General features: G+C 68.6%; 48 protein-coding genes and 1 tRNA gene (1 of these 49 running past the window's edge). 24 read left to right on the forward strand and 25 right to left on the reverse strand.

The window, feature by feature from the left end; translation table 11 throughout:
* Nucleotides 1–97: 97 nt before the first annotated feature.
* On the reverse strand, nucleotides 98–1,300 hold the full coding sequence (locus tag BST17_RS21335) for an acyl-CoA dehydrogenase family protein (RefSeq protein ID WP_083060903.1): 1,203 nt from the start codon (nucleotides 1,298–1,300) through the stop codon (nucleotides 98–100).
* Nucleotides 1,301–1,413: 113 nt separating this feature from the next.
* On the opposite strand from BST17_RS21335, the gene BST17_RS21340 reads away from it, so the two are divergent.
* Entirely contained in the window at nucleotides 1,414–2,652 is a 1,239-nt protein-coding gene (locus tag BST17_RS21340) for an alpha/beta fold hydrolase (RefSeq protein ID WP_083060904.1), read from the forward strand.
* Here the strand turns inward: BST17_RS21340 and BST17_RS21345 are convergent.
* Genes BST17_RS21345 through BST17_RS21360 form a run of 4 tightly spaced genes read right to left on the reverse strand, consistent with a single transcriptional unit; the run spans nucleotide 2,642 to nucleotide 8,014 of the window.
* The gene (locus BST17_RS21345) at nucleotides 2,642–4,306 is read right to left on the reverse strand and encodes an oligopeptide ABC transporter substrate-binding protein OppA (protein WP_083060905.1); all 1,665 of its coding nucleotides are present in this window, start codon (nucleotides 4,304–4,306) and stop codon (nucleotides 2,642–2,644) included. The genes BST17_RS21340 and BST17_RS21345 overlap by 11 nt on opposite strands.
* 11 nt (nucleotides 4,307–4,317) lie before the next feature.
* A complete protein-coding gene (locus BST17_RS21350) occupies nucleotides 4,318–6,150 on the reverse strand; it encodes an oligopeptide ABC transporter ATP-binding protein OppD (protein WP_083060906.1) in 1,833 nt (610 codons plus the stop codon).
* The gene (locus tag BST17_RS21355) at nucleotides 6,147–7,040 is read right to left on the reverse strand and encodes an oligopeptide ABC transporter permease OppC (RefSeq protein WP_083060907.1); all 894 of its coding nucleotides are present in this window, start codon (nucleotides 7,038–7,040) and stop codon (nucleotides 6,147–6,149) included. Before BST17_RS21355 ends, BST17_RS21350 begins: the two co-directional genes overlap by 4 nt.
* A complete protein-coding gene (locus tag BST17_RS21360) occupies nucleotides 7,037–8,014 on the reverse strand; it encodes an oligopeptide ABC transporter permease OppB (protein WP_083060908.1) in 978 nt (325 codons plus the stop codon). Before BST17_RS21360 ends, BST17_RS21355 begins: the two co-directional genes overlap by 4 nt.
* 267 nt (nucleotides 8,015–8,281) lie before the next feature.
* On the opposite strand from BST17_RS21360, the gene BST17_RS21365 reads away from it, so the two are divergent.
* From BST17_RS21365 to BST17_RS21395, 7 genes are all read left to right on the forward strand, one after another.
* Entirely contained in the window at nucleotides 8,282–8,491 is a 210-nt protein-coding gene (locus tag BST17_RS21365) for a hypothetical protein (protein WP_083060909.1), read from the forward strand.
* A gap of 59 nt (nucleotides 8,492–8,550) precedes the next feature.
* A complete protein-coding gene (locus BST17_RS21370; protein ID WP_083060910.1) occupies nucleotides 8,551–9,315 on the forward strand; it encodes a response regulator transcription factor in 765 nt (254 codons plus the stop codon).
* Nucleotides 9,312–10,892: a sensor histidine kinase gene (locus BST17_RS21375; protein ID WP_083060911.1), complete on the forward strand. Its 1,581-nt coding sequence runs from the start codon at nucleotides 9,312–9,314 to the stop codon at nucleotides 10,890–10,892. The genes BST17_RS21370 and BST17_RS21375 overlap by 4 nt, the downstream gene beginning before the upstream one ends.
* A gap of 43 nt (nucleotides 10,893–10,935) precedes the next feature.
* Entirely contained in the window at nucleotides 10,936–12,792 is a 1,857-nt protein-coding gene (locus BST17_RS21380; RefSeq protein WP_083060912.1) for a glycosyltransferase family 39 protein, read from the forward strand.
* Between the two features lie 55 nt (nucleotides 12,793–12,847).
* Nucleotides 12,848–14,068, forward strand: coding sequence for a bifunctional glycosyltransferase family 2/GtrA family protein (locus tag BST17_RS21385; RefSeq protein ID WP_083060913.1), 1,221 nt, complete (start codon nucleotides 12,848–12,850; stop codon nucleotides 14,066–14,068).
* Between the two features lie 23 nt (nucleotides 14,069–14,091).
* Nucleotides 14,092–15,996, forward strand: coding sequence for a glycosyltransferase family 39 protein (locus BST17_RS21390; RefSeq protein WP_083060914.1), 1,905 nt, complete (start codon nucleotides 14,092–14,094; stop codon nucleotides 15,994–15,996).
* Nucleotides 15,997–16,148: 152 nt separating this feature from the next.
* Nucleotides 16,149–16,640, forward strand: a complete 492-nt coding sequence (locus BST17_RS21395; protein WP_083060915.1) for a beta-class carbonic anhydrase — start codon at nucleotides 16,149–16,151, stop codon at nucleotides 16,638–16,640.
* Here BST17_RS21395 and BST17_RS21400 read toward each other — a convergent pair.
* The 8 genes from BST17_RS21400 to BST17_RS21435 form a co-directional block, all read right to left on the reverse strand.
* Entirely contained in the window at nucleotides 16,630–17,865 is a 1,236-nt protein-coding gene (locus BST17_RS21400; RefSeq protein ID WP_083060916.1) for an MFS transporter, read from the reverse strand. The two genes, BST17_RS21395 and BST17_RS21400, sit on opposite strands and share 11 nt — an antisense overlap.
* Nucleotides 17,862–19,208 carry an LLM class flavin-dependent oxidoreductase gene (locus BST17_RS21405; RefSeq protein ID WP_083060917.1) on the reverse strand — a complete coding sequence of 449 codons (1,347 nt, stop codon included), beginning with the start codon at nucleotides 19,206–19,208 and terminating at the stop codon, nucleotides 17,862–17,864. The genes BST17_RS21400 and BST17_RS21405 overlap by 4 nt, the downstream gene beginning before the upstream one ends.
* Before the next feature lie 9 nt (nucleotides 19,209–19,217).
* A complete protein-coding gene (locus BST17_RS21410; RefSeq protein ID WP_083060918.1) occupies nucleotides 19,218–20,072 on the reverse strand; it encodes an ABC transporter permease in 855 nt (284 codons plus the stop codon).
* Nucleotides 20,065–20,877, reverse strand: coding sequence for an ABC transporter ATP-binding protein (locus BST17_RS21415; protein WP_083060919.1), 813 nt, complete (start codon nucleotides 20,875–20,877; stop codon nucleotides 20,065–20,067). Before BST17_RS21415 ends, BST17_RS21410 begins: the two co-directional genes overlap by 8 nt.
* Complete coding sequence (locus BST17_RS21420) at nucleotides 20,874–21,929, reverse strand: ABC transporter substrate-binding protein (protein WP_083060920.1); 1,056 nt, start codon at nucleotides 21,927–21,929, stop codon at nucleotides 20,874–20,876. Before BST17_RS21420 ends, BST17_RS21415 begins: the two co-directional genes overlap by 4 nt.
* Nucleotides 21,930–22,038: 109 nt before the next feature.
* Entirely contained in the window at nucleotides 22,039–22,992 is a 954-nt protein-coding gene (locus tag BST17_RS21425; protein ID WP_083060921.1) for a TauD/TfdA dioxygenase family protein, read from the reverse strand.
* Between the two features lie 90 nt (nucleotides 22,993–23,082).
* A complete protein-coding gene (locus BST17_RS21430; protein ID WP_083060922.1) occupies nucleotides 23,083–23,796 on the reverse strand; it encodes an IclR family transcriptional regulator in 714 nt (237 codons plus the stop codon).
* The gene (locus BST17_RS21435) at nucleotides 23,774–24,820 is read right to left on the reverse strand and encodes an ABC transporter substrate-binding protein (protein ID WP_083060923.1); all 1,047 of its coding nucleotides are present in this window, start codon (nucleotides 24,818–24,820) and stop codon (nucleotides 23,774–23,776) included. Before BST17_RS21435 ends, BST17_RS21430 begins: the two co-directional genes overlap by 23 nt.
* A 154-nt stretch (nucleotides 24,821–24,974) precedes the next feature.
* Here BST17_RS21435 and BST17_RS21440 point away from each other — a divergent pair, with 154 nt between their 5' ends.
* The 6 genes from BST17_RS21440 (at nucleotide 24,975) to BST17_RS21465 (ending at nucleotide 32,047) form a co-directional block, all read left to right on the forward strand.
* Nucleotides 24,975–26,666, forward strand: a complete 1,692-nt coding sequence (locus BST17_RS21440) for an FAD-binding protein (RefSeq protein ID WP_083060924.1) — start codon at nucleotides 24,975–24,977, stop codon at nucleotides 26,664–26,666.
* Nucleotides 26,663–27,004, forward strand: coding sequence for a 4Fe-4S dicluster domain-containing protein (locus BST17_RS21445; RefSeq protein WP_083060925.1), 342 nt, complete (start codon nucleotides 26,663–26,665; stop codon nucleotides 27,002–27,004). The genes BST17_RS21440 and BST17_RS21445 overlap by 4 nt, the downstream gene beginning before the upstream one ends.
* A 113-nt stretch (nucleotides 27,005–27,117) precedes the next feature.
* Nucleotides 27,118–28,446 (forward strand): MFS transporter, encoded by a 1,329-nt coding sequence (locus BST17_RS21450; RefSeq protein WP_083060926.1) that lies wholly within the window; start codon nucleotides 27,118–27,120, stop codon nucleotides 28,444–28,446.
* A 90-nt stretch (nucleotides 28,447–28,536) separates the two neighbouring features.
* Nucleotides 28,537–29,466 carry a sulfate adenylyltransferase subunit CysD gene (cysD, locus tag BST17_RS21455; RefSeq protein WP_083060927.1) on the forward strand — a complete coding sequence of 310 codons (930 nt, stop codon included), beginning with the start codon at nucleotides 28,537–28,539 and terminating at the stop codon, nucleotides 29,464–29,466.
* The gene (gene cysN, locus BST17_RS21460) at nucleotides 29,466–31,316 is read left to right on the forward strand and encodes a sulfate adenylyltransferase subunit CysN (RefSeq protein ID WP_083060928.1); all 1,851 of its coding nucleotides are present in this window, start codon (nucleotides 29,466–29,468) and stop codon (nucleotides 31,314–31,316) included. The genes cysD and cysN overlap by 1 nt, the downstream gene beginning before the upstream one ends.
* A complete protein-coding gene (locus BST17_RS21465; protein WP_083060929.1) occupies nucleotides 31,313–32,047 on the forward strand; it encodes a 3'(2'),5'-bisphosphate nucleotidase CysQ in 735 nt (244 codons plus the stop codon). Before cysN ends, BST17_RS21465 begins: the two co-directional genes overlap by 4 nt.
* A gap of 1 nt (nucleotide 32,048) precedes the next feature.
* Here BST17_RS21465 and BST17_RS21470 read toward each other — a convergent pair whose 3' ends face one another.
* On the reverse strand, nucleotides 32,049–32,510 hold the full coding sequence (locus BST17_RS21470) for a DinB family protein (protein ID WP_083060930.1): 462 nt from the start codon (nucleotides 32,508–32,510) through the stop codon (nucleotides 32,049–32,051).
* Nucleotides 32,511–32,585: 75 nt separating this feature from the next.
* Here BST17_RS21470 and BST17_RS21475 point away from each other — a divergent pair, with 75 nt between their 5' ends.
* Nucleotides 32,586–33,182 (forward strand): isochorismatase family protein, encoded by a 597-nt coding sequence (locus BST17_RS21475; protein WP_083060931.1) that lies wholly within the window; start codon nucleotides 32,586–32,588, stop codon nucleotides 33,180–33,182.
* A gap of 58 nt (nucleotides 33,183–33,240) precedes the next feature.
* Nucleotides 33,241–33,906, forward strand: a complete 666-nt coding sequence (locus BST17_RS21480; RefSeq protein ID WP_083060969.1) for a pyridoxamine 5'-phosphate oxidase family protein — start codon at nucleotides 33,241–33,243, stop codon at nucleotides 33,904–33,906.
* Nucleotides 33,907–33,910: 4 nt separating this feature from the next.
* Here the strand turns inward: BST17_RS21480 and BST17_RS21485 are convergent, their stop codons facing one another.
* Complete coding sequence (locus BST17_RS21485) at nucleotides 33,911–36,697, reverse strand: FAD-binding and (Fe-S)-binding domain-containing protein (RefSeq protein WP_083060932.1); 2,787 nt, start codon at nucleotides 36,695–36,697, stop codon at nucleotides 33,911–33,913.
* A gap of 51 nt (nucleotides 36,698–36,748) precedes the next feature.
* Here BST17_RS21485 and BST17_RS21490 point away from each other — a divergent pair, with 51 nt between their 5' ends.
* Together BST17_RS21490 and BST17_RS21495 are read left to right on the forward strand one after the other, a co-directional pair.
* Nucleotides 36,749–37,480, forward strand: coding sequence for a GntR family transcriptional regulator (locus BST17_RS21490; RefSeq protein WP_083060933.1), 732 nt, complete (start codon nucleotides 36,749–36,751; stop codon nucleotides 37,478–37,480).
* Nucleotides 37,481–37,509: 29 nt separating this feature from the next.
* Nucleotides 37,510–37,980, forward strand: a complete 471-nt coding sequence (locus BST17_RS21495) for an Rrf2 family transcriptional regulator (protein ID WP_083060934.1) — start codon at nucleotides 37,510–37,512, stop codon at nucleotides 37,978–37,980.
* A gap of 2 nt (nucleotides 37,981–37,982) precedes the next feature.
* Here the strand turns inward: BST17_RS21495 and BST17_RS21500 are convergent, their stop codons facing one another.
* From BST17_RS21500 to BST17_RS21510, 3 genes are read right to left on the reverse strand one after another with little or no spacing between them, the layout of a single operon-like run.
* Nucleotides 37,983–38,867: a DUF4097 family beta strand repeat-containing protein gene (locus BST17_RS21500; RefSeq protein ID WP_083060935.1), complete on the reverse strand. Its 885-nt coding sequence runs from the start codon at nucleotides 38,865–38,867 to the stop codon at nucleotides 37,983–37,985.
* Nucleotides 38,868–38,895: 28 nt separating this feature from the next.
* The gene (locus tag BST17_RS21505) at nucleotides 38,896–39,540 is read right to left on the reverse strand and encodes a response regulator transcription factor (protein ID WP_083060936.1); all 645 of its coding nucleotides are present in this window, start codon (nucleotides 39,538–39,540) and stop codon (nucleotides 38,896–38,898) included.
* On the reverse strand, nucleotides 39,528–40,835 hold the full coding sequence (locus BST17_RS21510) for a sensor histidine kinase (protein WP_083060937.1): 1,308 nt from the start codon (nucleotides 40,833–40,835) through the stop codon (nucleotides 39,528–39,530). The genes BST17_RS21505 and BST17_RS21510 overlap by 13 nt, the downstream gene beginning before the upstream one ends.
* 128 nt (nucleotides 40,836–40,963) lie before the next feature.
* Between BST17_RS21510 and BST17_RS21515 the strand changes: the two genes are divergently transcribed.
* The gene (locus BST17_RS21515; protein WP_083060938.1) at nucleotides 40,964–41,842 is read left to right on the forward strand and encodes an LLM class flavin-dependent oxidoreductase; all 879 of its coding nucleotides are present in this window, start codon (nucleotides 40,964–40,966) and stop codon (nucleotides 41,840–41,842) included.
* 97 nt (nucleotides 41,843–41,939) lie between these two features.
* On the opposite strand, the gene BST17_RS21520 is transcribed toward BST17_RS21515, so the two are convergent.
* The 4 genes from BST17_RS21520 to BST17_RS21535 all read right to left on the reverse strand — a co-directional run bounded on the left by BST17_RS21520 (nucleotide 41,940) and on the right by BST17_RS21535 (nucleotide 47,304).
* The gene (locus BST17_RS21520; protein WP_083060939.1) at nucleotides 41,940–42,293 is read right to left on the reverse strand and encodes a hypothetical protein; all 354 of its coding nucleotides are present in this window, start codon (nucleotides 42,291–42,293) and stop codon (nucleotides 41,940–41,942) included.
* A gap of 218 nt (nucleotides 42,294–42,511) precedes the next feature.
* Nucleotides 42,512–45,523 (reverse strand): PQQ-dependent sugar dehydrogenase, encoded by a 3,012-nt coding sequence (locus tag BST17_RS21525; protein ID WP_083060940.1) that lies wholly within the window; start codon nucleotides 45,521–45,523, stop codon nucleotides 42,512–42,514.
* A gap of 159 nt (nucleotides 45,524–45,682) precedes the next feature.
* Entirely contained in the window at nucleotides 45,683–46,030 is a 348-nt protein-coding gene (locus tag BST17_RS21530) for a hypothetical protein (RefSeq protein ID WP_083060941.1), read from the reverse strand.
* A 146-nt stretch (nucleotides 46,031–46,176) separates the two neighbouring features.
* Entirely contained in the window at nucleotides 46,177–47,304 is a 1,128-nt protein-coding gene (locus tag BST17_RS21535) for a serine hydrolase domain-containing protein (protein WP_083060942.1), read from the reverse strand.
* A gap of 225 nt (nucleotides 47,305–47,529) precedes the next feature.
* Between BST17_RS21535 and BST17_RS21540 the strand changes: the two genes are divergently transcribed.
* Both BST17_RS21540 and BST17_RS21545 read left to right on the forward strand, forming a co-directional pair.
* Complete coding sequence (locus BST17_RS21540) at nucleotides 47,530–51,765, forward strand: cadherin-like domain-containing protein (RefSeq protein ID WP_133053567.1); 4,236 nt, start codon at nucleotides 47,530–47,532, stop codon at nucleotides 51,763–51,765.
* Nucleotides 51,766–51,829: 64 nt separating this feature from the next.
* Entirely contained in the window at nucleotides 51,830–52,588 is a 759-nt protein-coding gene (locus BST17_RS21545; RefSeq protein ID WP_083060944.1) for a glutaminyl-peptide cyclotransferase, read from the forward strand.
* Nucleotides 52,589–52,597: 9 nt separating this feature from the next.
* Here the strand turns inward: BST17_RS21545 and BST17_RS21550 are convergent, their stop codons facing one another.
* From BST17_RS21550 to BST17_RS21560, 3 genes are all read right to left on the reverse strand, one after another.
* Nucleotides 52,598–53,509, reverse strand: a complete 912-nt coding sequence (locus BST17_RS21550) for an SDR family NAD(P)-dependent oxidoreductase (RefSeq protein WP_083060945.1) — start codon at nucleotides 53,507–53,509, stop codon at nucleotides 52,598–52,600.
* Nucleotides 53,506–54,111, reverse strand: a complete 606-nt coding sequence (locus BST17_RS21555) for a TetR/AcrR family transcriptional regulator (protein ID WP_083060946.1) — start codon at nucleotides 54,109–54,111, stop codon at nucleotides 53,506–53,508. The genes BST17_RS21550 and BST17_RS21555 overlap by 4 nt, the downstream gene beginning before the upstream one ends.
* Nucleotides 54,112–54,317: 206 nt before the next feature.
* Nucleotides 54,318–54,393 (reverse strand) — tRNA-Arg (locus BST17_RS21560).
* Between the two features lie 102 nt (nucleotides 54,394–54,495).
* Here BST17_RS21560 and argS point away from each other — a divergent pair.
* The 3 genes in view from argS to BST17_RS21575 are tightly spaced (at most 53 nt apart) and all read left to right on the forward strand, a layout consistent with a single transcriptional unit that may run on beyond the window.
* Nucleotides 54,496–56,148 carry an arginine--tRNA ligase gene (argS, locus tag BST17_RS21565; protein WP_083060947.1) on the forward strand — a complete coding sequence of 551 codons (1,653 nt, stop codon included), beginning with the start codon at nucleotides 54,496–54,498 and terminating at the stop codon, nucleotides 56,146–56,148.
* 53 nt (nucleotides 56,149–56,201) lie between these two features.
* A complete protein-coding gene (gene lysA, locus BST17_RS21570) occupies nucleotides 56,202–57,536 on the forward strand; it encodes a diaminopimelate decarboxylase (protein WP_234807767.1) in 1,335 nt (444 codons plus the stop codon).
* Nucleotides 57,533–57,671, forward strand: partial view of a homoserine dehydrogenase gene (locus BST17_RS21575; protein ID WP_083060949.1) — the 5' portion only. It continues 1,181 nt past the right edge of the window; only the first 139 of its 1,320 coding nucleotides appear in the window; its start codon is at nucleotides 57,533–57,535; the stop codon falls past the right edge of the window. The genes lysA and BST17_RS21575 overlap by 4 nt, the downstream gene beginning before the upstream one ends.

The following is a 57,671-nucleotide window of genomic DNA, read 5'->3' on the forward strand; positions in this document are numbered from 1 at the left end:
GGGGGGGGCTGTGGGCGCCATCTTTTTGTGGTGTGTGGGGCCCCCCCCCCCCCCCCCCCCCGGGGGCCCCCGCCACAGATCGCAGGGGGTTGAGGGGTCAGAAGTACGCGTTGGCCGGCAGCGCGGTGCCGTGCAGCAGGTTCTGGCCGACCGCGCGGGCCTTCAACCCGACCGGGTTGTGCAGGGTGATGGTGCGGATGTTGCGCCAGTGCCGGTCCAGGTTGCGTTGCCGGCTCGACGCGCTGGCTCCACCCAATTCGAGTAGCCGGGTGGCCGCCACCGGGGCGATGTCGTCGAGGTGCACCTTGACCTTGGCGACCCGCAGCTGCGCCTCGGTCGCCAGCGCGGCGTCCGGCACCCCGTCGACCTCGGACTCGGTGGCCGCCCCGATGGCCTCGGCGGCGTCCAGGACGGCGGTCCGCGCCACGTAGGCGGTGCTGGCCAGTTCACCGAGCTGGCGCTGCAGCAGCGGATCGTCGGTGGGGCGCTCGGCCAGCGCGTGGCTGAAGCTGCGCTCCCGGGACCGCAGCAACGCCACCCCGTCGTCGACCACGTTGGCCAGCACCCCGGCCACCACGGCGTGGATATAGAGCTGCAGCGACGCATACTGCACCGTCGGTGTCGGTTCCGCGTCGTACGGGCTGTCGCTGAGCAGCTCGTCGGCGGCCACCGCGACGCCGGAGAACGTGGTGGTGCCGGTGCCGGTGCGGCGCTGCCCGAAGCCGTCCCAGTCGTCGATGATCTTCACCCCGGGCCGGTCGGCGGGCACCACCACGGTCGCCACCGAGTCGTGATCGGTGGTGGCGGTGGTGGTCAGGTAGTCGGCGAACAGGGTGCCGGTGCTGTAGTACTTCTCCCCGTCGAGCCGGAAGCCACCATCCGGGCCGGGCAGCAGTCGGGTGTTGAACACCAGGCTGCCGACGGCGTTGCTGCCCTTCTCGCTGAAGGCATTGCCGAAGATCTTGCCCGCCGATGCCAGGTCCAGCCACTTGCGTGACTGCGAACGCAGCCGCTCCTCGACGAACCAGAAGTGCGCCCGGAAGATATGCGCCACAATCGGATCCGCCTGGGCGACATCGATCACCGCCGAAAATAGCTGGGGCACAGTCAGACCTGCACCGCCGAGCTCCCTGGGCAGCCGCAGGGTGCCGAACCCGGCCCGCTTCAGCGCAGCCACCTGGTCAAAGGGGTTCTCGTCGTTGCGGTCCCGGTCGGCTGCTCCGGATGCGATGCCACTGAGCAGGTCCGTCCACTCCGGGGTCCCGGGCAGGATGCGGTGGGTGTTCTCCACGGTCGTCATGGCTTCAGTACTACCGACGGACCGGGCCCACCCGCACTGCTTGCGATCACCGCGATCCTGAGAACCGACGCGGGGAACTCTCATCGTGGCTGGGCGGGGCAGAATGAACACCGATGACGACAACCAGGCGACGCCGGGCCCATGACCGGCTGGCCGCACTCCCCGGTGTGCGCCCGGTGCGGCGGCCGGTGCGCGCCGGTTCCGACGAGTGCTTCGACGTGCACTACGTGCGGGCCGGGCGCAAATCCGCCCGGCCCATCGTCGTCATCCCCGGCGGCCCGGGTGCGGCCTCGATCGCCCTGTACCGCGCGTTTCGCCGACACGCCGCCGCCGCGGGCCTGGATGTCATCATGGTCGAGCATCGCGGTATCGGGCTGTCCCGCCAGGACGACACCGGCCAGGATTTGCCGCCGGCGGCCCTGACGGTGGACGCGGTGGTCGACGACATCGCCGCCGTCCTCGACGACGCCGGCGTGGACGCCGCGCACATCTACGGCGCGTCCTACGGCACCTACCTCGCGGCCGGGGTCGGAGTCCGCCACCCGCGCCGGGTGGCCGGCATGGTCCTGGACTCTCCGCTGCTGTCGGCCGACGACATCACCGCGGCCCGGGCCCACGTCCGGCAGGTGCTCTGGGACGGTGAGCCGGGTACCGCGGATCTGGCGGCCAAGATGCGGCAGCTGGTCGACTCCGGCGCCTTCGGACCGACCGCGGTGCTGCGGGCCATCAACCTCTACGAACTGGCCGGACCCGACGTACTGCGCCGCCAGTTGGATCTGCTGCTCGCCGGCCACGACTGGTTGTGGTCGGCCGTCGGCCTCGGGTCGCGGCTGCTGCTGGAGCGTGAGACGGCGTTTCACCATGAGCCCGATCTGGTCGAGCGGATTGCCTACCGGGAGCTGAACTACGGCGCCGTTCCCGACGGCGGACCGCTGGACCCGGCCGTGGCGATGCGCGAGATCGCGCTCGGCGACCCCGATTTCGTCGCCGAGCCCTACGATCTGATCGCGTCCATGCCGAGCTTCGACTGGCCCACCGCCGTGCTCTCCGGCGGTCGCGATCTGACCACGCCCCCCGCGGTGGCCCGCCGGATCGCCGGGCTGATCCCGGCGGCGACGCTGGTGGAACTGCCCACCGCCGGGCACAGCATGCTGGACACCCGGGAGGCGGCCGCGCTGCAGGTCTGCCGGGCGGTCAGCGCCGGACGGACACCCGAACTGGCTTCCCGTGGAACCGAACTCGACGCGCTACCGGCCAATCTGACGGTGCGCCTGCTGGTGCGCAGCGTCGAACTGGCCGCCAGAGCCGAGGCGGTGGTCCCCGACGGGGTGCCCCGGCTGGCTACTTCATGAAGCCGATCGTCGAGTAGTTGATATCGCCGATACCGGTCGGCCCGAAGTTCGCCAGGTTGCTGCGCACCGCCACGTTGCCCGGCGCCTGGAACAGCGGGAGTCCGTGACCTTCGGCCCAGATCATCTGGTCCAGTTCGTTGGCCAGCGCGCGTGCCTTGCCGGGATCCAGTTCGGCCAGGGTCTGCTCGATCTTGGCGTCGATCTCGGGACTGCCCACCTTGCCGTAGTTGCTCTCGCCCTGCGAGGCGTAGATCTGGGTCAGGCTGGCCAGTGGGAAAGCGTCACCGCCCCAGGCGAACTGGGCGATATCGAAGTTGCCGATGGTGACGTACTTCGGGAACAGGTCGCCGCCGGCCGCCGGGACGAGCTCGACGTTGACCCCGATCTGCGCCAGCTGGTTCTGCGCGATCTGCGCCACCGCCCGGGTGCTCTGACCGTCGTAGAACACATTGCGGATCTTGAGCTGGCGGCCGTCCTTCTCCCGGAACTGCCCGTTCAGCGTCCAGCCCAGGGCATCGAGATCGGACTTGGCCGCTTCCGGGTCGAAGGGAATGCTGTTGTCCTGATAGCCCTCCTGGCCGGCCAGGTAGATGTGGTTGTTCAGCGCCGCGGGAGTGTCGGCGAGTCCGCGTTGGGTCACCGCGGCGATCGCCTGGCGGTCCAGGCCCTTGGCGATGGCGGTACGCAGACCGGGGTCGGACAGGATGGCGCCCTCGTTGCCGTTGATCGTGAAGTGATACCAGTTGGGCGCCGGTGCGCGCCGGATGGTGACGCCCGGGGTGCGCCGGGCGTTCTCCAGATCGTCCAGCGAGGCCAGGCCGACGGAGTCCAGCGCATTGTTCTGCAGCGCGGGGATCACCGCCGCGTCATCGAGCACGGTGTAGGTGATCGAGTCCAGCAGCGGGGGCGTACCCCACCATTTCGGGTTGCGGGTCAACACGATCCGCTGCGCGGCACGGTCCACGGTACTGATCATGAACGGCCCGGCCGATACGGACGGGCCGTTGAGGAAGCCCCGGTTGAACGCCTCCGGATCGGCGGTGACCGCTTTGGGCGCCAGCATGGCGTTGCCTGCGAACATGCCGCGCCAGTCGGCGAAGTGCCGGGAGAAGGTGATGACGGCCTGCCGGTCGTCGACGCCCCTGGTGACCGATTCGACCCGCTCGCTGCCGTTCGGCGAGGCGAACAGGAACCGCTTGTCCTTGCCGCTGGTGGCGTTGATCTGGGCGGCCATGTCCTCCCAGGTGATGGGTGAGCCGTCCGACCACACCGCCTTGGGATTGATGGTGTAGGTCACCACCTGTGGATCGGTGCTGGTGAGTTCGACATCGGTGAAGTAGTCGCTGTTGACCGTCATCTCGCCGTCGGGCTTGATGACGAAGGCCCGCGGCAGGGTCGCGCGCAGCATCCGGCCGAGTTCGCCGAGGTTGCCGTCGACGTGCAGATAGTTGAAGTTCGGCGGGAAGCCGGTAAGCGCGAGGCGCAGGTTGCCACCCTGTTGCAAGGTCGGGGGGTCCTGCGGGTTGATATCGGCGGTGGCGCCGATCTCGGCGTTGCCGCCGGCCGAGGGCACCGGGGTGTCCGAACTCGAACAACTGGTCAGGGCCAGCACCGTCACCGACGCGACGGCCAGCAGACGCGAAATCGCACTCATGCGATCCGACTCTAGTGGTGGTCGGGCGTGGGGCGGGGTACCGCCGACAGCAGGCGGCGCGTGTACTCGTGCTGCGGATGCTCGAAGACCTGCTCGCTGTCGCCCTGTTCGACGATGCTGCCCTTGTGCATGACGGCTACCCGGTGCGCCAGGTGGCGTACCACCGACAGGTCGTGGGAGACGAACAGGTATGCCAGACCGAACCGCTCCTGCAGGTCCAGCAGCAGGTTGATGATGCCGGCCTGGATCGACACGTCCAGCGCCGACACCGGCTCGTCGAGGGCCAGGATCTTCGGTTGCAGCGCGAGCGCCCTGGCGATGCCGATGCGTTGCTTCTGACCGCCGGAGAACTCGGCGGGATAGCGGCCGGCGTCCTCGCGGCGCAGCCCGACCAACCCGAGCAACTCGGCGACCCGAGACTGGGTGTCGGCTTTGTCGAAACCATTGGCGCGCAGTGGTTCTGCCAGCACATCGAAGACCGGAAGCCGGGGGTCCAGAGAGGCGACCGGATCCTGGAACACCACCTGCAGATCGCCGCGCATCACCCGCCGCGTGCGGCGGTCCAGGGTCGCGACATCGGTACCGAGGACCTCGATACGACCGGATTCGGGGGTGCCCAGTTCAAGAATTTGGTGCAGGGTCGTCGACTTGCCGGAACCGGATTCGCCGACGATACCCAGGGTGCGCCCCTGCTGTAGCTCGAAGCTGACGCCCGCCACCGCGCGCACCTCACCGATGCGCCTGCGCAGCACCGCACCCTTGGTCAGGGTGTAGGTCTTGGACAGGTCCTGCACCGAGAGCACGGTGTCACCGCCCTCGGCCGGCGGGCCCGTCGGGCTGGTCGACACGCCATATATCTCGGCGGCGCTGCGCCCGGCAACCTGTTCGTGGTTGATGCAGGCGACCTGGTGGCCGGTCGCGATGGTGACCAGTTGCGGTTCGGCGGCGTGGCAGTCGTCGATCGCCAGCGGGCAGCGCGGCGTGAACGGACAGCCGTCGGGTAGCGCGGCCAGCGACGGGGGAGCACCGGGGATGGGCACCAGTCGTTCACCGCGCGGTGCGTCCAGGCGCGGCACCGAACCCAGCAACCCTGCGGTGTAGGGCATCCGACGGTGGCGGTACAGCTCCCGCACGGGGGCCGTCTCGACCGCCCGGCCGGCGTACATCACCAGTGCGCGGTCGGCGAACTCGGCGACCACCCCGAGATCGTGGGTGATGATCAGTACTCCGGCGCCGGTGACATCACGGGCCGTGCGCAGCACGTCGAGGATCTGGGCCTGCACGGTGACGTCGAGTGCCGTGGTGGGCTCGTCGCAGATCAACAGATCGGGGTCGTTGGCGATCGCGATCGCGATGACGACCCGTTGCCGCTCGCCGCCGGACAGTTCGTGCGGGAAGGCCCTTGCGCGCTGCTCGGGCTGGTTGATGCCGACGAGTTCGAGCAGTTCGATCGCCCGGGTGCGGGCCTGGCGGGAACCGATGTCGCGGTGGTGGATTCGGATGGCCTCGGCGATCTGATCCCCGATGGTGTACACCGGGGTGAGCGCCGACATGGGGTCCTGGAACACGGTGCCGATGCGGGCCCCGCGGATCCGCGACATCTGGCTGTCGGGCAGTCCGATCAGTTCGTCGCCCTGCAACCGCACCGACCCGGACACCTCGGCGAACTCGGGCAGCAGCCCGACGACGGCCATCGCGCCGGCGGACTTACCCGCCCCGGATTCCCCGACCAGCGCGACGACCTCGCCGGCGGCGACGGTGTAGGTCAGACCCCGTACGGCCGAAACCGTCTCGGTCTCGCCGGGGAAGTCGACGCACAGATCGCGAACCTCGAGCAGCGTCATCGGGTCCGGGCCTTTCGTCTTCCAGGCCGCGCCGCGGGATCGAGTGCATCACGCAGGCCGTCGCCGACCAGGTTGGCGCACAACACGATCAGCACCAGGACACCCGCGGGGAACAGGAACACCCACGGGAACGTCGTCACCGATCGGGTACCGTCGGCGATCAACGTGCCCAACGACACGTCGGGCGGCTGCACGCCGAAACCGAGGAAGCTCAGCCCGGTTTCGGCCAGGATGGCCAGGCCGACGTTGAGCGCGGTGTCGATGATCAGGATCGACGCCACGTTCGGCACGATGTGGCGAACGATGATCCGCCAGTTCGATACGCCCATATACCGTGCGGCCGCGACGAATTCGCGTTCCCGCAGGCTCATCGTCATACCGCGCACGATGCGCGAGCTGATCATCCAGCTGAACACCGACAGCAGCACGATCAGCCACAGTATGGAGCCCGATTCCCGGGTCAGCGGTGTCACGATCGCGATGAGCAAGAAACTCGGCACCACCAGCAGCAGGTCGACGATCCACATCAGCGTGCGGTCCCGCCAGCCGCCGAAGTACCCGGCGATGGCGCCGACCGTGGCCGCGATGATCGTGGAGATGAAGGCGACGGCCACCCCGATCAACAGCGATTTCTGCATGCCGCGCAGGGTCTGGGCGAGCAGATCCTGTCCGATGGCGTTGGTGCCGAACCAGTGTGTGGTGGTGGGTGGTTGCTGCAGCGCGTAGTAGTCCAGATCGGTGTGGGTGTACGGCAGCAGCGGCGGTAGCGCGAAACAACTCACGAACAGGACGGCGAGTACGACCATGGAGATGACGGCCGGCCGGTTGCGCAGGAAGCGGTGCAGTACCAGGGTGCGCCGGGAGACGAACTGGTAGTCGGTGTCGGTCACGAGACACGCACCCGGGGATCGAGGGCGGCGTAGATGATGTCCGAGAGCAGGCCGGCCAGCAGGATCGTCACACCGGTGAACACCGTGATGGCGACCACGATGTTGGTGTCCTGGGTGGTGATGCCCTGGATGACCCACTCGCCCATCCCGTGCCAGCCGAAGATCTTCTCCACGAACACCGCGCCGGTGAACAGGCCGCCGACGCTGTAGGCGAACAGCGTGGCCATCGGGATCAGGGCGGTGCGCAGCCCGTGTTTGAACAACGCCTGGCGCCTGGTCAGTCCCTTGGCCCGGGCCGTTCTGATGAAGTCCTGGCCCAGTACATCGAGCATCGCGTTGCGCTGGTAGCGGCTGAAGCCGGCGATGGCGGCCAGCGCAAGGGTGAAGGTCGGCAACACCAGATGCTGCAGCCGGTCCACCAATTGGTTCCAGAATCCGCCCACCGCATCCGGGGATGTCTCGCCGGTGTATTCGAAGAGCTGGACGCCCAGCACGGAATTGACTTTCAACGCGCCCAGGATCAGCAGATTGGCCACCACGAAGGTGGGGGCGCTGAGGATCAGCAGTGAGACCACCGTGATGGCCCGGTCGGAGAATCGGTACTGCCGGATCGCGCCCCAGGCGCCGACCACGACGCCGATCACCGTGCCGAGCACCGAGCCGATCAGCACCAGTCGCAGACTCACCCCGATGCGCCGCCACAGTTCGTCGCTGACCGGCTGGCCGGCGACGGTCGTGCCGAAGTCGCCGCGGACCGCGCCGGACACCCAGTCGAGATAGCGGACCGGGATCGGCTTGTCGAGGTTCAACTCGGCGGCCTTGGCGTCGATCACGGCCTGCGGGGGGCGCGGGTTGCGTTCCAGCAGGCTGTCCAGCGGCGAGAAGGTCAGCGAGGTCAACGTGAACGTCAGCACCGACGCCAACGCCAGCAGGATGGCGTAGTTGAGCAGCCGGCGCGCCAGGAAGCGGGTCATGCGGTGGGTCCGCCGCGGTGCTGCATGCGGACAGGTTAGGAGATCAACCCGGTAGGGGCGCGTTGGCCCACGTCCCGGGCGCGGCGTGGGTCGAATGCCGGTCCCGTTCCGGCATCGCTGCCTCGGGTAATCGGCCGACACGGGGGCAGCCGCCCGGGCGGACCGCAAAGACCGGGCGGCCCCCGACCGCTCGGTCTTTCGCCGTCGGGGTCAGCGTTTTACCGGCGTGGTGTTTTCCCGCCGCGGGCGGGGGGTAATCGACCGGGCATGACATCGAACAAAGTGAAGCTGATCTTTGCCAGCGCGGGCGTCGGTGCGGTGCTCGGAATGGCCGGGCTGACGGTCGCCAACACCACCGCCATCGCCGACCCGGCGCTGCCCGAGCCCACGCTGCCGTCGGAGACGTACTCGCCGACTGCCCCGGCGCCGGTCACCACCACGACCACTGACGCCGAGTCCGCCGACTCCGGCGAGTAGACCCTTTCCATAGCCGGCTCACAGGAACGGCACATGCTGCGCCCATCCGGGCGCGAATAATGGAAGGCATGTCCACCTCAGCCGGCGGATCGGCCCACGACGCTCCGGCGCGCGCAGTCATGCGCAGAGCCGACGGTAAGCCGATCCAGGTGCTGGTTGTCGATGACGAGCCGGTGCTCGCTGAATTGGTGTCGATGGCCCTGAGATACGAGGGGTGGGATATCGCCACCGCCGGCGATGGCGCCGGGGCCATCGAACTCGCACGTGACAACCCACCGGACGTCGTGGTGCTCGATGTGATGTTGCCCGATATGAGCGGGCTCGACGTGTTGCGGCGGCTCCGTGAACTGCAGCCGGGGCTGCCGCTGCTGCTGCTCACCGCGAAGGATTCGGTCGAGGACCGGATCGCGGGCCTGACCGCCGGCGGTGACGACTACGTCACCAAGCCCTTCAGTATCGAAGAAGTCGTGTTGCGGTTGCGCGCACTGTTGCGGCGCACCGGCGTCGCCAATGACGCCTCCGACGCGCAGATCGTCGTCGGGGATCTGGTTCTCGACGAGGACAGTCACGAGGTGACGCGCGGCGGCGACCCGATTGTGTTGACTGCCACCGAATTCGAGTTGCTCCGATTCATGATGCGTAACGCCAAGCGCGTTCTGAGCAAGGCCCAGATCTTGGACCGTGTGTGGAGCTACGACTTCGGCGGCCGGTCCAACATCGTCGAGCTGTACGTGTCCTACCTGCGTAAGAAGATCGACAGTGGCCGCGAGCCGATGATCCACACGCTGCGCGGCGCCGGATACGTCCTGCGTCCGCCCCGATGAGCCGAGCGTTCACCCCGCGTGCCTGGTCGCTGGGCACGCGACTGGTGGTCAGCGTGGTCACCCTGCTCGCCGTGGTGTGCCTGACGATCGGGGTGGTCAGCGAGTTTGCGCTGCAACGGTTTCTGATGAGACAGCTGGACAGCCAGGTCGTCGAGGCCGGCAAGCGGTCGGCGGGCATCATGGAATTGCCGCCGTTGCCGCCGCCGATGCGATTGCCGGGGCCGGGACGGCCGCCGATGGCGCCCGGACCGCCGCGGCCGCCCGGATCGGCCGAGCCGGGACCGCCCGGACCGCCTGTACCGCTGCGATTCCGCTTCGACCCCGAAGAGGGTCCGGGCCCGGGCTTCCTCAACGCTCCCGGGCAGGCCATCCACACCGTCGGCGTGGTGACCGGCGCCGGCCGCACCGATGCCGGAGTGATCACCGCCGAGGGTGCCACCGCCGACATCAGCACCGCCGCAACGGCGCAACTGGTGCAGGTGCAGCCGGCCCGGGCCCCGGTCACCCTCAACCTCGACGGGCTGGGCTCCTACCGGGTGCTGGCACTGCACGCCCGGCATGGTCCGCAGACGATCATCGTCGGGTTGCCCACCGCCGTCGTCGACGACACCCTGCTGTGGGTGCTGGTCATGTTCTGCGCCGTGTCGGCCGTTGCGCTCGCCGCCGCCACCATCGTCGGCAGTTGGATCATCCGTCGCCAGATGGCGCCTTTGGAACGGGTTTCGGCGGCGGCACGCGAGGTCGCCGACCTGGATTTGGACACCGGTGAGGTGCGGTTACCGTCGACGATCGTGCCGGTCGACCCGGTCAGCGCCCACACCGAGGTCGGTCAGCTCAGCTCGGCGCTGAACCGGATGTTGGACCGGATCGCCGGGGCGCTGCGCGCTCGGCATGCCAGCGAGACCCGGGTGCGCCAGTTCGTCTCCGATGCCAGCCACGAGTTGCGCACTCCGCTGGCCGCGATCCGCGGCTATACCGAACTGGCCCAACGCAAGAGCGCCGAACTCCCCGATGATGTGGCGCACGCCATGAGTCGGGTCGAATCCGAGACCCGACGGTTGACGACGCTCGTCGAGGACATGTTGCTGCTCGCCCGGCTGGACGAGGGGCGGCCGCTGGAAAGCGCTCCGGTCGATCTGGCCCAGGTGGTGCTCGACGCGGTCAGCGACGCGCACGCCGCCGGCCCCGAACACGAATGGACACTGGAGCTCCCCGACGATCCCGTCCATGTCACCGGTGACCGCGCCAGGCTGCATCAGGTGCTGACCAATCTGCTCACCAACGCCCGGGTGCATACGCCGGCCGGTACGACGGTAACCACCTCGGTGGGGGTCACCGGCACCGGCGAGGTCGTGCTGACCGTCGCCGATGACGGGCCGGGCATCCCGGCATCCCTGCAGCCGGAGGTTTTCGAACGGTTCGCCCGCGGCGACTCGTCGCGATCCCGTCGCGGTGGCAGCACCGGCCTGGGCCTGGCCATCGTCGCCGCCGTGGTCAAGGCCCATCGGGGTCGCCTGGAACTGCGCAGTTCGCCCGGCGACACCCGCTTCGTGGTCACCTTGCCGGCTCATAGCTGACACACAGCAAGGTCAAATCCGGGGCGTAGCAACGGCGGTCAGGATGGCGGTGATGACTGCCGTTCGGACCGTCCGGGAACGCCTCGCCCTCGCCGCCCTGCTGGTGGGCACCGGTGTGCTGTACCTGTGGAACTTGTCGGCCAGCGGGTGGGCCAACAGCTTCTACTCCGCGGCCGTGCAGGCCGGCAGCCAGGACTGGACGGCGCTGTTGTTCGGTTCCAGCGACGCGGCGAACGCCATCACCGTCGACAAGACGCCCGCTGCACTCTGGGTGATGGGCGTGTCGGCACGGGCGTTCGGGTTTTCCTCGTGGTCGGTGCTGGTCCCGCAGGCGGTGATGGGTGTCGCCGCCGTGGCGCTGCTGTACGCATCGGTCCGTCGGGTGACCGGCCCGGCCGCCGCCCTGCTGGCCGGTGCCGCACTGGCGGTCACCCCGGTGGCCACCTTGATGTTCCGGTTCAACAATCCCGACGCCCTGCTGGTGCTGTTGCTGATCGCCGCGGCCTATTGCGTGCAGCGGGCCTGCGAACCCGATGCCGGCCGGTGGTGGTTGGTGGCCGCCGGCGTGCTGGGCGGGTTCGCCTTCCTGGCCAAGATGATGCAGGCGTTCCTCGTGTTACCGGCATTTGCCGCGGCCTATCTGGTGGGAGCGGCCGCCCCGCTGCGGACCCGGCTGGTGCGGCTGGTCGGTGGGCTGGCCGCGCTGGTGGTGTCCGGGGGTTGGTACCTGGTGCTGGTCGAAGTGTGGCCCACCGCCGACCGGCCGTATATCGGTGGCTCCCAACACAACAGCATCGTCGAGCTCGCCCTCGGATACAACGGGGTGAGCAGGCTGACCGGGGCGCAGGCCGGCGGGTTGGGCAACCTCAACTTCGACGCCGGCTGGGACCGGTTGTTCGGGACCGGCATGGGCGCCGAGATCGCCTGGCTGCTGCCCGCGGCGCTGATCGGGGCGGTCGCCGGTTTCGTGATCCGCGGCCGCGCCGACCGCACCGACCCGGCGCGGGCGGCGCTGATCCTGTGGGGCGGCTGGCTGGTGGTGACGGCCGCGGTGTTCAGCTTCGCCAACGGCATCGTGCACTCCTACTACACCATCGCGCTGGCACCGGCGGTCGCGGCGTGCGCGGCGATCGGGGCGGACCTGCTGTGGCGCCATCGCACCGCACAGTGGTGCGCGCTGACGCTGGCCGCCATCGTGTCGGCGACGGCCGGCCTGGCCTTCGTCCTGCTGGCGAGACGGCCGGATTGGTTGCCGTGGCTGCGCTGGGTGATCGTGGTGGCCGGCGCGCTGGCGGCGGTGCTGCTGATGGCGTGCACCCTCGCCCGGGTGGCCGCCATGCTGGCGCTGGTGTGTGCGCTCGTCGGGCCCGTCGCATACTCCGTCGCCACCGCGGCCACACCGCATACCGGGGCGATCCCGTCGGTGGGGCCGGCACATTCCGGTCCGCCGTTCGGTGGCGCATTCCCGGGTCCGCCACCGGGCGGGCCCCGCGACGGCGGTCCCGGCCGCGGCGGTCCACCGCCGTTCGGGGGTGGGTTGCTCGACGCCCCGGAGCCGACCGCCGATCTGATCGCGCTGCTGGTCGACGGCGCGGCCGACTACACCTGGCCGGCAGCCGTGGTGGGCTCCAACAATGCAGCCGGATATCAGCTGGCCGCCGATGTCCCGGTGATGGCCGTGGGTGGTTTCAACGGAACCGATCCCGCGCCCACCCTGGAGGAGTTCACCCGGCTGGTGGCCGAGGGGCGGATCCACTACTTCATCGACGCCCACATCATGGGTGGTCGCGGTGACCACGCGGGCAGCCACGACGCCGCCGACATCGCCGCATGGGTGCGGGCCAACTACCCGCCGATCACCGTCGGGGCCACCGTGATCTACGACCTGACGGAGTCATAGCGTGCGCACAGGTCGGACCCACGGACAGCACACGCTGCGCTTCGACGATGGAGGCATGACAGACACCGCCTTCGCTGCGCGTCCCAACGCCGTTCTGGTCGCCCGCGCCGCCGACACCCCCGTGGTCGACATCGTGGTCCCGGTGTACAACGAGCAGGCCTCGCTGGAGAACTCGGTGCGCCGGCTGCACCGCCACCTGCAGGAGAGCTTCACCTTCGCGGTGCGGATCACCATCGCCGACAACGCCAGCACCGACGACACCCCGCACATCGCGGCGGATCTGGTCGCGGAGCTGCCCGGTGTCCGGGTGGTCCGGCTCGAAGAGAAGGGGCGCGGCAGGGCGTTGCACCACGTGTGGTCGCTGTCGGACGCGCCGGTGCTGGCCTACATGGATGTGGACCTGTCCACCGATCTGGCCGCCCTGGCACCGCTGATCGCCCCGCTGATCTCCGGGCACTCAGACCTGGCCATCGGTACGCGGCTCGCCCGCAGCTCGCGGGTGGTGCGCGGGGCCAAGCGGGAGATCATCTCGCGTTGCTACAACCTGATCCTCAAATCGACGCTGCACGCCCGGTTCTCGGATGCCCAGTGTGGGTTCAAGGCCATCCGCGCCGACGTCGCCCGCGAATTGTTGCCCTACGTGTCCGACACCGGCTGGTTCTTCGACACCGAGCTGCTGGTGCTCGCCGAGCGCAGCGGATTGCGCATCCACGAGGTGCCGGTGGACTGGGTCGACGACCCGGACAGCCGGGTCGACATCGTGGCCACCGCCAAGGCCGATCTGCTCGGTATCGGCCGGTTGCTGCGCGGGTTCGCCGGCGGCAGCATCCCGATCCATGCCATTGCCGCACAGCTCGGTTCGCGGCGCGCCGCCGCACCGGGTTCGCTGTTGCGGCAGGTGGTACGTTTCGCCGGGGTCGGGGTGCTCTCCACCGCCGCCTACCTGGTGCTGTTCCTTGCCCTGCATCCGCTGCTGGGTGCACAGCTGGCCAACCTGTCGGCACTGCTGATCACCGCGATCGGCAACACCGCGGCCAACCGGCGCTTCACCTTCGGGGTCCGCGGATCGACAGCGGTGGCCCGACACCACGTCGAGGGCCTGATCGTCTTCGCCATCGCGCTGGCCATCACCAGCGGCTCACTGGCCGGACTGCACGCGCTCACCGAACACCCCGGCCAGGCGGTGGAGACCGCCGTGCTGGTGATCGCCAACCTGGTGGCCACTGCCGCCCGCTTCGTCCTGTTGCGCGGCTGGGTCTTTCACCCCCGCCGTTGAGAATCCACGAGTTGAGGACTGCCATGACACTGACTGCCGAGAAACCTGACATCGGGACCCGACCGGACGCGCCGCGGGCCCGCTGGGAACGTCCGGGGCTGCTGGTGCTGCTGGCCGGCACCGCGGTGTTGTATCTGTGGGGGCTGGGATCAAACGGCTGGGGCAACAGCTACTACGCCGCGGCGGCGCAGGCCGGTACTCAAGACTGGAAGGCCTGGCTGTTCGGCTCGCTGGACTCCGGTAACGCCATCACCGTCGACAAGCCGCCGGCCGCGCTCTGGGCAATGGCATTGTCCGGCAGGCTGTTCGGGTTCAGCGAGTTCACCATGATGCTGCCGCAGGCCGTGATGGGTGTGGCGGCCGTCGCCGTGCTCTACTGCACCGTGCGCCGCACCGGGGGAGCCGCCGCCGGTCTGATCGCCGGGGCCGCGCTGGCCATCACCCCGGTCGCGGTGGCGATGTTCCGCTACAACAACCCCGACGCACTGCTTGTGCTGCTGCTGGTGATCTCCGCGTACTGCATGTCGCGCGCCACCGAACAGGGCAGCACGCGCTGGGTCGCGCTGTCGGGCACCGCCGTCGGCTTCGCCTTCCTGACCAAGATGCTGCAGGCGTTCCTGGTGGTGCCCGCGCTCGGGCTGGTCTTCCTGATCGCCGCGCCGACCTCCTTCTGGAAGCGGGTCGGATCGCTGTTCGTCGGACTGGCCGCGATGGTTGTTTCGGCGGGTTGGTATATCGCGCTGGTCAGCGTGTGGCCGGCGGACTCCCGGCCCTATATCGGCGGGTCGACCGATAACAGCCTGCTGCAGTTGGCCTTCGGTTACAACGGGATCGACCGCATCGTCGGCCAGGGCCAGCCCGGCGGCGGCGGTGGTGGTCCGGGTGGTCCTGGTGGTCCCGGTGGGGGCCCGGGCGGTCCCGGCGGCGGGGCGAACCTGTTCTTCGGCGGTGACCCCGGGATCGGCAGACTCTTCGGGGCATCGATGGGTGCCGAGGCGTCGTGGCTGTTGCCCGCGGCCCTGCTGGGATTGATCGCCGTGCTGTGGTTGACCCGGCGCGCGGTGCGGACCGACCCGGTGCGCGCCGCGGCGGTGCTGTGGGGCGGGTGGCTGCTGGTCACCGGTGCGGTGTTCAGCTTCATGGACGGCACCATCCATCCCTACTACACCGTGGCGCTGGCCCCGGCGATCGCTGCGCTGGTGGGGATCTCGGTGACGCAGCTGTGGCGGCGGCGGTCTCACCTCGGCGCCCGTCTGACACTGGCGCTCGGGCTGGCGGGCACCGGTGGCTGGGCGTTCGTCCTGCTGTCGCGGCATGCGGACTGGTGGCCCGCGGTGCGCTGGACGGTGCTCATCGCGTCGGTCGCGCTCGCGGTGGTCTTCGCGGCCGGTGTGCACAGGCTGGGCCGCGGCCTCACCGCGGCGGTGATGGCTGCCGCACTGTTGGCCGGGGCGGGCGGTAGCGCGGCCTGGGCCGTGGCGACCGTCGCCGACGGCGGCAGCGGAGGCCCGATGGCCACGTCAGGTCCGGCCCAGCAGCACGACTTCGGCTTCCCGGGTGGTCCCGGAGGACCGGGCCGGCCGGGCGGCCGGGTCGATGACGCCGCGCTGGCTCAGCTGGTCACCGGGCTCGACAACCGTTGGGCCGCAGCGACCGTCGGCTCGATGATGGCCGGCGACCTGGAGCTCAAGACCGGGGCGTCGATCATGGCCATCGGCGGGTTCACCGGCGGGGACGACGCGCCGACACTGCAGCAGTTCCAGCAGTACGTGGCCGACGGGCAGGTGCGCTACTTCATCGCCGGCGAGCGTTTCGGGCCGCCCGGACGGGAACGGGACGGCGCGGGCACCCAGATCACCGAGTGGGTGCAGCAGCACTTCGACGCGGTCGACGTCGGTGGGACGAAGGTGTACGACCTGCAGCCCTGACCCATCCTGGGGCCACCTTCCCCGGCGAGCTGGGGGCACCTCCCGCTTGCGGGGGAACGTAAACCTGCCCTTTCTCCGCGGCAAAAGGGTGAGTTTGCGTATGCTCGCGCGTAAAGGGGACCGGTGCCAAGTCCCGCGCGTAGGGTCCGGTCATGTCTGTCACCGACGAGTATCTGGCCAACAACGAGCAGTACGCGCAGACGTTCTCCGGTCCGCTCCCGTTGCCGCCCAGCAGGCACGTCGCCGTCGTCGCCTGCATGGACGCCCGCCTGGACGTCTACCGCATCCTCGGTCTGAGCGACGGCGAGGCACACGTCATCCGTAACGCCGGTGGGGTCATCACCGATGACGAGATCCGCTCGCTGGCCATCAGTCAGCGCCTGCTCGGCACCAGGGAGATCATTCTGATCCACCACACCGACTGCGGCATGCTGACGTTCACCGACGACGATTTCAAGCGCGCCATCCAGAACGAGACCGGTCTGAAGCCGGAATGGGCCGCCGAGGCGTTCCCTGATCTTGAGGAGGACGTGCGACAGTCGCTGCGTCGCATCGAATCCAGCCCATTCGTGACCAAGCACGAGTCGGCCCGCGGGTTCGTCTTCGACGTCGCCACCGGCAGACTCGCCGAGGTCACCCCCTAGGGGTGTGCGCAGGATCGGTAGCCGCCGGCGTCACCGATGGTGCGGAAGTCGGCGGCGGCCAGGGCACATAGCGGGGGATGTAGCGCCACATCATGGCCGCGCCGGTTGCCGACACCACCCCCAGGCCCAGCAGCCCCAGACTCAGCGGCGCGGCCAGGGCCACCGCGCCCAGCGACAGCGGACCGGCGAACATCCCGATGTCATGGGTCAGCCGCCAGGCGGCCAGGAACTCCGCCCGGGTGGCCGCCGGCGCGATGTCGGCGCCGAGGGTCATGATGACGCCGTTGCCGAAACCGTTGCCGATACCCATCACGATCGCCGCGACGATGATCGTCGTGAACGAGTGGGTCCAGGGCAACATCACGAACGATACGGCGATGATCACCAGCGACGGCACGGCGATCGCCCGCCGGCCGTAGCGGTCCATCAACTGCCCGGCCGGATACGAACACAACAGGTCGAAGACCGCGCCGACACCGAACACCAGCGAGGCCGTCGCCGCCGCCAACCCGATGTGGTCGGCCCACAGCGGCAGCGCCGCATCGCGGGTGGCCCGGGCCGCGCCCATCAACAGAGATCCGATTCCCAGCGTGGCCAACAGCTTCCGGTGACCGCGCAGCACCGTCGCGATGGGAACACCGCCGGTTGTGGCGGCGGGGTCGCGCGGGGGGTCGGGGACCCGGGCCAGCAGACACCCGGAGACGATGACGGCCACACACTGGACCACCAGGCCGCCCCGCAGCCCGACGGCCAGGATCGCCGCAGCCCCGGCGAACGGTCCGACGAGCATGCCCAGGCGCCACATCAACGCAAACGTCGCCATCGCCCGGGCCCGCATGTGCGCCGGTGCGGCCTCGGCCAGATAGCTCTGCCTGGCCAGACCCCATACCGCGGTGGAGAATCCGGTCAGCACCGCGCCGGCCGCCAACGCACCGGGCGTTCCCGCCGCCAACGAGCAGACAACCCCGACGGTGCCGATGGCGGATCCGACGACTATGGAGCGGCGTTCCCCGAACCGGCCGACCAGCCGGCCCGCGGGCAGATCGCCGAGCACCGACCCGAGACCGACGAACGCGACGATCAGCCCGGCCGCGCCGACCGAGGCGCCGAGTTCGCGGGCCAGCAGCGCCACCACCGGTATCCCGGCGCCCTGCCCGATCCCGAAGATCGCCGACGGGATGTAGACGGTGGTGACGAATGGGCGCAGCGCAGCCCAGGTGGTCACGCGCTCGATTCGGCGCGGCGCTGGTCCACCGCCGCGAACCGACTGACCGGACGCGCCAGACCGTAGTGGTCCCGCAAGGTGCGGCCGGTGTACTCGGTACGGAACAGGCCGCGGCGCTGCAGGATCGGGACCACCTGGGTGACGAAGTCCTCCAGACCGCCGGGCAGGTAGGGCGGCATGACGTTGAACCCGTCGGCCGCGCCGGCCTCGAACCATTCCTGCAGGTTGTCGGCGACCTGCTCGGCGGTACCGGCGAACGTCCGGTGCCCACGCCCGCCGCCGAGTTTGGCGATCAGCTGGCGGACCGTCAGCGATTCCTGGGCGGCCAGATCCTTCACCAGTTGGTAGCGGCTCTTGTTGCCCTGGATCTGCTCGATGGGCGGCAACGCCGGCAGCGGCGCATCCAGCGCATGCGCGGTCAGGTCCACACCGAGCATGTTGGACAGCTGCCGCAGTGAGTACTCCGGTGAGATCAGGTCGGTCAACTGCTGTTCGAGCTCCAGCGCGGCGTCCTCGGTGGGGCCGATATAGGCCACGATGCCGGGCAGGATCTTGATCTCGTCGGCGCTGCGGCCGTAGGCGACCGCGCGGGCCTTGACATCGCGGTAGAACGCCAGTCCCTCCTCGATCGAACGTTGGGCGGTGAAGATCGCCTCGGCGTACCGGGCCGCGAAATCCCGTCCGCTCTCCGAAGATCCGGCCTGGACGAGCAGCGGTCGGCCCTGCGGGGAGCGTGGCGAGTTCAACGGCCCGCGCACCCGGAACTGTGCACCGGTGTGGTCGATGGTGTGCACCTTGTCCGGGTCGGCGAATACCCCGGTGATTGGATCGAGCACGACCGCGTCGTCATCCCAGCTGTCCCACAACGCGGTGGCGACGTCCACGAACTCCTGGGCCCGACGGTAACGGCCGGCATGATCCGGGATGTCGGTCAGCCCGAAGTTGGCGGCCTCGTCGGCGCCGGCCGAGGTGACGATGTTCCAGCCGGCCCGGCCGCCGCTGATGTGGTCGAGTGAGGCGAAACTACGGGTCAGCGTGTAGGGCGAGTGGTAGCCGGTCGAGGCCGTCGCGATCAGACCGATGCGGTCGGTGGCGGTGGCGATTGCCGTCAACAGGGTGATCGGCTCGAACACCGCCTGGGTGTTGTGCTTGATCCGTGGTCCAACCGCCAGCCCGTCGGCGAAGAACACCGAATCGAGCTTCCCGCGCTCGGCGATCTGCGCCAGATTCTGGAAGTGCCTGACATCCAGGAGGTTGCGGGCCTCGGTCCGAGGATGGCGCCAGGCGGCCTCGTGATGACCGACTCCCATCAGGAAGGCGTTGAGGTGCAGGGTCGTCGACATACCTATCCCCTAGTCGGTCGCGCGCCAGCGGGACAGCCGGCGTTCGACGGCGACGATGACGCCGTTGAAGGCCAGCCCGACCAGGGCGATGGTGACGATGCCGGCATACATCTCCGGAATCTGGAAGTTCAGCTGGGATGCGGTGATCAGGTATCCCAGCCCGGCCTTGGCGCCGACCATCTCGGCCGCGATCAGCACCAGGATCGACGATGCGGCTGCCATCCGCAGGCCGGTGAAGATCGTCGGTACCGAAGCCGGCAGGATCACCTTCTGGAACAGCCGTACCGGGGACAGTCCCAATGACCGCGCGGATCTGATCAGGAGCGGGTCGACGGTGCGTACCCCGGAAATGGTGTTCAGCAGGATCGGAAAGGTGGAGGCGTAGATCACCAGGGCCACCTTGGAGGTCTCGCCGATTCCCAGGATCAGGATGAACACCGGCAGCAGGGCCAGTGCGGCGGTGTTGCGGAACAACTCCAGGATCGGGTTCAAGAATTCCGCGACCGGCCGGTACCAGGCGATCGCGATGCCCAGTGGAATGGCCACCGCGACCGCGATGACGAATCCGAGCAGCGCGCGGGACAGGCTGGCCGACACGTGCTCCCACAGTTGACCGTTGCCGATCAGCGTGACGAACGTCTCGGCCACCTCACTGAACGGCGGCAGGAACACCCTGTCGACCAGACCGATCCGCGGTGCGGTCTCCCACAGGGCCAGGAAGGCGACGATGGCCGCCGTCGCCTTGAAGGCCCGCCAGGCCAGCGAGCCCGCCGATCTGCCGAGTCCCCGCGATGACGGGGAAGCCGGCGGCGTGGACGGCGGGCGTGGTGTGATCTCGGCGGGAGTGGCGATGGCGCTAGACATGGGTCACCTCGGAGATCGTGAGTTCCTGGGAGTGCGCGCGTTCGACCTCGTGGTGCAGCAGCGTCCAGATGTGGTGTCGCAGCGCCCGGAATCCCGCGTCGGAGCGGACGTCCTCGACTTCACGATTGATGTCCACGTCGACGATGTTCTTGATCCGGCCGGGCCGCGATGTCAGCACCGCGACGCGCTGGCCCAGGTAGATCGCCTCGTCGATGCCGTGGGTGATGAACAGGATCGTCTTGCCGGTGGTCTCCCAGATGCGCAACAGTTCGTCCTGCAGCGACTCCCTGGTCTGCGCGTCGAGGGCGGCGAAGGGCTCGTCCATCAGCAGCACTTCGGGGTCGAAGGCCAGACTGCGCGCGATGGCGACGCGTTGTTTCATGCCTCCGGACAGCTCGTGCGGGTATCGGTCGGCGAACCCGGACAACCCGACGAGTTCGAGGTACTGCTCGGCCCGCTCGCGTCGCTCGGCCGACGGCAAACCCTTGGCCTCCAAGCCGAATTCGATGTTCTTGCGGGCGGTGCGCCACGGCAGCAGGGCGTACTGCTGGAATACGATGCCGCGGTCGAGGCCGGGCCCGGTGATCTGCCTGCCGTCGAGCAGGATCTGTCCCGATGTCGGGGTCGTCAACCCGCCGAGCAGGTCCAGCAGCGTCGACTTCCCACAACCGCTCGGGCCGACCAGCACCAGGAATTCCCCGGCGGCCAGATCGATGGTGATGTCGTCGATGGCGGTCAGCGGGGTGTCCTCACCCCGGATCGGGAACTGTTTGGTGACGTGCTGCAAGCTGAGTTTGGGTGTCATTTCTGTGCCAATGGTTGTCCGTCGGGACCGCTGCCCTCGGGGTAGCTCCCGTTGGCGTACGGATTGAATTCGTTGGTGTACAGGTCGGAGGCCTTCACCGCGCCTTCATCCAGCTCGCCGTTGCGCACCAGCCAGTCGATCCAGGTCTGGATCTCACGCTCGGCGATCACCCCACCGGCCACCGGGATGCCCGAGCTGCGCCAGTAGTCGATGGCCTTGGTGTTCTCGTTGCGCTTGCGGGCGTGAATGATCTCACGGAACTTGACCAGGACCTGGTCCAGCGGGGTGGTCTGCGTCCAGCGAATGGCTCGCGCCGTGCCCTGGACGAAATCGGCTGTCGCCTCCGGGTTGTCGGCGATGAAATCGTTGCGCATCACATAACTGCCATAGCTGAAGGCGCCGAACAGTGACTTGTCGGTGAACAGCGCCCGGATACCGCCACGTTCCAAGGCCGTCTCGCGGTAGATGTCGTTGAGCGCAGCGACGTCGATCTGCCCTTCCCGCAGCGCCTGCTCGGTGTTCACCGGCGGTACCACCGTCAAGGTGACGGTCTTGATCTCGGCGGGGGTCAGCCCTTCCTTGGCGAGCCATTCCCGGGTGAGGAATTCGTGATGCGCGCCGAGGGTGTTCATCCCGACCTTTTTGTTGATCAGGTCGCGGGCGGAGCGGATAGGGCTGTCCGCCAGCACGTAGTAGCCGGTGTACTCCTTCTCGTCGGCGCCGTAGGAGCTCAGCACCGAGGTGATATCGGCGCCGGCCGCATTCAGCTTGACGACCGCGCCGTTGAACGCCGATCCGATGTCGGTGTCACCGGTGGCCGCGGACTGGATGTCCTGTGGGCCGCTGGTGGTGTCGCCGACCCACTCCAGCTTCACCTTGTCGTAGAAGCCGAGCGCCTCCGCGAGTTCCTGGTAGCGCACCTCACCGGTGGCGCCCTGGTAGCGGATCACGGTCTTGCCGTCGGGAGTCTGCGCGCCGGTGTCCGATGACCCGCAGGCCGCCAGGCACAGTGTCAGCACCAACCCCAGCGCGGTGAAAAGTCTGCGTCTCATCGTGCGTCCCCCTGAAAATCGGCCCTCGAAAGTTCGACCGTGGCCCATGCTGACAGCGGTCGGATGCGTGCTGAACCCTTTCCCTCTGCCGGAATGCAAAGGCGGTCAGCTACTTCTGACCGCGGAACTCGGCACCGGCGATCGATGCCGAGGCCAGGCCGTCCGGGCCGACGGGGACATCACCTTCGAGGGTGGTGCGATACAGGACCCGGGTGGTCTGGACGTCGTCCAGATCGGTCGGAGCCAGGTGCGCAGTCGCTCGGTTATCCCAGAACGCCACGGTTCCTGCACGCCAGCGCAACCGCACCGTATACGCGGGGTTGGTGACCTCGTCGAAGAACAGATCGAGCAGTCGGTCACTCTGCGTCGGGGTGAGCCCGACCAGTCGCGCCGTGAAACCCGGTGTGACGAACAGGGATCGCTCGCCGGTCACCGGGTGCACCCGGACCACCGGATGCTCGGTCACGATCGGATTGGAGCGGGTCTTCTCGGCGTAGCTGCTGTCATAGGCCCATTGCGGGTGCCTGCCACCGAAGCGGTGCTCGGCGCGCAGGCCGTCGGCCAGGCGTTTCAACGGCTCCGGCAGCCCGTTGTAGGCGGCGGCCAGATTGGTCCACTGGGTGTCCCCGCCCTGTTCGGGAACGATGTCGGCGCGCAGCACGGTGGCCGCCGGCGGGTTGATCAGGGCGGTGACATCGGTGTGCCACTTGTTGTCATAGCTGTACTTGACCTTGCCGAATCGCTTCGCATATTTGCGGCTGTCCACGGCAAGAATCTCCGGGAAGCCCTGCGGTGCTTCGTCGTCGTAGGGATGTGACGGTGTCACCGAACCGAATCGGGCGGAGAAGGCGATCTGCTGGGCATGGTCGATGTGCTGGTCGTGGAAGAACAACACCTTGTACCGGTGCAGCGCGGTGCGGATGATCTCGACCTGTTGGGTGGAGAGCGGGTTTCGCAGATCGATCCCGCCGACGTCGGCGCCGATGTGACCGGCCACCGGCACGAATTGCGGAGTTGCGGCCGATTCGGCTGTGCTGCTCTTTGTTTCGATCGTGACGCTCATCGTGTACTCCCTGGATCGCCGGCTGGTTGCCATCCATGATCGGCAGGCGCACGCGCATCGGGAATGTGACTTTCACGATGTGAGAGAAGATCAGCGTGAGCTTTTGTCCCGGTGCGCTCCGATGCGTCTGGCCTGCTGCTGGATCGCCGGGATGATGTCGCGGACCAGCTCGTCGGTGAGCCGGCGTCGCAACGCCTGAACCCCGACCGCACCCCACACCTGACCGCCGCGATCGAAGACCGGCACCGCAATGGCCCGCACATGGTCGCCCTGGGTGCCGGTGGTGTCGGCGTAACCCAGCCTGCGCACCCGCTCCAGCGTCGGTGCCGCCGGGCCCCGGTGGAACGCCTGCATCGCCATCCCCATCGCGCTGTCGGCCAGTGCCTGCCGTGACCCGGGAAGCTGGTTGCCGCAGAATCTCTGTACCGGCCGCGCCGAGCAGATGGTCACCACATCATCGTCCTCGGCCATCCCGAGGCTTGCCGTGATACCGATCTCACCGGCCAACGAATGCAGATACGGTGCAACGGTTTGCACGTTGAGTCTGTGCAGCGCCGGGGCGGCCAGCGCGACCATCCCGGCTCCGACCCGGTAGAACTCGCCGTCGGCAGAGCGTTCCAACAGGCCACCGTGCAACAGCGCCTGGCTGAGCCGGTAGGCCGTGCTCAGCGGTAGGCCGGTTCGTGCGGCGATGGATGTCAGGGTCAGCCGGTCCTCGGATTCACCGACCGCGGTCAGGATGGCGATGGCACGGTGCAGGACCTGCGGGCCCGGCGGTGCCTCACCGTCGGAGTGCCTGGCCATCCGGACCTGCGGCAGGCGGGTAGGTGCCGTTGGCGTACGGGTTGAACTCGTTGGTGAAGAACTGTTCCGGGGTCAGTTTGCCCTCCTCGAGTTCGCCGTTGCGGACCAGCCAGTCGATCCACAGCTGCAGCGATTTCGGGTCGATCACCCCACCCGGTTCGGCGACGCCGGTGCTCTTCCAGTAGTCGGTCTTCTCGACGTTCTCGTTGCGCCCGCGGGCGTTGATGATCTCCTTGAATTTCGCGATCACCTGCTCACGCGGCGTGACCTGGGCCCACCGCACCGCCCGCGCGGTGCCCTGGGTGAGGTCGGCGACCGCCTCCCGATTGGCCTGCAGGAAGTCGTTGCGCACGATGTAGGTGCCGTAGGTGAAATCGCCGAACAACGAGCCGTCGGTGAACAGCGGGCGGATCCCGCCGCGCGCGACGGCCTCGTCCCGCCAGATGTCGAACAGCGCGACCGCGTCGATGTTGTGTGAGCGCAACGTCTGTTCGGCGTTGACCGGTGGCACCACGGTGAGTTCGACCTGCTTGATCTCGTCGGGGGACAAGCCTTCGCGGGCAAGCCATTCGCGCATCACGAATTCCTGGTGAGCGCCCAGGGTGTTCATCCCGAACTTTCTGCCGATCAGGTCACGGGCTGTGCGGATCGGACTGTCCTCCAGCACGTAGTACCCGGTGAAGTTCTCTTTGTCCGACCCGTAGTACCCGATGATCGAGGTGATGGGTGCGCCTGCGGAGACGAGTTTGACCACCGCGCCGTTGAACGCCCCGCCGACGTCGATGTCACCGGTCGCGGTGGCCTGGATGTTCTGCGGACCGCTGGTGGTGTTGCCGACCCAGTTGAGCTTGATCTTCTCGAAATAGCCGAGATTCTCCGCCAGTTCGGGGAAGGTGACCTGGCTGGCCCAGCCCTGGTAGCGGATGATCGTCTTGCCGTCCGCGGTGCTCGCGGTATCCGAGGACGCTCCGCAGGCGGCGGCGAGAAGTGCCGACAATGCCACGGCGATGGCTCGCAATCTCATTCCTGCGATCCTGTTCGGATGGCGGCATGGTGACAACAGTTTCGGCGTCGGGCGATTTTAATCGGCACGATCGCAGTGGTGGCGGATCGATGGCCCGCGACCTATCGTGGAGCTATCCAGGACTCGAAGGTGTTTATTTTCAGGGGGTTTCGCAGTGCCTGAGGTAGATGTGATCTCCGATGAGCTCATCGCCGACGTCTTCGTCGCCGGTGGGGGACCGGCGGCCGCCTGGGCAGCACTTCGCGCAGCCCGCGATGGGGCCGATGTCGTGTTGGCAGACAAGGGGTACTGCGGAACCAGCGGCGCCACCGCGTCGGCCGGGACCGGTGTCTGGTACGTACCACCGGACCCGCAGCTGCGTGCCGAGGCGATCGCCGGCCGGGACAGTTTGGGCGGGTACCTGTCCGATCATCGTTGGGCGAACCGGGTACTCGACGAAACCTACGACCGGATCAACGAATTCGCCGAGGTCGCGAAGTTCCCGTTTCCCGTCGGTGCCGACGGCCGTCAGTTGCGCAACGGCCTGCAGGGGCCCGAGTACATGCGTCGGATGCGGATCCTGTTGCGCCGCGCCGGTGTCCGGATCCTGGACCACAGCCCGGTCACCGAACTGTTGGCCGACGCCGACGGTGCGGCCGGCGGGGTGGCCGGCTACCGGCGACAGCAGCAACGCGACTACCGGGTCCTTGCCGGAGCGGTGGTGCTGGCGACCGGTGGGTGCGCCTTCCAATCCAAGGCGCTGGGCTGCGATGTGAACACCGGCGACGGAACGCTGTTCGCGGTGGAGGCGGGTGCCGAGCTGTCCGGGATGGAGTTCTCGAACGCCTACGGGATCGCCCCGGCGGGTACCTCGGTCACCAAGACCGCCTTCTACCAGTTCGCCACCTTCTTCCGTGAGGACGGCAGTGTGCTCGAGGGTGCCGGCGGGCAGAACCGCTCACCCATCGCGGCGGAACTGCTGCGCGGCAGGGTCTTCTGTCAGCTGGATCGTGCCGACACCGCGGCCCGGGCCGCCATGCGGCGGGCACAGCCGAACTTCTTCCTCACCTTCGACCGGATGGGGATCGATCCGTTCACCCAACGCTTCGCGGTGACCCTGTTGGCCGAGGGGACGGTGCGCGGCACCGGTGGCATCCGCATCGTCGACGACGAGTGCGCCACGACGGTGCCCGGCCTGTATGCGGCCGGGGACGCGGCGACCCGTGAACTCATCTGCGGTGGGTTCACCGGCGGCGGCAGCCACAACGCGGCGTGGGCGATCTCGTCGGGGAACTGGGCCGGTCGCGGCGCGGCCAGACATGCCCGGGGGCTCGGGCCGGCGGCTACCCGGCGCCGGGTGTCCGGTGTGGGCACGGCGGGCATCCGCCCCCAGACCGGCGGGCGTTCGGCCGATCACCGGGAGGTGGTGTCGACACTGCAACGCGAGGTGTTGCCCTATGACAAGAACTACCTGCGCCACGGCGCGGTACTGAGCTCCTCCGTCGGCGTCCTCGACGGAATCTGGGGTGATGCGCGCGCCTCGCTGAGTGGTATCGGTGAGCAGCGGATACGCAACCGGCAGGCGGCTGCCATGGTGGCGCACGCGCGGTGGATGTACCGGACGGCGTTGGCGCGCAACGAGACCCGGGGGATGGCCAAGCGGCTGGACCATCCCGATCAGGACCCGGCCCAGCACCACCGCCTCGTGACCGGCGGGCTCGACGACATCTGGGTGCGCGCCACCGATGTCACCGGACGGCCGGTGTTCGCCGGGGCGAGCGGAGCGACGGGAAATATCGCCGGGGCGAGCGGAGCGACGGGAAATATTGCCGGGGCGAGCGGAGCGACGGGAGAAACAACACGGTGATCGAGCTCGTCTCAGCCGAGCGCTGCATCTCATGTGACAAGTGCATCGCGGTGTGCCCGACCAATGTCTTCGACCGGGACACCGCTGGTGTGCCGGTGATCAGTCGACAGGATGACTGCCAGACGTGCTTCCAGTGCGAGGCCAATTGCCCCGTCGACGCGCTGTTCGTCTCCCCGTTCGTCACCCCGCAGCCCGGCGTCGACGAGGCCGATCTGGTGCGCCGCGGACTGCTGGGCAGCTACCGCGAGCGCATCGGCTGGGGCCGCGGGCGGGTGGCCGGATCCAGCACGGCGATCGGCCCGTCGCTGAAGCCCGGGACGCTGCCGCTCATCAGCTGACGACCAATGCACGTTCGGGCTGCTGACCGTCACCGAGTGTGCGCAGATCACCGGTGACGGACTAGATTCCTGCCGTGTCAGTGCCCGCGAACCCGCCGTCGTTCCCGCGCGGTATGGCGCTGCTGGTTGCCGGCGCGCTGTTCATGGAGATCCTCGACGCGACCATTCTCGCCCCCGCGATCCCGCTGATCGCGTCCTCCTTCGGTGTCGAGGCCGTCGACGTCAACCTGGCCATCTCGGCCTACCTGGTCGCGGTGGCGGTGCTGATCCCCGCGACCGGCTGGCTGGCCGATCGGTTCGGGGTCCGCCGGGTGTTCCTGGCCGCCATCGTGGTGTTCACCCTTGCCTCCGTGGGCTGCGCTGTGAGTACCTCGCTGCCGATGCTGGTCGCGATGCGGGTGGTCCAGGGCGTGGGCGGGGCGATGATGGTCCCGGTCGGCCGGCTGGCGGTGCTGCGCAACAGTGCCAAATCGGATCTGGTCCGGGCCATCGCGCTACTCACCTGGCCCGCGCTGGCCGCACCCGTGGTGGCCCCGGTGCTCGGCGGGGCGATCGCGACGGTCGGCAGCTGGCGGTGGATCTTCCTGATCAACATCCCGCTGGGCGTCATCGGATTCTTGTTGGCGCTCAAGCTGGTACGCGGCGGCCCGGTGCCATCGGCGCGCACCCTGGACTGGGCTGGGATGCTGCTGGTGGGCAGCGGTATCGCGGCGGGGTTGATCGCGCTGGAGAGCATCCGGGTCTCGGGCACCGACTGGCTGCTCGTCGGTGCCTGCGGTACCGCTGCGATCGTGCTGCTGGCCTCTGCACTGTGGCATCTGCTGCGTACGCCGGCACCGCTGATCCATCTGTCGGTGCTGCGGGTGCGCACGCTGCGGATCACCGTCGCCGCGGGGTCGCTGTACCGGATGGTCATCACCGCGGTGCCGTTCCTGCTGCCGCTGATGTTCGTCCTCGAATTCGGCTGGACGCCGTTGCAGGCGGGCCTGGTGGTCGCCGCGCTGTTCATCGGCAACCTGACCATCAAGCCGGTCACCACGCCGCTGATGCGCCGCTTCGGCATCCGCACCGTGCTGATCGCCAACGGGGTCGCCTCGGTTGGGTGCTTCGGCGCGCTGGCACTGGTTGAGCCGGGCGTGCCGGTGGCGGTCATCGCCGCCGTCCTCTACCTCAGCGGGGCGCTGCGCTCGATCGGGTTCACCGCCTACAACAGCCTGGCGTTCGCCGATGTGGACGGGGACGAGCTGACCCATGCCAACACGCTGAACGCCTCCGTGCAGGAATTGGCGGCCGGGCTCGGTATCGCGTTCGCGGCGCTGCTGGTGAGCTTGCTGGCCTCCTATCCGGTGACGTTCCTGGTGCTGGGTGGGGCACTCGCCGTGACGCTGATCGAGTCGGTGCGGCTGCCCCGGGGGGCGGGCAGGCACGTCACCGGGGGATGAGCCCAACCGTTGACACCGGGCGGGGCACGGCGTTTAATACCCAACCATGCTTGCAATTCTGGTCATATCTACCAACTTTATGGAGATGCGATGACGGCCTCCGCCGAGCTGGACCCGGCCGCCGCCCGGTACGAGCTGAGCCATCTGCGCGCACTGGAGGCCGAGGCCATCCACATCATCCGGGAGGTCGCCGCCGAGTTCGAGAAGCCGGTGCTGCTGTTCTCCGGTGGCAAGGACTCGATCGTCATGCTGCACCTGGCCATCAAGGCGTTCGCGCCGGGCCGGTTGCCGTTCCCGGTGATGCACGTCGACACCGGCCACAACTTCGACGAGGTGCTGCAGGTCCGCGACGAACTGGTGGCCGAGCACGGGGTACGCCTGGTCGTCGCCAAGGTGCAGGACGATATCGACGCCGGCCGCGTCGTGGAGACCATCCCGTCGCGCAACCCCATGCAGACCTTCACGCTGTTACGGGCCATCCGGGAGAACAAGTTCGACGCTGCGTTCGGCGGTGCGCGCCGCGACGAGGAGAAGGCCCGGGCCAAGGAGCGGGTGTTCAGCTTCCGCGACGAGTTCGGCCAGTGGGACCCCAAGGCGCAGCGGCCCGAACTCTGGAACCTCTACAACGGCAGGCACAAGAAGGGTGAACACATCCGTGCGTTCCCCATCTCGAACTGGACCGAGTTCGACATCTGGTCCTATATCGGGGCCGAGAAGATCACCCTGCCGTCCATCTACTACGCGCATCAGCGGCCGGTGTTCGAGCGCGACGGGATGCTGCTGGCGGTGCACAAGTTCATGCAGCCGCGCAAGGACGAGCCGGTGATCGAGAAGACGGTGCGGTTCCGCACCGTCGGCGATGTGACGTGCACCGGGTGTGTGGAGTCGCTGGCCGGCACGGTGGCCGAGGTGATCGCCGAGACCGCGGTGTCGCGGTTGACCGAACGCGGCGCGACCCGCGCCGATGACCGGATCTCCGAGGCCGGGATGGAAGACCGCAAGCGGGAGGGCTACTTCTGATGGCTACTTTGTTGAGAATCGCCACCGCCGGGTCCGTCGACGATGGCAAGTCCACCCTGATCGGGCGGCTGCTGTTCGATTCGAAGGCCGTCATGGAGGACCAGCTGGCCGCCGTCGAGCGGACCTCCAAGGAGCGCGGAAACGACTACACCGACCTGGCTCTGGTCACCGACGGTCTGCGCGCCGAGCGTGAGCAGGGCATCACCATCGATGTCGCCTACCGGTATTTCGCCACGGCCAAGCGCAAATTCATCATCGCCGACACCCCGGGCCACGTGCAGTACACCCGCAACATGGTCACCGGTGCCTCGACGGCGCAGCTGGTGATCGTCCTCGTCGACGCCCGCCACGGCCTGCTCGAGCAGTCCCGCAGGCACGCCTTCCTGGCCTCGCTGCTGGGCATCCAGCACATCGTGCTGGCCGTGAACAAGATGGACCTGGTCGACTGGGATGAGGAACGGTTCAACAAGATCCGTGACGACTTCCACGAGTTCGCCGCCCGGCTGGACATCCACGATGTCACCACCATCCCGCTGTCGGCGCTCAACGGTGACAACGTCGTCACCAAATCCGATGTGGCGCCCTGGTACGAGGGACCGGCGCTGCTGAGCCACCTCGAAGAGGTGTACGTCGCCGGTGACCGCAACCTGGTCGACGTGCGTTTCCCAGTGCAGTACGTCATTCGGCCGCAGACCCGTGAACATGCCGATCACCGCAGCTATGCGGGCACCGTCGCCGGTGGCGTCATGCGTGTCGGTGACGAGGTCGTGGTGTTGCCGGCCGGCAAGACCACCCGGATCACCGAGATCGCCGGACCCTCCGGCCCGCTGGACGAGGCCTTCGCCTCGATGGCGGTCTCGATCAGCCTCGCCGACGATATCGACATCTCGCGCGGGGACATGATCGCCCGGCCGAACAACCAGCCCGATGTCACAAGCGAATTCGATGCCACGGTGTGCTGGATGGCCGACGGCGCGGCACTGGAGCCCGGCCGCGACTACATCATCAAGCACACCACCCGGACCACGCGGGCCCGGGTGTCCGCGCTGGACTACCGCCTCGACGTCAACACCCTGCACCGTGACAAGAGTGCAACGGCGTTGAAGCTCAACGAACTCGGGCGCGTCACGCTGCGCACCCAGGTGCCGCTGCTGCTCGACGAGTACTCGCGCAACCCGGCGACCGGTTCGTTCATCCTGATCGATCCGGACACCAATGGCACGGTCGCCGCGGGCATGGTGCGCGATACCGAGCCGGCCGCCAACCGGGCCGCCAGCCCCAACGCGGTGCGCCACCAGAATCTGGTGACCGCGGCCGACCGGTTGTCCAAGGGGTCCACGGTGTGGTTCACCGGACTCTCCGGATCCGGTAAGTCCTCGGTGGCCATGCTGGTCGAGCAGAAGCTGCTGGCCGCGGGGCGTCCCGCCTACGTCCTGGACGGGGACAACCTGCGCCACGGCCTCAACGCCGACCTGGGCTTCTCGATGGACGATCGTGCCGAGAACCTGCGCCGGCTGGCCCATATCGCGACGCTGCTGGCCGACTCCGGACAGATTGTGCTGGTGCCTGCCATCAGCCCGCTGGAGTCTCATCGGGAACTGGCCCGCACCGTGCACACCGAGCAGGGTTTCGACTTCTACGAGGTGTTCTGCGACACCCCGCTGGAGGACTGCGAACGCCGGGACCCCAAGGGGCTCTACGCTAAAGCTCGCCGTGGTGAAATCACCCACTTCACCGGGATCGACAGCCCCTACCAGCGGCCGAAGAACCCCGATCTGCGGTTGACGCCGGAGCAGTCGCCGGAGGAGTTGGCGCAACAGGTGATCGACCTGCTAAGCAGTCGGTCATGACAGATCACGAGCTGGCGGCGCGGTTGGCAACCGAGGCCGGCGAACTGTTGTTGACGGTGCGCACCGAGTTCGCCGACGCCGACGCCAAGGAACGGAAAGCGGCGGGGGACAAGCGGTCCCACGACTTCCTGATCGCGGCCCTCGCCGCGCAGCGGCCCGGTGACGCAGTGCTGTCCGAGGAGGGGGCCGACGACCTGGTGCGGCTGACCTCCGAGCGGGTGTGGATCGTCGACCCGCTGGACGGGACGCGCGAATTCTCCGAGCTGGGCCGCGAGGACTGGGCGGTGCACGTGGCCCTGTGGGAGGACGGCGAACTGGTCGCCGGAGCGGTCGCGCTACCGGCTCAGGGCGTCACTCTGGCCACGCCGGAGGTGCCGACACCGCCCGCTGCGCCCGGCCCCCCGCGGGTGGTCGTATCGCGCACCCGGCCGCCCGAGGTGGCACTCGCGGTGCGCGACGCGCTGGGCGGCACGCTGGTCGAGATGGGTTCGGCGGGAGCCAAAGTCGCCTCGGTCGTGCAAGGTATCTCCGATGTGTACGTGCACGCCGGCGGCCAGTACGAGTGGGACTCGGCGGCTCCGGTCGCGGTGGCCCGCGCCGCCGGGTTGTTCACCTCGCGCATCGACGGTTCCCCGCTGGCCTACAATCAGCGTGATGTCTCGCTACCCGACCTCATCGTGTGCCGGCCGGAGCTGGCCGAGGCGGTGCTGACGGTCACCAAGGTGGAGTGAGTCAGCGTCCCGTCGATCCGTCGATGAGTTCGCGCAGGATGTCGGCATGCCCGGCGTGCCGGCCGGTCTCCTCGATCATGTGGGTCAACGCCCAGCGCACGCTCGGCGACGTCTTGCCCGGTACCGGTTCGGCGAGGTCGCTGCACCCGTCGAGCACCTCATTGGCCTGCGCCACCGTCGCCCGGTAGCGCTGCACCACGTCGGTGACCGTGTCACCGGACGCCGCGGCGAAGGTCGCCGACCAGTCGGTGACGTTGTCGCCGAGGAAGATCCACCGCTCCACCCATGTCACATGGTTCAGCAGGCCCAGCAGATTGGTACCCGATGGCACCATCGCGGTGCGCACCTGCGGTTCGGGCGCGCCGTCGACCTTGCCCGCGATGGAGGCGCGCAGGTAGTCGAGGAATCCGCGCAACACCTCGATCTCGCTGCCGCCGGTACGCGGCGGTGGGGTGTCGGCCATGCCCCCAGTCTGACCGACCGGAACTAGCCCGCAAGACAGTATTGCCGTACCGGCAACTCTCACTAGGCTGAGGCCATGAGCCGCCCCACCCTGCGCAATCTGGATAATCTGCCCGCCGCCGCGAGCCCGCTCAAGGATTCCGCGCTGGTGCTCGTCGACTGCCAGAACACCTACACCTATGGCGTCATGGAGCTCGACGGTGTGCAGGCCGCGCTGGATGAGACGGCCGCACTGCTCGACCGGGCGCGTGCCGCCGGCATCCCGGTGATCCACATCCAACACAACGGCGGGGTGGGCTCGCCGTACGACATCACCGCCGAGATCGGCGGCATCGTCGACTCGGTGGCCCCCCGCGAGGGCGAGCCGGTCGTGGTCAAGCAGTACCCGAACTCGTTCGTCCAGACCGATCTCGACGAGCGCCTCAAGGCGGTGGGCGCCACCAATCTGGTGCTGGCCGGGTTCATGACCCACATGTGCATCAACTCCACCGCGCGCGGCGCGTTCAACCTCGGCTACGCCCCGACCGTGGTCGCCGCGGCGACCGCGACCCGGTCGCTGCCGGGCCCGGACGGAGCAGATGTGCCCGCCGCGGCACTGCAATCGGCGAGCCTGGCCGCGCTGAACGACCTGTTCGCCGTCGTGGTCCCCGATGCTGCCGGCATACCGGGGTGACCCGCGCGGGGAAGAAAACACCGTGCGAAACCGGCCGGCACCGGACAAGCTGTTCACCGTGACCACACCCTCGACACCCTCGACCCAGGTCTCACGCCTGCGGGAGAAACAGCGCACCGCACGCGAGGGCCTCGACGAACTGCTCGACAGCACCCCGCTGGCCACCGTGGCTCTGATCCGCGACGGGCACCCGGTGGCGTTTCCCATCGGGTTCGCCCGCCTCGGTGACGATCTGGTGATCCACGGCTCCACCGGTTCGCCGTGGCTGCGCGCGTTGTCCGACGGTGCGCCGGCCGCCGTCTCGGTGACGACGCTGGACGGGGTCGTGGTGGCGCGCAGCGGTTTCGAATCCTCGTTCCACTATCGCAGCGCAGCCCTGTATGGGCGGTTCGAGCAGATCTCGGAGGAGGACAAGCCGGCCGTCCTGGAGGCACTGACCGATGCGTTCATCCCGGGCCGGGTGTCCGAGCTGCGGGCCAGCACGCGGCGCGAGCTCGCGGCGAGTCTGGCGCTTCGCCTGTCGATCACCGCCGACAACTGGTCGCTGAAGGTCAGCGATGGCTGGCCGGAGGATCCCGAGGAGGACATCGCCGCCGGGGCGTGGGCCGGGGTGGTGCCACTGACCGTGACCTACGGCGGCCCGCAACGCGCCCCCGACTGCGATCCGGGCATCCCGGAGCCGAGGTCGGTGCAGACGATGACCGGGCCGCTGCGGCGATGGTGATCGGTCAGCCCAGCCGGGCGGCCAGCAGTTGCGCGAGGTGGATGCCGTGGCGGTCGGTCAGATCGTCGAGCTGGGTGCGGCACGAATAGCCGTCGGCCAGCACCACGGTATCCGGATCGGCGGCCCGCACGGCGGGCAGCAGCTGCTGTTCGGCCACCGCGACCGACACCTCGTAGTGGCCCTTCTCGACGCCGAAATTGCCTGCCAGTCCGCAACATCCGCCGAGCCTGATGACCTCGGCGCCGGCGCCGGCCAGCAGCGTGGCGTCGGTGCCCCACCCCATCACCGAATGGTGGTGGCAATGCGGCTGCGCGACCACCCGCCGGCCCTGCAACGACGGCGGCTCCCAGCCGCGCGCGGTCAGCAGCTCGGCCAGCGTCCGTGTTGCCCCCGCAACGGTCGTCGCGGCTGGGGTGTCCAGCAGTTCGGCGGCATCGGCGCGCAGCACCGCCGTGCAGGAGGGCTCCATGCCGACGACCGGGACATCGCGTTCGGCGAAGGGCTGCAGCGCGGTGACGGTGCGGCCCAGTACCCGGCGTGCCGTGTCGAGCTGGCCGGTCGAGATCCAGGTGAGCCCGCAGCACTGCCGGCGGCGGGTCAGTCGCGGTGCGTAGCCCGCGTCCTGCAACACCCGCACGGTGGCGATACCGACCTCCGGGGTGAAGTGGTTGGTGAACGTGTCGACGAACAGCGCCACCTCATCGCCGGGGGCGTCGGCGGGAACGTTCGCGGCGAACCAGGACCGGAAGGTCTGCCTGGCGAAGGCCGGGATGTGCCTGCGGTGGTCGACGCCGGCCGCAGCCAGACCGGCCGACCCGCCCAGTCGGGCGGCGGCATTGATCACACGTGGCGCCACCCTGGCCAATGTCGCCCAGCGCGGCAGCCACCCCAGCGAATAGTGCGACGGCGGGCGCAGCCGGCCCTTATAGCTCTGGTAGAGCACCTCGGATTTGTAGGAGGCCATGTCCACACCGGTGGGGCAGTCGGAGGCGCAGCCCTTGCAGGACAGGCACAGATCGAGTGCCTCGTGGACCTCCGGCGCGCGCCAGCCGTCGCGGACGTCGGTGCCGTTGATCATCTCCTGCAGCACCCTGGCCCGGCCCCTGGTGGAGTCCTTCTCCTCGCGGGTGGCCAGGTACGACGGGCACATCACCCCGCCGGTGCCGGTGTTGTCGGCGCGGCACTTGCCGACACCGGTGCAGCGATGCACCGCCTGGGTGAAGTTGCCGCCGTCATGCCGGTAGGCCAGCGCCAAGTTCTGGCGCACCAACGGGGCCGCCGGGATACGCAGGTCGGCGTCCAGCGGGGCCGGGTCGACGATCACCCCCGGGTTCAGCAGGTTGTGCGGGTCGAAGGTCTGTTTCACCGCGGCCTGCAGCGCCAGCGCCTCCGGGGAGTACATCTTGGACAACAGCTCCGAGCGGGCTCGGCCGTCACCGTGCTCGCCGGACAGCGATCCTCCGTAGCCGACCACCAGATCGGCTGCGGCGAAAAGGAAGTCGCGAAAGACCGCGGTACCACCGGGGCGGTCCAGCGGCAGGTCGATGCGCACATGCATGCAGCCGTCCCCGAAATGACCGTATGGCATGCCGGTGACGTCGAATTCGGCCATCAGCGCGTCGAAATCGCGCAGGTAGTCCCCGAGCCGGTCGGGGGGGACGGCGGCGTCCTCCCAGCCGGCGTGGGCCGGCCTGTCGCGCACGCTACGCGCGGACAGTCCGGCTCCGTCCTCGCGGATGCGCCAGAGCGCCGCGGCCTTCACCACATCCTCGACCACCAGGAAATCGACTGCCGCGCAGGTGGCTCCGACACGGGCGGCGCGGTCCCTGGTCTCGGCGAAGGTGTCGCCCACCACTTCCACGAACACCCAGGCGGCGCCGGACGGCAACGGTGGCACGGCGGCGGGTCCCTTGCGCTCCCGGACGATGTCCACGATGCGGGAGTCGATCCCCTCGCACGCGGTCGGGCGGTGCTCCAGGATGGCGGGGGTGGCATCGCCCGCGGTGGCGATGTCCGGGTAGCCCAGCACGACGAGCATGCGATGCGGGGGTTCGGCGACCAATCGCACGGTGGCCTCGGTCAACACGCTCAGGGTGCCTTCGCTGCCGGCCATCAGTCGTGTGACGTCGAATCGGTGCTCCGGCAGCAGCGTTTCCAGCGCGTAGCCGGACACCTGACGCCCGAAGCGGCCGAACTGGGTGCGGATTGTGCCGAGTCCGGCGCGGGTCACGGTAGCCAACTCGTCGAGCACCGCCGAGGAGGTCTGGCCCGGGCCGAGGGTCAGTTCCTCGCCGGAGGCGGTCAGTGCGCGCAGTCCAGCCAGGTTGTCGGAGGTTCGACCGTATCCCAATGCCCTTGAGCCGCAGGCATTGTTACCGATCATGCCGCCGATGGTGCAGCGGGTGTGGCTGGACGGGTCGGGGCCGAACCGCAACCCGTGTCCCAGCGCGGCCTTCTGCAGGACGGCCTGCACGGTGCCGGGTTGCACGACGGCGGTGCGGGCCTCGGGGTCGATCGAGACGACGTTGTTCATGTGCCGGCTGAAATCGAGCACCACCCCTGCGCCGACGGCATTGCCGGCGATGGATGTGCCGGCGCCGCGGGCGGTGATCGGGACGCCCTCCGCACGGCACACCGACAGGGTCGCGGCCACCTCGTCGGCGTGGGCCGGGAACACCACTGCCCGCGGGGTGACCCGGTAGAGCGAGGCGTCTGAGGAATAGAGGGCCCGTGAGGTGCCGTCGTCCCGGACGTCTGCGATGCCCGCCGCCCGCAACGCATCTTGTAGCATGCTACAAACCCTAGCATGCTACGAAGTGGCGAACCGCGTTAGAGTGCGCACATGACCGACGCGCAGCCGTTGCAGCTGGCGCCATTGCCGACCGCCGACGGCCGCCGGGACGAACAGGTGATGGAAGCGGTCCGCGCGGCACTGGATGCCGGGGTCATGCAGCCGGGCGTGAAGTATTCGGTGTACCAACTCGCCGCCGCGCTCGGCATATCCCGCACCCCGGTCCGCGATGCCCTGCTGCGCCTGGAAGAGGTGGGCCTGGTCAGCTTCGAGGCGCGCCAGGGGTTCCGCATCCAGCTGCCCGACCCTCGCGAGATCGCCGACATCTTCGCCATCCGGCTCGCGCTCGAGCTACCTGCGGTGTCGCGGGCGGCGCGGATCTGCGACGACGCCCTTGCCGGCCGGCTGCGCGACCGGATGGCGGCGATGGACGCGGCGCGCTGCGCCGGCGATGTGCGGACCTTCGCCCAGCAGGATCAACTGCTGCACGACGACATCCTGGCCGCCGCAGGCAACGCGCGCTCCCGGGGCATCGTGCGGTCGTTGCGGGAGTCGACGCGGTTGCTCGGCGCCACGACCGAACGGGCGATGTCCGATATCGACGCCGAACACCGCCCGGTCGTCGACGCGATCATCGCGCGGCGGCCGACGGATGCGGTGCGCGCGATGCAATCCCACCTGACCTCGACCGGCAGGCTGCTCGTCGAGCAGGCGGTTCGCGATCAACGCTATGACGTCGACGCCGGCCGGGTCTGGGCCGACGCGGTCGGCGAGACGCCGTAACCCGGACCCCGGATGGCACAATTCGCGGTATGCGGATGTCGGCGAAGGCGGAGTACGCCGTCCGCGCCATGATCCAGTTGGCCACCGTCGACACCGGCGAACTGGTGAAGACCGACGATCTGGCCAAGGCGCAGGGCATCCCGGCGCAGTTCCTGGTCGACATCCTCTCCGACCTGCGCACCGACCGGTTGGTACGCAGCCACCGCGGTCGCGACGGCGGTTACGCGCTGGCCCGCCCGGCCGCCGAGATCAGCATCGCCGACGTCCTGCGCTGCATCGACGGTCCGCTGGCCAGTGTGCGCGACATCGGTCTGGGAGATCTGCCCTACTCGGGTCCGACGGCCAAGCTGACCGATGTGTGGCGGGCGCTGCGGGCCAGCATGCGTGCCGTGCTGGAGGAGACCAGTCTGGCCGATGTGGCCTCGGGAGCGCTGCCGGACCACGTCGCCGCGCTGGCCGGGAACTACCTTGATCAGGAGGCCCAGCGCGGCCACGGCTGAGCTCAACGGCCGGCGCTCCGGTCCGTCTCGACGGACACCTCACCGTTCTCGGAACGGACGGTCACCTCGGCGGCCGCGTCGCCGGTGTCGGTCGTCTCGGGTACCCGCACCCGGGAGGCGCCCGTACCGGACTGCGCCCGCACCAGATACGGACCCGGCGGCGGTAGCGCGACGGATACGTCACCGTCGCGGGTGCTGGCATCGATACGCCGCGGCGCATCGGCGAAGCGCACCTGCACATTGCCGTCCAGCGTGCTGGCGGTGAACGATTCGCCGACCGAGATCGGCTGACGGGCACGGATATCGCCGTTCTGGGCGCGGACCTCGACGCGCCGAACCGCGCCCCGCAGCACCACCGAACCGTCGGTGGTGGTGGCGGTCAGTTCGTCGAGATCGGCCTCGGCCATCAGCACGCCGGTGTCCTGGCGGACGGTGACCGCCAACTGCCTGCCCAGTTCCGGTGGCACGGTGACGGTGATCTCGCCGGGATCGCCCCAGGCCAGGAAGCCCGTCTGTCCCTGCACCCGCAGCACGGTGCCGTTGGCGTCATCGGTGACGGTCAGTTCCTCGCGCTCGCTGCGGTCGGTGGTCACCATCCGGACGTCGGCATGCGGCTCGGCCGCGTTGCGGTCGGCGACGATGCGAACGGCCATCGGTGACGCCGCGGTGTCGATGGTGAGCGCACGCATGTCCGGGGGCAGGCTCTTGTGGTCGGTGACCAACCGGAACGCGCTCAGGCCCACCGCAGCCGTGGTCAGCAGGGCCAGCGCGATCACCAGGACCGCGGCACCGGCGATCACCAGTGCGGCACGCAGGGCGGTACGCCCGCCCGGGGACAGCTGCGGCGGGCCGGCCGGCGCAGGTGGATCGATCAAAGTCGTGGTCACGATGTCCCTCTCGGGTCGATGGGGCGGATCAGGATTCCAGGAAGCGCAGCACGGCGAGCACCCGCCGGTTCTCGCTGTCATCGGGCGCCAGCGCCAACTTGGCGAAGATCGAGGCGATGTGCTTCTCGGCCGATCCGACCGAGATGTGCAGGGCCGCAGCGATGGCCGAGTTGGTCTTGCCTTCGGCCATCAGCTGCAGCACATCCCGTTCGCGGGCGGTCAGGGTGTCCAGCGCCGCCCGCCGCCGGGAGCGCACCAGGATCTGGGACACCACCTCCGGGTCGAGCACCGTCCCGCCACCGCCGACGACGCTGACCGCGTCCAGGAAGGCGGGCACATCGGCGACCCGGTCCTTGAGCAGGTAGCCGAAACCCCTGGTGTCCGAGGCGATCAGGTCCGCGGCATAACGTTCCTCGACGTAATGTGACAGGACCAGCACCGGGGAGTCCGGGTTCTGCGAACGCAGCAGCGCCGCGGCGCGGATGCCCTCGTCGGTGAACGTCGGCGGCATCCGGACGTCCAGGATGGCCAACTCCGGGCGTTCGTCGTTGACGATGCGCAGCAGCTCGGTGGCATCCGGTACCCCGGCGACGATCTCGTGTCCGGCGTCGGCAAGGATGCGTTCGATCCCGGCGCGCAGCAGCGCCGAATCCTCGGCGATCACGATGCGCATGGCAGCACCGCCGTCACGATGGTGGGGCCGGTGACCGGGCTGGACACATCGAAGGTGCCGCGGGCCGCCCGCACCCGCTCGGCCAGGCCGCGCAGACCGGTCGCATCCTCGTCGACACCGATGTGCGCGCCACCGCGGCCGTCGTCGAATATGGTGACGTACAACGAATTCGATGCCTCGTCGAGTCGCACGGTGACGACGGCCTGGCCCGCGCCGGCGTGTTTGGCGACGTTGGTCAGCGCCTCGGCGACCACGAAGTAGGCGCACGCCTCGACCTCGGCGGGCAGCCGGTAGGGCAGATGGATGTCCAGTGTGGTTGGCACTCCGGCGGTTTCGGTGCGTTGCACCACCGCGGACAGGGCGGCGTCCAGCCCGCGGTCGGACAGGATGGTCGGTGCGATACCCCGGACCACGTTACGCAGTTCGGCCAGCGCGCTCATCGCCTCGGTGTGCGCCTCGGAGATGAGTGTGCGGGCCGCGGACGGATCGTTGTCCAGCTTGGTCTGCGCCAGCCCGATCGTCATCGCCAACGACACCAGCCGAGGCTGCACACTGTCGTGCAGGTCCCGCTCGATGCGGTGACGCTCGGTCTGCGCCGAGGTCAGCGCACCCGCACGGGCCTGCGACAGCGCGCTCACCTCGTGCTTGAGGGCGGCCGTCGGGGATGCCGACAGCAGCCACCGGTCGATCCTGGCGTCCAGAGCCGGCGCCAGGATCAGGATCACCACGGCGGCCACCAGTGCCAGCACCGCGAGCACCCAGGTCAGTACGGGCGACAGGAACCGCAGGCCGGCGTCGTCATCGCTGCGCTGGATCGCCAGGGCCGCCGCCGGACCGAGGAAGGCGAAGCTCAGCAGTGCCATCGCCAACCCGACCGCCAGCAGGTCGTAGAGCATCCGGAGGAAGTGCTGGGAGGTGGCCTTCCAGAACCGGGTGCCACTGATATCGAGCCACAATTGATGCGCCCACCCCTGGAACCCGGTGTAACCGGTGCGGGCCCGGGGCGGCACGGGGATCTGCAGCCCGAAGACCGCCTCGCTGCGCACCCGCTCGACTTTCTCGACCCCGCGCATCAGGTAGACGAACACCACGCCGGCGAGCAGGAAGCCCACGATCGAGAAGATCGAGGACACCCCGATGACGATGATGGACAGCGGAATCCACAGCCACACGACGGCCGCGAAGGCGCCGGTGAGCATCGACGCCGTCGGCACGACGCCGATGTGATCGATGCGGCGGCGGGCCGGTGGCTCGGCGGTGACGGTGACCGGAGGCTCGGACGTGATTGCGACCATGCCCTAAACCTATGGACTCCGTGGCCACGGCGACACCGCGTTTCCCCGCGAGCCCGGTGGGGGTTAACCCCCGGTTTCGCCGCCGCGCAACGGCACCGCGTGCCAGAATCGCCGACGTGCGAGTCGGAATGACGATGCCGGTGATGGAACCGGACCTGGACGCAAAAACGCTGCGGACCTGGGCAGAGGTGGTCGACGATGGTCCCTTCTCGGCGCTGTGCTGGGGCGAGCGGGTCGCATTCGACAACCCGGACTCGCTGACGTTGCTCGGCGCGCTGGCGGCCTGGACCGACCGGGTGCGGCTGGTGACGACCGTGATCGTGCCGCAACTGCACAACCCGGTGGCGCTGGCCAAGGCGCTGGCGACCGGCGACCTGATCAGCGGTGGCCGGCTGACCGTGGGGCTCGGGGTGGGCGGGCGACACGAGGACTACCACGCCGCCGGGGCGGACCCGGCAACGCAGACGATTCGCGCGATGTCCGAGCGGGTCGCGGTGATGCAGCGGGTGTGGGCGAGGGAGAAGGTCACCGATTCGGTGCTGCCGGTCGGCCCGCCACCGGTGCAGGCGGGCGGTCCGGAATTGTTGGTCGGCACGATCGGTCCGAAGACGGTGCGCAGCGCCGCCGGGTGGGCGGCCGGTCTGGCCGGCACCACCTTGGATCTCGATCTCGACAAGCAGAACGAGCTGTTCGATGTCGCGCGCACCGCATGGGCGGACGCCGGTAAGCCCAAACCCCATCTGGCGACGTCATTCTGGTTCGCCATCGGCGAGCCGCAGGCCGCCCGGGCCCAGGTGCACCGGCATCTGCTGCGCTACATGAACTGGATTCCGGCCGAGTTCGTCGATGCCATCGCGCCGACCACCGGGTGGTCGGGCAGCCCCGACGAACTACTCGAGACACTGCGCCGGTTCGCCGAGATCGGCACCGACGAGGTGCATCTCATTCCGACCTCCGATGACATCGAGCAGGTGCACCGGGTGGCCGAAGTCGTTGCCGCACTGTGACGTTGTGCCGAGCGCACATGGCCGACGGGCGGGGGACGTCGCGCGTGACGAATGTGCGCCCGGCACAACGGGATCAGGGCCGGGATCAGGGCCGGGATCAGGGTGCCAGCGGGGTCCAGTTGCCGATCGGCGGGTCGAAGGTGAACTCGCCGTTGGATTCGAGGTTGAACGGCGCAGCCTTGGAGCCGACCTTGGCTTCGACGGTGTCGGCGACCTTGCCCTGGGCGCAGACAACTTCCTTCTTGCAGTCGCGTACGGTGCCCTGGGCCTCCACCTCGCCGTAGGGGGCCGCCCGTACGGCGTTGTCCCCCTTGTGTGCAGGGGTGTCGATGGTCACTTCGGGTGACGGGGAGACCTCGGCGATGTCGGCGCTGGCCACCGCGCTACTGAGGCTGAGCAGTGCCGCGGCGGTCAACATGCCGAGCGCGGTGAGGGAGAGCGGCTTGGTCAATTGCCTGTCCAATCATCGTGTGTCGTGCCGAGAAGATGATGGCGACGGTACGGAGCTGACCGGGTCTGCCGCGAGTCGAGACGGCCATTTTCAACGACCTCGTACGAAGCCGACCGCAAAACCCCAGAAATACCTCGATTCCTGTGGCTGTGCTCCATAACGGCTGTGCACCCTGGGAAGTGATCCCAGGGTGCACAGCCGTCACAGATCCGGTGAGCCTAGACCGCCAACACCGCCGGGGCCGGCACGTAATTCACCGTGTAGCTGGTGGCGCTGCCCGGGGCGGTGATCACCTGGGTGGCGCTGCCGCCGTGCCCCCAGCTGCCGAACACGTACTGCTGGCCGTCGATGGTCTGCGGGGAGATGGCACCCAGGGTCCGCTCGACGCCGACGACCGCCATCTCGGTGTAGGGGCCGGTATGCGGAATACCGTCGAGGGTGTACCTGCCACCGGGGACGTTGGTGCCGAAGGTGAGTTCCACCAGGTTCGGGTGAATCTCCTTCTGTACCACCGTCTGCAGTCCGCTGCTGTCGGTCACCGTGAGGATCACGTTGTACCAGGTATTGGAAAGCTGGTGGAAGTCGCGCGGGATGTCGAACGCCAGCTCGGTGCCCTGAACCTCGTTGATGAACGGGTGGGTGTGATCGGCGTGGTGGAAGACCACTTTCCAGGAGAACGAGCTGCCGTCCAGAGGCCCGTCCTGGGGATCGGAACCCGTCGCGCTGAACGACACGGTGTCACCGGCGTTGTACATGTAGTCCTGGCCGGCCGGGACGTCGAAATCGGCGACCGGCGGCGTGCTGCCGACCACGATGCGCTGGGTGCTGACGCTCTGCTTGCCGCCCTCGTCGGTGACCGTCAACGTGACGGTGTAGGCGGTGAAGGAGCCGGTGTTGGTGAAGGTGACCGTCGGGGCGACGTCGGTGGAGCTCTGCCCGTTACCGAAATTCCACGAATAGGTCAGCGTGTCACCGGCATCCGGATCGGTCGAGTTGCCTGCGTCGAAATTCACCGTCAGGCTGTTCCCGGTCCCGGAGGTGGCCGAACTGTCGATCACCGCCACCGGTGACCGGTTCCCGCCGGACGGGGTGATGATCTGCAGCGAGCCCGGGTAGATGTTGAGCTGATAGATCTCACCGTTGGGGCCCTGGGTCAGCTTGACCACCGAGCCGGCGCCGGTGTCGATGGTGCGCTCGCTGATCAGGCTGGTGTACTCGTCGTCGAAGGTCAGCTCCCGGATCCAGCCCAGCGAGTAGTCGGCGATCCAGACCTTCTTCTGGCCGGCCACCGGTGATCCGTCGTTGTAGACCATGACCGCGGTGATGGATCCGTTGCCGGCACCCTGGGCGTGCGGGTAGGCATAGATCGGGTCGGCGAAACCGCCACCCTCGGCGCCCTCGGTCAGTGGCCAGCCGTAGTTGGCACCGGGCTTGATCAGGTTGAGCTCTTCCCAGTCGGCTTCGCCGACATCGCCGGAGAGCACCGCCCCGGTGTCGGGATCCACGCCGAACCGGAACGGGTTGCGCAGGCCGAGGGCGTAGATGCGGTTGGTGTTCTCGTCACCGCCCTCGACATAGAACGGGTTGGTGTCCACGCCGGTGCCGTCCCGGTTGATGCGCAAGATCTTGCCGTGGATGTTGGTCAGGTCCTGGGAGTTCTCGCTGGGCCGGGTGTTGTTGCCGACAGCCCAGTACAGGTACTGTCCGGTCGGGTCGAACTCCAACTCGCCGCCGTGGTGAAAATCGTTGGCCGACAACGTCGATTCGACCAGCGTCTGCTCGTCGGAGAGCACGTTGCCGATCAGCTTGAAGCTCGACAGCTGGTCGTAGTTGTCGGCGTTGGTGTAGGCGACGTAGATGGTCTGATAGCCCTCCGCATCGCTGTCCCAGAAGTTCGGGTCCACCTCGATGCCGATCAGGCCGCGCTCACCGTTGGCGGTCACCACCGACAGATTCGTCAGTGTGGTGAGCGTCTTGGTGTGCGTGTCGTAGAGCTTGATCGCACCGCCTTTCTCGGTGATCAGGATCTGATGGATGTGGTCGTCATCGCCGTCGTGCATGATCAGCTCGAAGTCGGTCGGCTCCTGCAGACCGGAGATCAAGGTGGTGCGATCGAACTCCTCGGGCAGCCCCGCCCGTTCCTGGCATTCGGCCAGGAATGCGCCGATCTGGGCCGAGATGTTGCGGCCCCAAGGGGAATTGCCGATATCGGCGACCCACTGGCTGGCGTTGGTGGTGACCTGGTTGACCCACTGGCCGAGCAGCGACCGGTTGAAGGCGGCCACGGCGTAGTCCACCTGTCGGCGGGCCCAGCCCAGCACGGTCCACAGCATGGTGTTCTGCAGTGGATTGGCCGGTGCGCCCTCGGCCGAGACGGCCGGCGCCATCAGGCCGTTGAGGAAGCCGAGCGCGCCGTTGATCAGACTGCAGGCGCAGGTGATGACGGCGCGCTGGGTGGACACGAAGACCTGGTTGGGCGTCGGCAGGCGCAGCGCCGTGCCGATCGCCTTGCCCCAGTCCTGCAACGAGCTGGGGGCGGCGGTGGAGGCATGCAGCGGCGTGATGACCGCTGCCGCCGTGTGGATGCCCGATCCGGTGGCCGCCGGCTGCGACAGTGCGGCCGGGCTGAGGTCGGCCTCGTGGGCGGGATCGGACGTCGCGGAGTCGCTACCGGATGCCTGCGGCGCGGCCGGGACGGCCGGCTCCACCGGAACGCTCGGCTCTGCGGGAACCGTCGGTTCGGTGGGGTCGGCGCCGTCCGAGCCGTCCTGCGGATCCTCCGCGGCCTCGCCGGTGTCCTCGTCGTCGGTGTCTTCGTCGTCGGTGTCTTCGTCGTCGAGGTCCGTCTCGTCCTCGGGGTCGTCCTCATCCTCGGTGTCGGTCTCGGTGTCGGGATCGTCGGCGGCCGCATCAGGGTCGGTGTCGGCCGCGGGGCCCTCCGCGCCGGCCGCGCCGGTACCCGAACCGCCTGTGCCCGTGCCGCTCCCGGCGGTACCCGACGAGTCGGTACTGGTGTTCGATGATGTGCCGGTGGTGTCGGCCCAGGCGACGCCACCGTTGGTGGCCATCGCGCCGAATACCCCGAGCGCCAGCGCGAGTGCGCCGACGCGCCCGACGTAGCGGGCGTGGGTGGAGGCCCCGCCGCCGCGTCCGCCGACAGCGGTCCCCGACCGATTGTCGGTGGTGTTGCCGGCGTGCAGGCAGCCGTGGCCAAAATCGATCGAACTCACTGGACACATCCCCCGGGAATCACATGATTGCACCAGGTCTGGTGCCGTGGTCAATCTTGCACCAGAGGTCGGATATTTGTGAGTTGGTTCGACAGGAAATTGCCGAACATTCAATCAGGGGCGTCGCGCGGTGGACAACCCCGGTGCGGTGGGGCGGACTTACCAGGCGCCGATGGGCGGATCGAACACGAACGATCCGTTGGCCTCCAGGTTGAACGGGGCGGCGTGCGAGCCGACGATCGCCTTGGTGGTGTCGCGCACCTCGCCCTGGGCGATGACCTCGCCCAGGTCGGCATTGCGGGTCTCGCCGAGCCCGCGAGCCTCACCGTAGTCCGCGGACCGCAGCGCATTGTCGTCGATCAGCAGCGCCTGGCGGCTGGTCACCTGGGGCGAGGGAGCGACCTCGGTCACGTCGGCGTTGGCCAGTCCGCTGCCCAGGCTCATGAACGCCGCGGCAGCGGCGATCGATCCGAGCCCGAGGGCCGTGATCTTGTTGGTGCTGTACATCTTCGATGTCCCTTCATCGTGCAGCCCGGGGGGACTGATGGCGATGACGGTACGACGGTTGTGCCCCGGATGCGGGGTCGAGGAGCCCGTTCCCAACCACCTCACAGCAAATCGGACAACAGTCCCCAGATTCGGGGGGAAAGCTGTCAGGACGCTGCGAGGTCGTAGCGGTGTTCAGGGGTGACGATCTCGGTCAGCGCCGTGGCGATCTGGCCCGCCGCATGGTTCTCGGGCACATCGGAGTTGACCGATACCACCAGCGTCGCGTCCCGGGCCGGCAGATAGACCAGCACGGTGGTGTATCCCGGGATGTCGCCGTTGTGCCCGATCCAGCCATGGGTGTCGAAGATGGCGAACCCGTATCCGACGCCGGGCGCGGCTGGGCTGAGACCGGCCAACCGGTCCGTCTGGGTGGCCGGGGCCAGCAGCGCCCCGGTGCCCACCGCCCTGGCCCAGGTGCGCAGATCGGCGGTGGTGGAGACGATCTTGCCCGCCGCGTCCGCCCACGCCGGGTTCCAGAAGGTCGCGTCCTGGACCGCGGCGCCGGGCGGGCGGACGTACCCGTGGGCGAACGGTGCCGGCATCACACCATCGGACGGGTAGGACGTGCGGTCGAGGCCGAGGGGCGCAAAGATGTTCTGCCGCAGATATTCACCGAACGGCAGCCCGCTGACCTTCTCCACCACCAGAGCCAGCAGCGCGGTGTTGGTGTTGCTGTACTGGTACTTCGCTCCGGGAGCGAAGTTGGGCGGCTGGGCGAAGGCGATCTGGAGCAGCCGGCCGGGCGTCTGGGCGAACGCGTCCGGTCCGGTGGGTGACTGGGCGAACAGGTCGGCGGCCCACTCGTCGTTCTCGCTGTAGTCACAGAGCCCGCTACGCATCCGCCCGAGCATGTCCAGCGTGATCTGCTCGCCGTTGGGCACGCCGTCGACATAGCGGGCGATCGGGTCGGTCAGCCGGATGCGACCCTGATCGACCAGTTGTAGGACCGCGGTGCCGGTGAAGGTTTTGGTGACGCTGCCGATCCGGGTGTGGTGCGCCGGCGTCAGCGGACTGCCGGTGCCGGTGTCGGCGACGCCGACGGCACGGTCATAGTCCAGTGCGCCCGGCACCACGAATGACACCAGCGCGCCGGGTACTCCCATCTCGGCGATCTTGTCGGCGAGCGCCCGGTCGAGCCGGGCGGTCAGGTCGGGTTCGGCCGCCGCCGACGGCGCGGTCGGCGCCCCGGTCAAGATCAGCGCAGCGATCACGCTGACGCCACGGATGACCATGCGCACAGCGCCCACCCCTCATCGCCGGAACGTGCGCTCAGCATATCCCCGCGACGGCATTCCGGGGTGGTCGACGAGTGTTGCCCAGGCCGTCGCAGCAAATTTACCAAGGTGACAACACGGGCGGGTGGCGCGGCCTACACTCCGCAGCAAATGCACTGTCCCGGCAAAGCTGATCTGCGTCCGCGCTCAGCCGATCGCGCCGGGTGGCAATGGGGAGTGATCATGCAGTTGCGCTACGCCACGTATGTCGGACGGGTGGGCGCGCTGGCCGTCGCCCTCGGGATCGGCTCGGCGGTGAGCATGCCGGCGGGGGTGGCGTGGGCGGCACCCGCGGACTCGTCTGCGGCGTCGGAGTCCACCGGGTCCACCGGGTCCGCTGCCGACAGCACCGACGACGGCGCCCATCCCGACACCACGAACCCCGACGCGAACGACCCCGACGCGAATGACCCCGGCGCCAATGACCCCGGCACCACCGGATCCGACTCCACGAACCCCGATACCGCCCCCGACACCACCGACATCACCGAGCCCGACGGCACCGATCCCGCCGATCCCGCGGCAGAGGATCTGCCGCAGGCCGGATCCGACCGAGCCGGCGATCATGACAGCGAACCGGTCCGCACACGCACGACCCGCCTGGCCGAGCAGGCCGAAGCGGCACCCGCCGAGCGCGACACCGAACAATCCGAGGACGTCACCGTCACCCCGGCGACGACCGTGGACGCGCCCGTGACCGGTGCCGCGGCGGTGACCGCGACCCCGCCGCCGGTGCTCGACGCCCCGGTTGCTGCCGCGAAACCGGTGGTGGCCAACCCGATCCACGCCGTCGGGGCGTTGTTCGCGGCGGCGGTGCGTCCGTTGGTGGCGCCGTTGTTCGGCGTCCTGGACAACGGTTTCGCACACTCGCCGCTGGCGTGGGCGCTGCTGGCCGCCGCCCGCCGCCAGCTGGGCCTGCCCGAACCCGCTGTGGCGCAACGTGTGCAGGCCGTGACCGCCGCCGCCGTCGATCAGCCGCCCACCGCGACGGTGCTCTGGGGCCGACCCGACGCCACCACGGGCACCGTGGTCGGCAGACTGCTGGCCACCGACCCGGAAGGCAAGAAGGTCGCCGTCGCCGTGACCGGCGGCCAGGTGCCCGGCACCTTCTCCTACAACGCCAAGACCGCCGTCGTCACCTATACGCCCACCACGGCGCAGCGCTTCGCCGCGTCGGTGTCACCGAGTCCCGACGACACCGTCACAATCACGCTCAAGGTGACCGACGGCGTCAACGCGGTGACCGTGCCGGTGGCGATCCCGGTCAGTCCGTCCCCGTTCTTCGCCGCCGGTCAGCTGTCTTCCGGTGACCCGTCGGCCGTCACCATTGCGGGCACCCGCGCCTACGTCACCAATCGCGCCGCCGGCACCATCACCGTCTACGACACCATCACGACAGGAGTCCTCGCCACTTACCAGTCCGGGGTGGCCGCACCCGACGGCATCGTGGCCAAACGCGATGGCAGCCGGCTCTACGTATCCAGCTCCACGGGGAACACGGTGACGGTCATCGACGCCAGGACCGGTGCGTTGAAGGGCTCGATCGGTGTGGCCAATCCGACCGCGATCGCCATCAATCCCAGTGGCAGCGTCGTGTACGTCGCCAACGGTGCGGCGGGCACCGTCACCAAGATGAACACCTCCACCAACAGGGTCGCCGGGACCGTCCGGCTGTCGGCCGGGGTCACCCCGACCGAACTGGCCGTGAGCGCGGACGGTAAGCGCATCTTCGTCGTGGGCCGCACCGGCACCGGCGGAGAGCTCTCGGTGTTCGGCTCATCCTCCGGCACGGCCGGCGTGCTCACCGAACTCGCGGCGGCGCCGACCGGACTGGCCTTCAGCCAGGCGCTGCAGAAGATCTACGTCACCGACGCCGCGGGCGGCCTGACCATCTACGACGCCATCACCAAAACGACGGGGACGTTGGCGATCGGCCACCCGCTGTCCGGGCTGGTGCTCACCAAGGACAACAGCGCCGTGCTGGTGACCACGGCCACCGGGATGGTGGCGGCTCTGAGCACCCTCGACGGTGCGGTCGTCGGTGTCACCCAGATCGGCATCGCCGACTCCGATGCAGGTGTCACGATCAGTCCGGATGGCACTCAGATGCTGGTGACCGATACCGACACCGGCACCGTGCGGGTCATCTCGCTCGTGCCGCCGAACGTCGCGCCGTTCTCCAACGATCCGTCCTACGTGGTGAGCAATCCGGCGACCGGAACGCTCACCGGCAAGGTCGGTGTGGTCGACTTCGACGGCGACCCGCTGTCGCACGTGCTGACCGTCAAACCCACCAAGGGAAAACTCGTCCTGAACGCCGACGGCAGCTACGTCTACACCCCGACCGCGGCCGCGCGGCATGCCGCCGCCAAGGCCGGGGCATCCGCCGCGGCGACCACGGACACGTTCACCGTGCTGGTCTCCGACGGGCGCCACGGCACACTGAGCCAGACCATCACCGTCGTGATCGCCCCGGCCAACAGGGTCCCCACGGTCACCGTCTCGGTCGCAAACCCGAGCGGCACCGCCGGTCTGGTGAAGGGAACCATCAAGACCGCCGACGGAGACAACGACCGGCGGACCATCACCATGACCGGCGAACCGCAGAAGGGCACCGTCACCCTCGCTTCCAACGGTGCGTTCACCTACACCCCGACGCCGGAAGCGCGGGCCGCCGCACTGGCTGCCGGCGCCACCTACGCGGACCGGATGGATTCGTTCACCGCCACCGTCGACGACGGCTTCGGTGGCGTCGTCCCGATCACCGTACGGGTGCGGATCGGCGGCGCAAACGTCAAGCCCGTCTGGGTCAATCCAGCTGTCAGCACGCCACATTCACGGTCCGGTGTGGTCACCGGATCCTTCGCCGCGACCGACCCCAACGGGGACCCGGTCAGCTACACCGCGGGCAAGGTGGCCAAGGGCACGCTGGTCATCAACCCCGACGGCTCGTTCAGCTACACGCCCACCGCGGCGGCCCGCGCCGCCGCCTCCAAGAAGGGGGTAAGTGCGGCCAGCAAGACCGAGACCGTCACCATCACCGTCAGCGACGGGTTCGGCGGCACCACCACGGCCGCAATGAAATTCACCGTCCAACCCAATCCGCTGACCAACAGTCAACCGACCGGCGGCCAGGGCGTCACCCAACAGACGTCGACGGCCATCGGCACCGTCACCGGCACGGTGTCCGCCGATGACGCCGACGGCGACACCCTGACCTACAACCTCAAGACGGGCCCGGCCCACGGCGTGGTCACGGTCACGACCGCCGGCGGGTTCACCTACACCCCGTACGTCGACGCCCGCTACCGTGCGCTGATCACCGACGGTGCCGACACCGACAGCTTCGAGGTGAGCATCACCGATGGGTTCGGCGGAATCACCACGGCCACCGTCGAAGTCGTGATCGCGCCGCCCGATCCGCAGGCGATCGATCAGCGCGCCACCACCGTTGCCGTGAACACCCAACAGATGTACTTCTACTCCCAGGCCGACACGGACAAGGCGCTCGGACTGCTCAAGGCCGCCGGTGTCGGCACCATCCGGATCATGTTGCCCTGGGCCGGTGTGGAACCCCAGGACGACACCTTCGACTGGTCGGCGCTGGACCGCATGGTCAACAGTGCCAACGCCCAGGGCATCAAGGTGCTGGCCACCATCAACTCCACACCGGACTGGGCCGCCGTGCCGGGCCAACCGGCGTATGCCGGCGAGCCCGCCGACATCGCGGCGTTCGGCGACTTCGTCTCCGCGGTGGCCACCGCCTACAAGGGCCGGATCGCCGATTACGAGATCTGGAACGAACCGAACTACAACGGATTCTGGGCCCCGACGCCGGACGCGGCCAGATACACCGCACTGCTCAAGGCCGCGTACACCGCCATCAAGGCCGTGGACGGCGACGCCACCATCATCGGCGGATCGGTTGCGGCGGTGGCCGAGGGACCGGGCGGACCCGGTATCAATCCGGTGACCTACCTGGCGCAGATGTATGCCGCCGGCGCCGCGGGTTATTTCGACGCGCTGGCCTTCCACCCCTACCTGTACTCCGTGCCGTTCTCGGTGCAGCAGGGTCACGCCGGGGTGCCGTTCGCGCAGGCGCAGCAGCTGTACGCGGTGATGGTGGCCAACGGGGACGGACACAAGAAGATCTGGGCCACCGAGTACGGCCAACCGACCTCCGAGGGCGGCGAGGCGGTGCAGGCCGCCTACGTCGGGGACTTCCTGCGGGCATGGCGCAGTCTGGAGTTCGCCGGTCCGGCATTCATCCACACCATCGCCGACTATCAGCATGAGTACCCGGATCAGGCGACGATGGGCATCTTCCGCGAGGACTGGACGCCCAAGCCGGTGGTGGCGGTGATCTCGGCGGTGATCGCCGAGAACCAGGCGCTCGACGGGCCGGCGCTCGCCCTCTGACGTGCGACGCGCTCTCTGCGCTGACGGCACCGCGCCGGCCCCGGTTCTCGGGTAGAACGGACCCATGAGGCGATCGCTGATGATGTCCGGGCTGCTGGCAGCGACGGTGCTCGCTGCGCCTGCGGCGCAGGCCGACCCCGTTCCGGTCATCGCGCCCACCATTGTCGCGACCGTCCCGCATGATCCCGGCGCGTACAGCGAAGGCCTCGAATTCGACGGCCCGGCGCTCTATGAGGCCACCGGTGAGGTCGGCAAGTCCGAACTGCGCCAGGTCGATCCGGCGACCGGTGCGGTATTGCGTGCCACCCCGCTACCGGATGACTACTGGTCCGAGGGCATCACCATCGTCGGCGACACAATCTGGCAACTGACCTACCGCGATGAAGCCGTCCTCGAATGGGACAAGCCGACGTTGACCGTGCGCCGCGAGATCCCGCTGCCCGGCGAGGCGTGGGGGTTGTGTTTCGACGGCAGTCGCTTCGTGGTCAGCGACGGCACCGACCGGTTGCGGTTCTACGACCCGTCCTTCACCCAGATCGGCACGGTGAGCGTCACTCGCGACGGTCAGCCGGTGCGCGGACTGAACGAACTCGAATGCGTGGACGGTCAGGTATGGGCCGCCGGGTGGCCGCAGGACACCTTTGTGCGTATCGACCCGGGCAGCGGTGCGGTGAATCTGGTTGCCGACGTATCCAACCTGTGGAACGCCGATCAGCGCGACCGCAGCCGGCAGGTGGTCAGCGGTATCGCCCACATCACCGGCGACGAGTATCTGATCAGCGGCAAGGACTGGCCGCAGAGCTATCGGGTGACACTCGGTTAGGGCGCTCCATCAGTGCCGGCCTGAGCTCGCCGCGACCAGCCGCATGCTGGTGTCCCACAAATCGAGGGCCTTTGTGGTGTCATAGGATTCGGCTGAGGACCTGATCGCCCTGGCTCCCTCGAAGTACGCGCCTGTCACGCCGTCGTAGCGGGGATCGATGGCCAGTGCGGCCAGCCGTGCACCCGATGTCGCCAACGAATTCACGTTGGGCAATACGCGCAGCAGGGGAGAGACGATGCGCCACACCATCTTCTGGGCCGGGGTGTAGTCGCGGGACAAACCCGAGGACGGCATCAGCCCGGGGTCGAAGGCGGTGACCGTGATGCCGTGCGCGCCGTGGCCCAGCCGTCGATCGAGTTCGTAGGCATGCAGCACATTGCACAGCTTCGAGGTGGTGTAGCGGCGGCGCCCGTCCACCGGCGCGCCGGGCTGCGGATGGGCCAGCTCCTCGGCGGTGGTGTAGTGGGGATGCGGCATTCCGGTGAACTTCGCAGGATCGTGGGTGCCGCTGGCCACCAGGATGATTCGGCCCGGCGCCACCAGGTGCCCGCGCATGCTCTCGATGAGGGCGAAGTGGCCCAGATGGTTGACCCCGAAGGTGGCCTCCACGCCGTCCTCGGTGATCTGGAGGCCGGAGACCATCTGGAGGCCGGCGTTGGCGATGATGGCGCGCAGCGGCGGCAGGCCGGCCTCGGTGTACGCCGCGGTGAATGCCTGCACCGAACGCAATGACGCGAGATCGCATGTCAGCACGGTGCAGCGGTCGGGGGCGTCGAGGTCGGCGACCGCGGCCTGCCCGCGGCCGGCGTCGCGGACGGCCAGCACGATGTGCCAGGACTCATCCGCGGCGAGAATGGCGCGGGCGCATTCGAGCCCCAGGCCGGCGTTGGCGCCGGTGATGATGACGGTGCGGGTGTTCATCGTTCCTCCAACAGGATCGGAATCAGGGCCCGGACGGCCTGGATCAGCCGCACGTACATGCGGTCGACGTCGGTGACGTCGGGCTCGAGGTGATCGGCGAAGAAGATGCCGTCCGACATGGCGGTGGCGACCGCGGCCAGCTCGGCGACCACACGGTCGGCCGTGGCCGCGGGAATGTCCGCGGGCAGCATCGGTCGGACCACGGCGGCGAACCCCTCGATCGCGGTGTCGCGCACCCGCCGGATCGCGCCGGCCACCGCGGGATCGTCGCTGCGTTCCAGCGACAGCATGTACATCAGCCGGAAGAAGTCCGGGTTGGCCACCATGAGTTTGGCCGCGGCCGCGCGTTGGGTCTCGACATCAGGGGCGTCGCGGGGGATCTGTGCGAAGTACCGCTGCGCGCCGCGTTCCATGACGGCCGCCAGCACACCTTCCTTGGAGCCGAAGTGCCAGTAGATCGAGCTCGCGGGCAGGCCGGTTTCCCGGCGGATGTGGGTGATCGAGGTCGCCGCGTAGCCCTGGGTGGACATCAGCCGTTCGGTGGCGTCGAGGATCAGCTCGCGGGAGTTCTCGCCCTGGCGTTGCCGTCGGGTGGGGGACACCGGCCGCTCCTGTCTGTAATGATCCTTACAGAAAAGGTAGCAGACTTTCGGGCGGGCCGCCGAGTGTGAATCCGCTGCGGAAAATCAGCCGCTGGACCGCAGAGCGTTCACACTCGACGGACCGGCGGGTCATCGGCGAGTTCGCGGGTGCAAAAAGAAGACCGCGGTCCCGAGGTGGGATCGCGGTCCTGGGTGTCGTGGAAGTGTGGTGCCCCCGGCAGGATTCGAACCTGCGGCCTTCTGCTCCGGAGGCAGACGCTCTATCCCCTGAGCTACGGGGGCGCGAGCAACTGGTGCTGCGCCGTTGGGCGTGCATAGCGTAACCCATCGCCAACCGGTAATGGATTCGGGACCTGAGGACCCCGCACCATAGGATGGTCCCCCGTGACACCTGCCGATCTGGCTGCCCTGCTCAAGGCCACCGCCGCCGCGGTCCTGGCCGAGCACAGCCTCGACACCAGCGCGCTGCCCGACACCATCACCGTCGAGCGGCCGCGCAACCCCGAGCACGGCGACTATGCCACCAACATCGCCCTGCAACTGGGGAAGAAGGTCGGGGTCAACCCACGCGAGCTGGCCGGCTGGCTGGCCACCGCGCTGGCCGATGCCGAGGGCATCGCGGGCGCCGAGATCGCCGGGCCCGGCTTCGTGAACCTGCGCATCGAAGCCTCCGCGCAGGGTGTCGTGGTCACCAATGTCCTGGCCGCCGGTGCCGGGTACGGCAGTTCCGCCGATCTGGCCGATCAGGTGATCAACCTCGAATTCGTCTCGGCCAACCCGACCGGGCCCATCCACATCGGCGGCACCCGCTGGGCCGCCGTCGGCGACGCGCTGGGCCGGCTGTTGAGCACCCAGGGCGCTGCGGTCACCCGGGAGTACTACTTCAACGACCACGGTGCGCAGATCGACCGGTTCGCCCGGTCGCTGGTCGCCGCCGCGAAGGGCGAGCCGGCCCCCGAGGACGGCTACGCGGGCAGCTACATCAACGACATCGCCGCCGCGATCGTCGCGCAGGCCCCTGATGTGCTGAGCCAGCCCGCCGAGCAGCAGCAGGAGACCTTCCGCTCCATCGGTGTGGATCTGATGTTTGCGCACATCAAGTCCTCACTGCACGACTTCGGCACCGATTTCGACGTCTACACCCACGAAGACTCGATGCACACCTCGGGCCGGGTGCAGCAGGCCATCCAGCGGTTGCGTGACAACGGCGCCATCTACGAGAAGGACGGCGCAACCTGGCTGCGCACCACCGAGTTCGGTGACGACAAGGACCGGGTGGTCATCAAGAGTGATGGCAACCCGGCCTATGTCGCCGGTGACCTCGCCTACTACCTGGACAAGCGCGAGCGCGGGTTCACCCTGTGCATCTACATGCTCGGCGCCGACCACCACGGCTACATCGCACGGCTCAAGGCCGCTGCCGCCGCCCTCGGTGACGATCCGGCGACCGTCGAGGTGCTCATCGGGCAGATGGTCAATTTGGTGCGCGACGGGCAGCCGGTGCGGATGAGCAAGCGAGCCGGCACCGTCATCACCCTCGACGACCTGGTCGACGCCATCGGTGTGGACGCGGCCCGCTACGTGCTGATCCGGTCCTCGGTGAACAGCCCCATCGACATCGACCTCGGGCTGTGGGCCAGTGCGTCCAACGAGAACCCGGTCTACTACGTGCAGTACGCGCATGCCCGGCTGTCGGCGCTGGCCCGCAACGCCGCCGAACTGGGCTTGTCCGCCGACACCGCGCACCTGGACCTGCTGACCCACGACCGGGAAGCCACCCTGATGCGCAACCTGGGGGAGTTCGGCCGCATCCTGAAAACCGCTGCGACCCTTCGTGAACCGCACCGGGTCTGTCGCTACCTGGAAGACCTGGCCGGTGACTACCACCGGTTCTACGACTCCTGCCGGGTGCTGCCCCAGGGTGACGAACAGCCGACCGACCTCAACGCGGCGCGGCTGGCGCTGTGCGCGGCCACTCGGCAGACCATCGCCAACGGGTTGGCCATCCTGGGCGTGAGCGCACCGGAGCGGATGTGAGCGCGCATCCCGGCGCCGGTGCGCCGCCCAGACCGCAGACCGCCGACGAGGTGATGCTGCTGGCCCCGAACGTCTGGCCGCAGAATCTGGTTCGGGGCGCCGACGGCGTCGTGACGGTGGCAGGCTTGCGCGTCACCGATCTGGCCGCCGAATTCGGTACCCCGTTGTTCGTCATCGACGAGGACGATTTCCGTTCCCGGTGCCGTGAGATCGCCGCGGCCTTCGGCGGTGGCGAGCATGTGCACTACGCGTCCAAGGCGTTCCTGTGCGCGGAGATTGCGCGATGGGTGCATCAGGAGGGGCTGTCGCTGGATGTCGCCACCGGCGGTGAGCTCGCGGTGGCGCTGCACGCGGACTTCCCGGCCGAGCGGATCACCGTGCACGGCAACAACAAATCGGTCGGCGAGCTCACCACCGCGGTGAACGCCGGCGTCGGGCACATCGTCGTCGACTCCGAGATCGAGATCGAGCGGCTCGAGGCCGTCGCCGGTGCGGCCGGGGTGGTCCAAGACGTGCTCGTGCGGGTCACGCCCGGCGTGGAGGCCCACACCCACGAGTTCATCTCCACCGCGCACGAGGACCAGAAGTTCGGGCTGTCGCTGGCCAGTGGCGCCGCATTGGAAGCCGTCCGCCGGGTCTTCGCCACCGCCAACCTGCGTCTGGTCGGTCTGCACTGCCACGTCGGTTCGCAGATCTTCGACGTGTCCGGTTTCGAGATCGCCGCCCGCCGGCTGATCGGACTGCTGCGCGATGTCGTGGCGGAGTTCGGCGTCGAGAAGACCGCCCAGATGGACATCCTCGATCTCGGTGGCGGCCTGGGTATCTCATACCTGCCGCACGACAATCCGCCACCGATGAAGGAGCTGGCAGACAAGCTCAAGGCCATCGTCGCCAAGGAATCGGCCGCCGTCGGCCTGCCCACCCCGACGCTGGTCGTCGAACCCGGCCGTGCCATCGCCGGACCCGGCACCATCACCGTCTATGAGGTGGGCACGGTCAAGGACGTCGCCGTCTCGGCCGACAAGCACCGTCGCTACGTCAGCGTGGACGGCGGGATGAGTGACAACATCCGGCCGGCCCTCTATGACGCCGAATACGATGCCCGCCTGGTGTCGCGCACCAGTGCCGCGCCGGCCGTGCTGGCACGCATCGTCGGAAAGCACTGTGAGAGCGGCGACATCATCGTCCGTGACACCTGGGTGTCCGAGGACCTGGCGCCCGGTGATCTGCTGGCGGTGGCCGCCACCGGCGCGTACTGCTACTCGATGTCGAGTCGCTACAACCTGCTGCGGCGCCCGGCCGTGGTCGCAGTCAAAGACGGACGCGCGCGGCTGATCCTGCGCCGCGAGACCGTCGAGGATCTTCTGAGCCTGGAGGTGGGTCAATGAGTGAGAAGCCGATCGGCATAGCCGTTCTGGGACTCGGCAATGTCGGCACCGAGGTGGTGCGCATCATCGAGGAGAGTGCGGCCGACCTCGAGGCGCGCATCGGCGCGCCCCTGCAGCTGCGCGGTGTCGGTGTGC

The organism is Mycolicibacterium bacteremicum (assembly GCF_002086115.1).
GTDB classification, from domain to species: domain Bacteria; phylum Actinomycetota; class Actinomycetes; order Mycobacteriales; family Mycobacteriaceae; genus Mycobacterium; species Mycobacterium bacteremicum.

Bases quoted from the DNA above. Each gene is read 5' to 3' on its own strand.
- BST17_RS21335 (WP_083060903.1), bottom strand. From the start codon at position 1,300: ATGACGACCGTGGAGAACACCCACCGCATCCTGCCCGGGACCCCGGAG.
- BST17_RS21340 (WP_083060904.1), top strand. From the start codon at position 1,414: ATGACGACAACCAGGCGACGCCGGGCCCATGACCGGCTGGCCGCACTC.
- BST17_RS21345 (WP_083060905.1), bottom strand. From the start codon at position 4,306: ATGAGTGCGATTTCGCGTCTGCTGGCCGTCGCGTCGGTGACGGTGCTG.
- BST17_RS21350 (WP_083060906.1), bottom strand. From the start codon at position 6,150: ATGACGCTGCTCGAGGTTCGCGATCTGTGCGTCGACTTCCCCGGCGAG.
- BST17_RS21360 (WP_083060908.1), bottom strand. From the start codon at position 8,014: ATGACCCGCTTCCTGGCGCGCCGGCTGCTCAACTACGCCATCCTGCTG.
- BST17_RS21365 (WP_083060909.1), top strand. From the start codon at position 8,282: ATGACATCGAACAAAGTGAAGCTGATCTTTGCCAGCGCGGGCGTCGGT.
- BST17_RS21370 (WP_083060910.1), top strand. From the start codon at position 8,551: ATGGAAGGCATGTCCACCTCAGCCGGCGGATCGGCCCACGACGCTCCG.
- BST17_RS21375 (WP_083060911.1), top strand. From the start codon at position 9,312: ATGAGCCGAGCGTTCACCCCGCGTGCCTGGTCGCTGGGCACGCGACTG.
- BST17_RS21380 (WP_083060912.1), top strand. From the start codon at position 10,936: ATGGCGGTGATGACTGCCGTTCGGACCGTCCGGGAACGCCTCGCCCTC.
- BST17_RS21385 (WP_083060913.1), top strand. From the start codon at position 12,848: ATGACAGACACCGCCTTCGCTGCGCGTCCCAACGCCGTTCTGGTCGCC.
- BST17_RS21390 (WP_083060914.1), top strand. From the start codon at position 14,092: ATGACACTGACTGCCGAGAAACCTGACATCGGGACCCGACCGGACGCG.
- BST17_RS21395 (WP_083060915.1), top strand. From the start codon at position 16,149: ATGTCTGTCACCGACGAGTATCTGGCCAACAACGAGCAGTACGCGCAG.
- BST17_RS21405 (WP_083060917.1), bottom strand. From the start codon at position 19,208: ATGTCGACGACCCTGCACCTCAACGCCTTCCTGATGGGAGTCGGTCAT.
- BST17_RS21410 (WP_083060918.1), bottom strand. From the start codon at position 20,072: ATGTCTAGCGCCATCGCCACTCCCGCCGAGATCACACCACGCCCGCCG.
- BST17_RS21415 (WP_083060919.1), bottom strand. From the start codon at position 20,877: ATGACACCCAAACTCAGCTTGCAGCACGTCACCAAACAGTTCCCGATC.
- BST17_RS21420 (WP_083060920.1), bottom strand. From the start codon at position 21,929: ATGAGACGCAGACTTTTCACCGCGCTGGGGTTGGTGCTGACACTGTGC.
- BST17_RS21425 (WP_083060921.1), bottom strand. From the start codon at position 22,992: ATGAGCGTCACGATCGAAACAAAGAGCAGCACAGCCGAATCGGCCGCA.
- BST17_RS21430 (WP_083060922.1), bottom strand. From the start codon at position 23,796: ATGGCCAGGCACTCCGACGGTGAGGCACCGCCGGGCCCGCAGGTCCTG.
- BST17_RS21435 (WP_083060923.1), bottom strand. From the start codon at position 24,820: ATGAGATTGCGAGCCATCGCCGTGGCATTGTCGGCACTTCTCGCCGCC.
- BST17_RS21450 (WP_083060926.1), top strand. From the start codon at position 27,118: ATGGCGCTGCTGGTTGCCGGCGCGCTGTTCATGGAGATCCTCGACGCG.
- cysD (WP_083060927.1), top strand. From the start codon at position 28,537: ATGACGGCCTCCGCCGAGCTGGACCCGGCCGCCGCCCGGTACGAGCTG.
- cysN (WP_083060928.1), top strand. From the start codon at position 29,466: ATGGCTACTTTGTTGAGAATCGCCACCGCCGGGTCCGTCGACGATGGC.
- BST17_RS21465 (WP_083060929.1), top strand. From the start codon at position 31,313: ATGACAGATCACGAGCTGGCGGCGCGGTTGGCAACCGAGGCCGGCGAA.
- BST17_RS21470 (WP_083060930.1), bottom strand. From the start codon at position 32,510: ATGGCCGACACCCCACCGCCGCGTACCGGCGGCAGCGAGATCGAGGTG.
- BST17_RS21475 (WP_083060931.1), top strand. From the start codon at position 32,586: ATGAGCCGCCCCACCCTGCGCAATCTGGATAATCTGCCCGCCGCCGCG.
- BST17_RS21485 (WP_083060932.1), bottom strand. From the start codon at position 36,697: ATGCTACAAGATGCGTTGCGGGCGGCGGGCATCGCAGACGTCCGGGAC.
- BST17_RS21490 (WP_083060933.1), top strand. From the start codon at position 36,749: ATGACCGACGCGCAGCCGTTGCAGCTGGCGCCATTGCCGACCGCCGAC.
- BST17_RS21495 (WP_083060934.1), top strand. From the start codon at position 37,510: ATGCGGATGTCGGCGAAGGCGGAGTACGCCGTCCGCGCCATGATCCAG.
- BST17_RS21505 (WP_083060936.1), bottom strand. From the start codon at position 39,540: ATGCGCATCGTGATCGCCGAGGATTCGGCGCTGCTGCGCGCCGGGATC.
- BST17_RS21510 (WP_083060937.1), bottom strand. From the start codon at position 40,835: ATGGTCGCAATCACGTCCGAGCCTCCGGTCACCGTCACCGCCGAGCCA.
- BST17_RS21515 (WP_083060938.1), top strand. From the start codon at position 40,964: ATGACGATGCCGGTGATGGAACCGGACCTGGACGCAAAAACGCTGCGG.
- BST17_RS21530 (WP_083060941.1), bottom strand. From the start codon at position 46,030: ATGTACAGCACCAACAAGATCACGGCCCTCGGGCTCGGATCGATCGCC.
- BST17_RS21535 (WP_083060942.1), bottom strand. From the start codon at position 47,304: ATGGTCATCCGTGGCGTCAGCGTGATCGCTGCGCTGATCTTGACCGGG.
- BST17_RS21540 (WP_133053567.1), top strand. From the start codon at position 47,530: ATGCAGTTGCGCTACGCCACGTATGTCGGACGGGTGGGCGCGCTGGCC.
- BST17_RS21545 (WP_083060944.1), top strand. From the start codon at position 51,830: ATGAGGCGATCGCTGATGATGTCCGGGCTGCTGGCAGCGACGGTGCTC.
- BST17_RS21550 (WP_083060945.1), bottom strand. From the start codon at position 53,509: ATGAACACCCGCACCGTCATCATCACCGGCGCCAACGCCGGCCTGGGG.
- lysA (WP_234807767.1), top strand. From the start codon at position 56,202: ATGCTGCTGGCCCCGAACGTCTGGCCGCAGAATCTGGTTCGGGGCGCC.